The sequence below is a fragment of the Pseudomonas sp. 14P_8.1_Bac3 genome, assembly GCF_025466085.1.
In the GTDB taxonomy this organism is placed as follows: domain Bacteria; phylum Pseudomonadota; class Gammaproteobacteria; order Pseudomonadales; family Pseudomonadaceae; genus Aquipseudomonas.
Genome location: NZ_JANLOD010000074.1, coordinates 229,320 through 286,990, shown reverse-complemented (window position 1 = coordinate 286,990; position 57,671 = coordinate 229,320). Strand labels below are relative to the sequence as shown.

Genomic DNA, 57,671 nt, shown 5'->3' with positions numbered 1-57,671 from the left:
CTGGTGGTGCGTAATCAGGGCAAGCGCAAAGCGGCATTGAGCCTGGAACTGAGCGCGGACAAGGATTCGTACCTGCAGGACATGCGCCCGGCGGGCACCAACGTCAATTTCGCGCCGTTCCGTCAATAAGCATCGGCCGCGTTTCCAGGCGTTCGACAAAAAGCCCCGCATATGCGGGGCTTTTTGTCGATCACGCGGTGGCTTGCCTGGCTTTCAGCTTCTTCAGCTCTTCATCACGCAACTCACGGCGCAGGATTTTGCCAACGTTGGTCGTGGGCAACGCGTCGCGGAATTCCACGGCTTTCGGCACCTTGTAGCCGGTGACGTTGGCGCGCATGTGCTCCATGACTTGCTCTTTGGTCAACGTCACGCCCGGTTTGGCGACGATGAAGATCTTGATCGCCTCGCCCGACTTCTCGTCCGGCACGCCGATGGCCGCGCATTGCAGCACGCCCGGCAGGGTCGCGAGCACGTCTTCCAGTTCATTCGGGTACACGTTGAAGCCGGACACCAGGATCATGTCCTTCTTGCGATCGACAATGCGCATGTAGCCGTCAGGCTGGATCAGCGCGATGTCACCGGTCTTCAGCCAGCCCTCGCTGTCGAGCATTTCGTCGGTGGCTTCCTGGCGCTGCCAATAGCCTTTCATCACCTGCGGGCCTTTCACGCACAGTTCGCCGATTTCACCCAGCGGCTGCTCCACGCCGGCATCGTCGATGACTTTGCACAGGGTCGAAGGCACCGGGATGCCAATGGTGCCGATCTGGATGTTCTGGATCGGGTTCACCGTGGCCACCGGGCTGGTTTCGGTCATGCCGTAGCCTTCGCAGATGGCGCAACCGGTGACCGCTTTCCAGCGCTCGGCCGCGGCCAGTTGCAGGGCCATGCCACCGGACAGGGTGACTTTCAGCGCCGAGAAATCCAGCTTGCGGAAGCCTTCGTTGTTGCACAGCGCCACGAACAAGGTGTTCAGGCCGACGAAGCCACTGAACTTCCACTTCGACAGTTCCTTGACCATCGCCGGCAGGTCGCGCGGGTTGCTGATCAGGATGTTGTGGTTGCCGATCAGCATCATCGCCATGCAATGAAAGGTGAAGGCATAGATGTGGTACAGCGGCAGCGGCGTGATCAGGATCTCGCAACCTTCATTGAGGTTGGAACCCATCAGCGCCTTGCACTGCAGCATGTTCGCCACGAGGTTGCGATGGGTCAGCATCGCGCCCTTGGCCACGCCGGTGGTGCCGCCGGTGTATTGCAGCACCGCCACATCACCGCTGGCCGGGCTGGCTTCCGCCACTGGCTGGCCATGGCCCTTGCTCAGCACGTCGTTGAACCTGACGGCTTTGGGCAGGTGGTACGCCGGGACCATCTTCTTCACGTACTTGATGACGCTGTTGATCAACAGACGCTTGAGCGGCGGCAGCAGGTCGGCCACTTCCGTGACGATGACGTGCTTGACCCCGGTTTTCGGCACGACGGTCTCGGCCAGGTGCGCCATGTTGGCCAGGCAGACCAGGGCTTTGGCGCCGGAGTCGTTGAACTGATGTTCCATTTCCCGCGCGGTGTACAGCGGGTTGGTGTTGACCACGATCAGCCCGGCGCGAATGGCACCGAATACAGCGACCGGGTACTGCAAGACGTTGGGCAGCTGCACGGCGATTCGATCGCCCGGCTGCAAGTCGGTATGCTGTTGCAGGTACGCGGCAAACGCCCCGGACAATTCGTACAGTTCACCGTAGGTGATTGTCTTGCCCAGGTTGCTGAATGCCGGCTTGTCGGCGAAGCGTTGGCAGGACTGCTTCAACACTGCCTGAATATTCGGGTACTCGTCCGGATTGATGTCGGCAGCAATCCCGGCAGGGTACTTATCCTTCCAGAAGTCTTCGATCATGGAAGCCCACTCCTCAGCAACGCGAATTCAAATACCGCATTCGATGCGATTATTATTGGTGTTTGGTTATTGGTGAGCCTGGCTTTTTTGAAGGCCGAGAGGTCACAAAGCGCGCCGAGAGTAGCAGCTTTGCAAAAGGTCGCCTAGAGCCAAAAGCAGGCTCTACGGTCACATTGGTGACTCAAGAATCGCAGGCAGTCATTTTAGAGCAAAGAACCTATATGTCGCTGAAAGCCCCGTAATCAGGGCCTTCGGCGAAAACTGTAGGAGCGAGCTTGCTCGCGAAGAACCGGAGGCCGCCGCTGGGCATCTGATTTTGCGCGTGATCGTTCACGATCTTCGCGAGCGAGCTCGCTCCTACAGGATCCGCACATGGCGGGTCTTCACCGCTTACGCAATATCCCGCAACTCCCGCCGCAGAATCTTGCCCACCGGCGTCATCGGCAACGACTCACGCAACACGATGTGTTTGGGTACTTTGTACGCGGTGAAGTTTTCCTTGCAGTAGGCCTTCAGCTCTTCAAGGCTGACCCCCGATTCCCGCGCCACCACGAATAACTTCACCGCCTCCCCGGAACGCTCGTCCGGCACGCCGATAACCGCGCAGTTGGCGACTTTCGGGTGGGCCATTACGACGTCTTCGATTTCGTTCGGGTACACGTTGAAGCCCGAGACAATGATCATGTCCTTCTTGCGATCGACGATGCGCACGAACCCGTCCGGGTCGATCACCGCGATGTCGCCGGACTTGAACCAGCCCTCGGCATCCAGCACTTCGGCGGTGGCTTCGGGTTTCTGCCAGTAGCCCTTCATGATCTGCGGGCCCTTGATGCACAGTTCGCCGCGCTCGCCCAGCGGCTGCTCGGCGCCTTCATCGTTGATCACCTTCAGCGTGGTGCCCGGCACCGGCAGGCCGACCGTGCCGATCCGCGATTTGTCGCCGTACGGGTTGGTGCACGCCACCGGGGAGGTTTCGGTCAGGCCGTAGCCTTCGGTGATCCGGCAACCGGTCAGTTGCTCCCAGCGTTCGGCAGTGGCCTTGACCAGCGCGGTGCCGCCGGAGTTGGTCAACTTCAGGCTGGAGAAATCCAGGGTCTTGAAATCCGGATGGTCCATCAAGGCGACGAACAGTGTGTTGAGCCCCAGCAGGCACGAGAACCGCCAGTTCTTCAGTTCCTTGATGAAGCCGCCAATGTCACGTGGATTGGTGATCAGCACGTTGTGGTTGCCCGTCACCATCATGCACATGCAATTCGCCGTGAACGCATAGATGTGGTACAGCGGCAGCGGCGCGATCATCACCTCCTGCCCTTCGCGCAGCAGCGGCTGGCCATCGTTGCCGAACTGCCCGAGGCACGCCCGCGCCTGCTGCATGTTCGCCACCAGGTTGCCGTGGGTCAGCATCGCACCCTTGGCCAGGCCGGTGGTGCCGCCGGTGTATTGCAGCACGGCGATGTCGTTGAGCCCGGCGTTCAGCGGCTTGATGCTGAGGCCCCGGCCCATGCGCAACGCACTCTTGAAGGAAATGGCTTGCGGCAAGTCATACTCCGGGACCATTTTCTTGACCTTGCTCACCAGCGTGTTCACCAGCCAGCCTTTGGCGGCGGGCATCATGTCGCCCATCTTCGCTTCGATCAGGTACTGGAGGTCGGTGTCAGGCAGCACTTCCTGGACCTTCTGCCCGAACATGTTCAGGTAGACCAGCGCCCGGGCGCCCGAATCCTTGAACTGATGGCGCATTTCCCGCGCGGTGTACAGCGGGTTGGTGTTGACCACGATCAGCCCGGCGCGCAACGCACCGAACACGGCAATCGGGTATTGCAGGACGTTGGGCATCTGCACCGCGATGCGATCCCCGGGCACCAGGTCGGTGTGGGCTTGCAGATAACCCGCAAACGCAGCGCTGTAGCGCTCCAGTTCGGCGTAGGTCAGGGTCACGCCCATGTTGCTGAAGGCCGGGCGGTCAGCAAATTTCTTGCAGGAACGCTCGAACACCTCGATCACCGATTTATAGGCTCCTTGGTCGATATCGAGGGGGACGCCGGCCGGGCGTTTGTCATTCCAGAAATCAGGTTGCATTGTTCTTGTCCTCTTTACCTGAACCTATCCGGGCCGCGTTTCTGTCTTTCGCTCTCATCCATGCAGCGCGAAGCAAAAAGCGGAGCTTCAGGGACACTAGCAGCTATGGCGAATCAGGCAAATATGCCAACGCGTGACATTGATCGCGTGAATCTTGGTGCCGTGGCGTGGCCTGATCAGACGGCGAGCGAAGGATGCGCTATACAATGCACCGTGCCCATGCAAAGGAATCGCCATGATCCACGACACCTTCTGGCTGACCGCGAGTGACCGCAGCCGCCTGTACGTCAACCAATGGCTGCCGGCCTCGCCGCTGAACGCGGTGATCCTGCTGGCCCACGGCATGGCCGAACACAGTGGTCGCTATGCCCGGCTGGCGGAACAATGCTGTGACGAGGGCTACGGGGTGTACGCGCCGGACCTGCGTGGACATGGCAAAACCGCCGAAAACGGGACGCTCGGCCATTTCGCCGACGACGATGGCTGGTGCAAGGTGGTCGGCGACCTGGCCAGCCTCAATCAGCACATTGGCCAGCAGCATCCCGGCGTGCCGATCGTGCTGCTCGGTCACAGCATGGGCAGCTATATCGCCCAGGCGTATCTGCTGCATCACAGCGCCAGCTTGCACGGCGCGGTACTCAGCGGCTCGAACTTCCAGCCCGTGGCGCTTTATCGCGCGGCGCGGCAGATCGCCCGCCTCGAACGCCTGCGTCAAGGGCCGAAAGGCCGCAGCGCGCTGATTGAATGGCTGTCGTTCGGCTCGTTCAACAAGAAATTCAAACCGGTGCGCACGCCGTTCGACTGGCTCAGCCGCGATCCGGCCGAAGTCGACCAGTACGTCAACGACCCGCTCTGCGGGTTTCGCTGCACCAATCAGTTCTGGATCGATTTGCTCGGCGGCTTGCAGCAAATCAGCAAAGCGTCCAATCTCGCTCAGATCGATCCGGGCCTGCCGCTGCTGGTGATTGGCGGCGAATGTGATCCGGTGAGTGAAGGCAAGCGTCTGAAAGACCTGGCCGAGGCGCTACGTGCCGCGGGCAGCCAGAGCCTGCAATTGACGATTTACCCGCAGGCACGGCACGAACTGTTCAACGAAAGCAATCGCGACGAAGTGACGGCCGATGTGCTGGGCTGGATTGCCCAAACCCTGAGCCACCGCCGACCAGCCCGATCCGAATAGTTTTTTTGTGGCTTTTTTATTTGTTACAGGAATTGAAACCGATGACCCAGGTGACCAACACCCCTTACGAAGCCCTCGAAGTCGGGCAGACCGCCAGCTACAGCAAGACGGTCGAAGAGCGCGATATTCAACTGTTCGCCGCGATGTCCGGTGACCACAACCCGGTGCACCTGGACGCCGAATTCGCTGCCGCCAGCATGTTCAAGGAGCGCATCGCTCACGGCATGTTCAGCGGTGCCCTGATCAGCGCAGCCGTTGCCTGCGAATTGCCTGGGCCGGGCACCATTTATATCGGTCAGCAGATGAGCTTTCAGAAGCCGGTGAAGATTGGCGACACCTTGACGGTGCGTCTGGAAATCCTCGAGAAGCTGCCGAAGTTTCGAGTGCGCATTGCCACCCGCGTGTTCAACCAGCGTGATGAGCTGGTGGTGGATGGCGAGGCGGAGATTCTGGCACCGCGTAAACAGCAGACGGTGACGTTGCCGACCCTGCCGGCGATCAGCATCGGCTGACCCTGCGCACAACGGTAGGAGCGAGTTTGCTCGCGGAAGACGTTAACGATAACGCGTTGATTCTGAATAAACGTGTTGTTCAAAGGTTCTTCGCGAGCAAGCTCGCTCCTACGGTTCTCGCTGCCCCTCCTGCACCTGCACACTCGCCGTCATCCCGGAACTCAGGTTGATCCCCTCGGGCACCTTGTCCAGTTTGATCCGTACCGGAATCCGCTGCGCCAGTCGCACCCAGTTGAACGTCGGCTCCACTTCCGCCAGCAACTGCCCATCCGGCGTGGTGTTGCGGTCGGTAATCCCGCGGCTGACACTTTCCACATGCCCCTGCAGCGCTTCGCCTGCGCTCATCAGCCAGACCTTCACCGGGTCGCCGACGCGAATCCGCGGCAGTTTGGTTTCCTCGAAATACGCCTGTACGTAGAACGTCGAATCATCGATCAAGGCCATCACCGCTTGCCCGGCATTCACATAATTGCCTTCAGCCAGACGCAGGTTGGTGATATGACCGTCGCGCGGCGCATGCACCTGGCTGCGAGCAAGGTTGAGCTCGGCGACCTTGGCTTCCGCCTGGGCTTCGCGCAGTTCGCCACGGGCGATGCCGGCGTTGATTTGCGCGTTTTCGCGCAACTCGGCACTGATCGCCTGCGGACCAAGGGCCAAGCGACGACTGGCCTCGCGCTCACGCAGATTGAGTTGTTGCTGACGGGTCTGCACCACCGCTTGCGCCTTTTCCAGCGCCGCTTCGAAACGATCGCGGTCGATGCTCAGCAACAGATCACCGGCCTTCACCGCCTGGTTATCGACCGCCTTGAGTTCACGCACCCAGCCCGACACGTCCGGGGCGATCACCACCACATCCGCGCGAATCCGCGCGTCCCGTGTCCAGGGCGTGAGCATGTAGTACTGCCACAACTGGAAACCGGCAAAAATCGCCACCGCCACCAGGCACAGGGTAACGGCGACACGTACGGGTGTACGCATGTTCAACTCCTTTATAAAGGGCCGAGAACGACGGTGATCAGGGTCAATACACAGACGTACAAGGCGCAATCGAATAACGCTTCGTGCCAGATCCAGCGACCGGCCGGGGTCAGGCGCAACAACAGGCGCAAGCCCGCGGTGACCAGCAGCGCCAGCAGCACATAAATCAGAAACGGACTGAGCAGCACGCCACCCACCGACCACTCACGCAAGCCCATGGCTGTGCTCCTGTTGAAGGCACCAGGCGCGCCAGCTGTTCTGCAATTGCAGCACCGCGCCCTGGGCCAGTTTCACCGCATCGCTGGGCGGCAATGCGTACAAGGTGTTCAGGAATGCTTCGCTGGGTTGCTCCAGGGCATCGGCACATTCGCCGCGCGGGCCTTGTTCAAGGACTTTTTCCAGGCCGTCGAGATAGCGTCGCTGCGGCGCACCGACCGGCACCTGCGCCACCGCCAGGCTCAGGCGCAAATGCAGCAGTTCATCGCCGATGTCGAGGCCGAGCAGGCCATCGTCCCAGCGACTGCGCGCCGGTTCCGGCAGTTCGGGGTAGTGCCGCGCCAGTTGCAGCAGGCGGTCGGCCATGCGCCCGCCGAACCAGCTTTCGGCGCCTGGCAGATGGCGTCGGGTCAGGCGCACCAGATCATCAAGGGTTGCCGCCAGCAAACGCCGCCCGTGCCAGGCCGGGTTGCGCAGGATCAGCAGGTGGAACGCCAATACCGCAGCGCCGACGCCGACGACCATCGCTTGAGCGCTGTTGAAGAAGGTGGCGACGTCGAATTTCATCGCGTTGAGCGGCGCGACCAACACAATAAAATGCAGGCAGAACGACGTAGCCGTGGCGCCGATCTGTGGCTTGGCCATGCCCAGCGCGCCAAAAAACAGCGGCACGCCCATGCCCATGCACAGCAACGCGAAACCGCTCCATTGCGGCAGCAGAATCTGCCCGACAACAAACGCCGAGGGGATTGCCAGGAAAATCCCGCGCATGAAACTCATGCCGATCTGCGCGCCGTTTTCGCGACTGGCGAACAGGCTGCACACCACGCAGGTCAGCACCAACGCTCCGGATGCAGCGGGCCACGCCGTCGCCAGCCAGAAACACGACACCACCAGAAACGCCAAGGCACTGCGCGCGCCGAACACCAACGCCAACGGCAGATCGCGGTGCGGCGTCAGGGTGCGCGGCGGATCGACCGTTTCCTTACCCTCCTCCACCGCGATCAACGCCGTGTTTGCCGCCAGGGCGGTGTCCATCAACAAGGTGAAGCGGACCAGGCAGTAACTCTGCGCAGAGCTGATCTGCGGGTCATGGGAGGCGTCGAGCAAACGCGGACGCAGGACTTGCAACGTTGCGTTATCCGGATGGTCGAGTGCTTGCTGCACCTCGCTCATCCATGGCCGCAGCTGCTCGGCTTCCGGGGGCTCCAGTTGCTTCCACTGCCGCCGCACCGACCGGGCGATGCGCAGCAGCATCAACAGTTTCTGGCTCAGGCCGCTGATGGCCCGCGCACGTTGCCGGCCCAGCCCGCCTTCGAACCAGGCGTGCTCACGCTGGGCGTCCACGGCGACGATCCGGCCAAGGATTTCCAGCAAGCCCTTGCGCGCCTGAGCGTCGCCGGCCAACGTCGCGCGCGCGGCGTTCATCCCGCTGCGCCACGCGGCGCGTGCCTGATCTGACAGTTGCCGTTCGACCCGCATCGGCCACAGCAGCGCACTGGAGGCGGTGGCGCAGAGGATGCCCAGGCAGATTTCCGTGCAGCGCGCGACGGCCTGATCAAACACGGTCAGCGGATGGTTGATGGCGGGCAAGGCGATGATCGCGACGGTGTAGCCGGCCAGGACAAACGAGTAGGACCAGGCACTGCGCAGCAACGTCGAACTGGCGGTACACAGCCCGAGCCATAAAGCCAGGGCCAGCAAAAACAGCCACGGGGTTTGCGCGAACAACCCCATGAACACCACCGACATGATCGTCCCGATCAGCGTGCCCAACAGCCGTGCCAAGCCCTTTTGCACGACCATTCCGGACAACGGCTGAGCGACGATGAACGCCGTCATCAACGCCCACGCCGGTTGCTCGAGCCCCCAACGCAACGCCAGCCACAATGCCAGCCCGCCGCCGATCAGGGTCTTGATCGCGAACTGCAGGGCGAGGCGGTCGGGCGCGAATAAAGCCTGCAAAGTGATAGGCACGTGAAGCACTCTTGAGGGAACGATTTAACGATAGCCGGATTCGTCGAAGTGACTGAAAATCAAATTATTAGCCGGCTATCTATCAAGCGTCCAGCGCTAAAGTCCAGGCACAAAAAAACGCCAGACTGGCTGGCGTTTTTGACAGGCTTTTACGCTTAAGAGCGAGCGCGAGCCTGGTTACGCAGGGCTTTCACCTGATCGTGATTGCGTTGCACGCCATGGTACTGACGTTCAACCAGGTCACGAATGCTCACCAGGTTGTGCTTGTTGATTTTCTCGATGGCTTCTTTGTAAGCCTTCAACGCATGGTCTTCACCGCGTTCGGCTTCGTTCAGCACGGCTTCTTCATCCTTGCCGGTGAACATCGCTTTCACGTCGACCCAGCGGCGATGCAGATCACCGCTGACGCTGGTGGACGTTTCCGGTTCGCCACCCAGTTGACGCACGGCCGCCTGCAGTTCAGCAGCGGCGGTTGCGCAATCAGCGGCACGGGTAACAAACAGGGCTTTCAGCTCTGGGTGCTTGATGTCTTCGGCGCAAGTCTTGAACCCTTCCTGACCGTCTTTGCTGGTTTCAATCAGGTCGTTGAGTACAGAGATCGCTTCTTTATTCACGTCGGTCATTTTCAAATCCTCGCGGGTTGATGAAAGATGCAATAGCTATTGCACCCTGCATGCCAGCTTTGGATCGATAATTTTTTCCTTATATTTCAGATAGTTAACTTTTAACGCGAAAACTGCATCCGCTTTTTTTGCATGAACTGTCATTTGGCCTGCATGCAGAATGCCTGTATTTTCCAGACTGCCGAATCAAGACGACTGACCGATGAACCCTGAAAAGCTCGAACTGCTGATTACACGCGAGATGCCTTTTGGCAAATACAAGGGCCGCATCATTGCCGACCTGCCCGGCCCCTACCTGAACTGGTTCGCCCGCGAGGGCTTCCCGCATGGCGAACTGGGTGGCTTGCTGGCGCTGATGCAGGAAATCGATCACAACGGCCTGTCGGAGTTGCTTGAACCCCTGCGCGTCAAACATGGCAAACCCGCCCCTCGCCACTGAGCTGTTCTTATGCCCGATAACACCCGCCGCGCCCGTGATGAAATGTTCTGGCACACCTTTGCCGATCGCTATGCCGTCGAACCCGGCCCGGTGAATCTGGAGAACGGTTACTTCGGGCGCCTGTCGCGTACGGTGATCGAGGAATACCAGCGCAACATCGACCTTATCAACCGCAGCAACTCGGTGTATGTCCGCCAGCGTTTTGAACAGGTCGACGGTGAGCGGATTCGCACACAACTTGCCGAACTGATCGACGTGCCCGTCGACGCCGTGGCCTTCACGCGTAACGCAACGGAGGGTCTGCAATCGCTGATCCGCAATTACAACCGTCTGCGGCCGGGTGATCAGGTGCTGATCTGCGACCTGGAATACGATACGGTCAAAGGCGCCATGCGCTGGCTCGCGCGCCATCGCGGTGTCGAAGTGATCGAGATCGATCACGCGCACCCTGCCAGTTTCGACGGTCTGCTGGCCACTTATCGCGACGCCTTTGCGCGCTATCCCAAGCTTAAACTGATGGCGCTGACCCACGTCACCCACCGCACCGGGCTGGTGATGCCGGTGAAAGAAATCGTCGCCGCCGCCAAGGAGTCCGGGATCGACGTGATTCTCGATGGCGCCCACGCCCTCGGGCAGATCGAGTTCAATCTCGCTGACCTCGGCGTCGCGTTCGCCGGTTACAACCTGCACAAATGGATCGGCGCGCCGCTGACCCTGGGCTTTCTGTACATCGCGCCAGAGCGCCTGGCCGACATCGACCCGGACATGGGCGAGATGCATTTTCCGGTCACCGACATCCGCGCCCGCACGTCCTACAGCACCCCCAACATCCCGGCGCTGCTGACGCTGCCGCTGGTGTTCGAAGAACATCGGGCGATGGGCGGCGCCGCCGCCAAGGGTGCGCGACTCAACTACCTGCGCAACCGCTGGGTCAGCGCTGTACGTCACCTGCCGGGCATCGACGTGATGACCCCGGATGATCCGCGGCTGTACTGCGGCATCACGGCGATGCGTTTTACCCGGCATGCCGACCAGCACGCCATGGTCGAGCAACTGCTCAACGCCTACAACCTGTTTACCGTGGTGCGCAGCGGTGCGGCGAGCGGCCCGTGCATCCGGATCACGCCGGGGCTCATCACGACCGCGACGGACATGGATACGCTGAGTACAGCGCTGAACGCACTGCGCTGACGTCACACGGTGTAGCGGTCGAAATCCTCCGGCTTGATCTGCGAGGACGCGGCAAACGTGTCGATGCCGATGGTCAGGTGGCCGAAGAACCCGTCGTCCCTGGAATCGCGACTGAGGGTGTGAAGGGTCAGCGTCGAGGCTTCGCCGCCCATGGTTTCGTAGAATTCGTCCTGGTCGTTGGTCAAGGGCGCGATGGTTCGACCGCCGTATTGCCGGGCGCTGAGCACCGACCGCGAGGTGTCTTCGGGGAAATACAACTGGCCGACCCAGGCGACGTGGCGTTCTTCCAGATAATGGTTGCCGGCGGTCACGCGAACCGCGACGTGAATGTGCAGCGCACGGCCAGCGTAGAACCCCGGAAAGATCGTGGTAAAGCGCACGATGCCTTTGTGATCGGTGAACTGCCCGCCGCGCAGGTAGGTGTCGTCATCGGTGCGCGGGATTGCGCCGCTGTCACCGCTGTCGACTTCCTGGTCGGGGTTGATCTTGCTCCAGCCTGAATACGCACAGCGTGCATTGCAGTGCCAGATATCGACGATGGCGCCGGTGACGGGCTCTCCGGTCATCGCATCGATGATGGTCAATCGCAGGATCAGGGGAATCCCGTCCATGCCTTCGCTGATGTTGCGCCGGATCAGTGTCGGGTTGCGAAAGTAAGGGCCGGCGATTTGTTCAGGTGACAGCAGGTAAGCAGGCGTGTCTTCCATAACGTTCTCTCATCCATAAGATGAACGCAGGTTAACCCTGAAGGAGTGGCGGGATGCGGTAACTATGTATCGCAGCGTTTCCCGCCACCACGCGTTTTTCGCAGGCAAAAAAAAGGTGCACCGACCAAGCGCACCGAAAAGCCGTAGAACACACAACGAAGTGTAGGGTTGGATCAGTCCAGCAGTGCGAGGGCCTCGGCGGTGCATTCCTGAATGCGCGCCCAGTCGCCGTTCTTGATCCACTCCGGATCAAGCATCCAGCTACCGCCCACGCACATGACGTTTTTCAACGCCATGTAGCTCTTGATATTGGCCGGGCTGACGCCGCCGGTCGGGCAGAATTTCACCTCGCCGAATGGGCCGCCGAGCGCCTTGATCGCCGCGACGCCGCCACTGACTTCTGCCGGGAACAGCTTGAAGCGGCGATAGCCCAAACCGTAGCCTTCCATGATGCCGGAGGCATTGCTGATGCCGGGCAGCAGTGGAATCGGGCTGTCGACGCTGGCTTCGAGCAGGTCACGGGTGATGCCCGGCGTAACGATGAATTGCGAACCGGCGGCTTCCGCCGCAGCCAGCATGTGGCGATCGAGCACGGTGCCGGCGCCGGTCACCAGTTCCGGACGCTGCTCGCGCAGAATCTGGATGGCCTTGAGGCCGAACTGCGAACGCAGGGTCACTTCCAGCGCGGTCAGGCCACCGGCCGCGAGGGCGTCGGCCAACGGCAGCACGTCCTGTTCGCGAGCGATGGTAATCACCGGCAGAATCCGCGCCTTGGCGCAGAGGCTGTCGATCAGGGCAACTTTATCCGCCATGGAAACGGTCGGGGATGGGTTTGTCATAGCGGCTGATCCTTGGCTCATGGGCACCAGTAAATCTCTAACGTGGGTTGCAGAAACGCGCGAACCGGCATGGCGGCGACATCGTCACCGGCCAATGCGGCACTCAACGTGGTCAGCTTGGACTGACCGGAAATCGATAGAACGGTGTGTTTGGCCGACGCCAGCAGCGCACGGCTCATGGTCAGGCGTTGATGCGGCACGGTCGGCGCCAGCATCGGGTAGCAACGACGGCTGCCGTCTACCTTCAAGGCGTCGGCCAGGTTCGGGCTGTTCGGGAACAGCGAAGCGGTGTGACCGTCGTCGCCCATACCGAGGATCAGCACGTCGATCGGCGGTAATTCCGCCAGCAAGCGATCGGCCTGCTCGGCCGCCAGTTCGAGGTTGGCGCTGGCGCTGTAAAGGCTGAGGAACTTCGCCTTGGCCGCCGGACCTTGCAACAGGTAACGCTTGAGCAGACCGGCATTGCTGTCGGCGTGTTCCACCGGGACCCAGCGCTCGTCGGCCAGGGTCACGACGACCTTGGACCAGTCCAGCGTCTGCTTGGCCAGGTGCTGGAAAAACGCCACCGGGCTGCGACCGCCGGAGACCACCAGCGTCGCGGCGCCGCTGGCCTCAATGGCATCGCCCAATTGCTTGGCCACACTCAGCGCCAGACCTTCGGCCAGCAGCACCGGGCTCTTGAACGCATGGGCGCTGACGCCCTGCGGCAGTTTCAATTCAGATATCGCCATACCACGACCTCCCATCCCGCGTGATCAGAGCAATGGAGCTCATCGGTCCCCAGGACCCGGCCGCGTACGGCTTGGGCGCATCACCGGATTTTTTCCACCCGGCGATCAACTGGTCACACCACTTCCACGCCGCTTCGATTTCATCTTTACGGACAAACAGGTTCTGATTGCCGCGCATCACTTCCAGCAACAACCGCTCGTAGGCATCGGGAATCCGTGCACTGCGCCAGGTGTCGGAAAAATTCAGCTGCAACGGACCGCTGCGCAGCTGCATGCCCTTGTCCAGGCCTTGTTCTTTGGTCATCACGCGCAAGGAAATGCCTTCGTCCGGTTGCAGGCGGATAATCAGCTTGTTGCTGATCTGCAGGCGCTGCTCCGGAGCGAAAATGTAGTGCGACGGTTCCTTGAAGTGGATGACGATCTGCGACAGCTTCTGCGGCATGCGCTTGCCGGTGCGCAGGTAAAACGGTACACCCGCCCAGCGCCAGTTGCGGATGTCGGCGCGCAGGGCGACGAAGGTTTCGGTGTCGCTCTGGGTATTGGAATTTGGCTCTTCGAGGTAGCCCGGCACCGGCTTGCCTTCGCTGTAGCCGGCGATGTACTGGCCGCGCACCACCTGCGTGGTCAGGCCTTCCGGGCTGATCGGCGCCAGCGCCTTGAGCACTTTGACTTTCTCGTCGCGGATGCTGTCGGCGGACAGGTCGGCCGGCGGGTCCATGGCGATCAGGCAGAGCAGTTGCAACAAGTGATTCTGGATCATGTCCCGCAGCTGACCAGCCTTGTCGAAGTAGCCCCAGCGGCCTTCGATCCCGACTTTCTCGGCCACGGTGATTTCCACGTGGGAGATGTAGTTCTGGTTCCACTGGGTTTCGAACAGGCTGTTGGCGAAACGCAGGGCAATCAGGTTCTGGACGGTCTCTTTGCCCAGGTAGTGGTCGATGCGGTAAGTGCGGTTCTCCGGAAAGAACTGCGCCACGGCGTCGTTGACCTTGCGCGAGGACTCCAGGTCGGAACCGATGGGTTTTTCCAGCACCACGCGGGTATTTTCCGCCAGGCCGACCTTCGCCAGGTTTTCGCAGATCGCGCCATAAACGGCGGCCGGGGTAGCGAAATAGGCAATCACGCGCTGGGCGCTGCCGGCCATTTCGGCCAGGGCCACATAGTCATCGGACTTGAGGAAATCGACGTGCAGGTACGTCAGGCGCGCCAGAAAACGATCCAGCACGGCGTCGTCCAGCTCTTTGCTGCCGACGTAGCGACGCAGCTCGGACGTGATGAACGCCAGATGCTCCTGCTCGCTGCCGGGCTCACGGGCCAGCGCGATGACGCGCGTGTCCTCGTGCAGCAGACCGGCACCGTCGAGCTGATAAAGGGCCGGGAACAGCTTGCGCAAGGCCAGATCGCCGAGGGCGCCGAACAAGGCGAAGGTGCACGGTTCAACCGTAATCGAAGGCATGATGTTTGTTCTTTTATCAAGTTAAGCTACAAATACCTTTTTTCAAGGCATCGCTCAAGAGAAAATGTAGTAATAACCACAACATTTTCGCAAAATACAGATTCCGAGTGGTGGAGCGTCGGAGCCATCAGTAGGATAGGCCACCGCTTGGGGCGCTCGCCAAGGCCCAATTTGCATAGCCGAGCCCTTATTTGCATGGCAGAACCTAGGAAATCATATGGACCGCGTGCGAAATCTACTGGAACAGATCCAGAATCGCCTTGAAGACCTGAACAAAGCGGAACGCAAAGTCGCCGAAGTGATCCTGCTCAACCCACAGCAGGCCACCCGGTTCAGCATCGCCGCCCTCGCCCAGGCCTCCAAGGTCAGCGAGCCGACCGTGAACCGTTTCTGCCGTTCGTTCGGCGTCAGCGGTTACCCGGAACTCAAGCTGCAACTGGCGCAGAGCCTGGCCAGTGGCGCGGCGTATGTCAGCCGTGCGGTGGAAGCCGACGACAATCCCGAAGCCTACACCAAGAAAATTTTCGGCAGTGCGATCGCATCGCTGGACAGCGCCTTGCAGGCCCTGGACCCGAACCTGATCAGCCGCGCCGTCGACCTGTTGATCCAGGCGCGGCAAATCCACTTTTTCGGCCTCGGCGCTTCGGCCCCGGTGGCGCTGGACGCGCAGCACAAGTTCTTTCGTTTCAACCTGGCCGTCACCGCCCATGCGGACGTGCTGATGCAGCGCATGATTGCGTCGGTGGCCCACACTGGCGAATTGTTCGTGATCATTTCCTACACCGGCCGCACCCGCGAACTGGTGGAAGTGGCGCGGATTGCCCGGGAGAACGGCGCATCGGTACTGGGCTTGACCGCTGAAGGTTCGCCGCTGGCCAAGGCCAGCACCTTGAGCCTGAACATTCCGCTGCCGGAAGACACCGACATCTATATGCCGATGACCTCGCGGATCATTCAGCTGACGGTACTGGATGTGCTGGCGACCGGCATGACCTTGCGCCGGGGCGTGGATTTCCAGCCGCATTTGCGCAAGATCAAAGAGAGTTTGAATGCGAGCCGGTATCCGGTGGGCGACGAGTTCAACTGACCCGGCAGCGTCCTCTCCTTCTCAGGCCTTTTCGCGAGCAAGCCCGCTCCCACATTCGACCGCATTCCTTCTGTAAACCGGGTCGAATGTGGGAGCGGGCTTGCTCGCGAAAGCGTCAACCGTCACACCACCAAATCAAGCTCCAACCCGCGCCTGCAAACTCAAGTGCGCCTTCTGCCCCGGCGCCAAACTCAGGCTATCGGTCCCGCCACTCGCGGCCTCGACGCAGACAAACTCGGACACCTCACTCCAGCTGACCCCCAACAACGGTCGCGCGCCCGGGTGCCAGACCACGGTATCCGCATCATTGCCCGTATCGATGCACAACGCCCGCTGCCAAGCGTGATCCTTGAGCTGCAATTCGCCGTCATGCTGAAACACCCGCTGACAGCCACCCTCCACCCGTAACTCGCCTTCCTGCTGGCAAACCTGACGGTTCAGCTGGTCATAGCCCTGCGCACCGTCGAGCCCAGACAGCGCTACCTCACCAACGTCACCGATGCGCCAATACGCATGCAACGCCTGGCTCAATTGGCAGGGCAGGCTGTCCTGATGCTCGGTGCTCAGGCGCAAATCCATGCGCTCGCCCAGGTGCGCATGCAGGTCCACCTGCCAGTCGCACAACTCCAGGCGCCAGTGCAGGTGCACGCCCTCCTCGTCATGACGGCTGTCGAGCAGTTTCCAGTCGAGCAAGCGCGCCCAACCGTGCGAGGGCCAGGCGTTTTCGCTCGGATGCCGGCCGTACCATGGCCAGCACACCGGCACGCCGCCACGAATGGCGCCCACGTGCGGCCACTTCGCCGCGCACCAGAGCCAGGGCTTCTGCCCCTTGGGCTGAAAGTGCAGCAACTGCGCGCCCTGCCGGCTGAACACTGCCTGGCACAGCGGATGATCGATCACCAGCACGTCGCGCATCTGATAGCGCTCCCACGCAAACACCGGACGTTCGCGCAAGGATTTGAAGAAGCGTTGTAGCGGATGCTCATGCATGTGCCACGGTCCTGAAAATCATCTGTTGCCGGGGTGCGCCGGCCCCAAAAAAAAGCGGACAGCCAAGGCTGTCCGCAAACATGCGCACATAGAGAGGAGCTTATCGCACCAGCGTTAGAACACCGACTGAATTTTCACGCCAGCCACCAGCGCGTTGTCGACTTCATCCACACCGCCCGGGTGAGTGATGTACTGCAGGTTAGGCCGCACCGTCAGCCAGTTGGTGACGTGGAAACCGTAGTTGATCTCGTAGTTGTACTCGGTGTTACGCAGTGGCGAGAACGTCGGGTCTTCGTAGTCAGTCACGTTGTTGGCAGCGTTGACCAGCTCAGCGTTTTTCTTCACGTCATCGTTGACGTGGATACGCGCGGCGCCGATACCGACGTCATCTTTCGGGCGGGCATCGAACGGGCCTTTGTACACCAGCATCAGCGACTGGTAGTTGTCGACGATGTTGGTGTCCTTGTCGTGGAACGTGGCGTTGGCGGAGACGGTCAGACCGCGGCTCTTGTCGCCGTTGTGGTCGGTCAGCTGTTGCTGCGCCACGAACCAGTAGCCGGACTTGCTGCTGTGGCTGCGGTAGGCGTTGCCGCTGGTGGCCGCGTCATTGCCGTTGTCGTCTTCGCGGACGTCGTTAGCCTTGGCTGTGCTTTTGTAGTAACCGACACGGTATTCGCCCGGCAGGTTGTTCGGGTTCGGCAACCAGACCAGTTCGACCGGCAAGACGGTACCGGCGGTGCCACTGCCGCTGAGCTTGAAGCCGTTACCGTGTTCCAGTTGCGACGGGTTCTGGTTGTACGCGCCGATCTGCGCATAGAACTCAGGCGAGATGTTGTACTTCACGCGGACCGCGGCCTGGCTGACGGGCCAGTTGTACCAGATGTTGGTGGCCCAGTTACCCACCTGGGAACCGCAGAACGCCAGGTTCTGGAACTCGCACGGGAAGGTGTTGAAGTCTTCGCCTTCGCCGAAGTAACCGGCCTTGACGTCCAGCTTGCCGTCGAGGAACTGGTGCTTGATCCACAGTTGGGTCAGACGGACCATGTGGCCGCGACCGTAGACTTCCTGGGACGAACTGAGGGTGCCGGCACGCGGGTCGCCAACACGGTCGTTGGAGATGTTTTCGCCGTTACGGTTGGTCAGCTGGATCTTCGCCTGGGTGTTATCCCAGCCCCACAGTTTTTGCAGGTCCAGCGCTACGCCCAGGCCAAACTGGTCGGAGTAACGCGCGGTCTTGTCGTTGTTATAGCCACCGTGGAGGTTGCCACCGACTTCACCGACATAGTCCATCTTGATGTCGATGCCCTGCTCGATCAGTTTGGTCCGCTCACCTCCCCAATCACCGGTCATCCATTCGGAATCGGAGCTGAACGCGTCAGCCGCGTGCACACTACCGGCCAGCATCATCGCCGCAATCGCCGACAACTGGCAGACAAGCTGAGCGTTGTTGTTCTTCTTCATCCCTACATCCTCGTTTTATTGTTATTAACTGTTTTTATCTAACGCGGTACATCAGTTGTGCCGGGCGACAGGCCACCCGGCACATATTTCCTGGTGGGAGCGGGCTTGCTCGCGAACGCGATGTGTCAGTCGACATCTGTGTTGAATGTCAGACCGTCTTCGCGAGCAAGCCCGCTCCCACCGTTTTTTATCTTCAGCGGCCTTTGAACTGGGTCACGTTGGCAGCGTGAGCCTCAGCCTTCGGCACACCGGCCACCCCCAGGCGCTCCCCGGTCTTCGCATCGAACAGCAGCACTTTCGATGGATCGAATTGCAGGGTCAGGGTCTCGCCCACGGCCGGTGCAACATCCGGTGCCAGGCGGCAGCAGACCTTGGTTTCGTTGAGATTGACGAAGACCAGCGTGTCGGGCCCGGTCGGTTCGGTGACCTGTACTTCGGCACGAATGGTCGGCAGACCATTGGCTTCGCTGGCCGCCAGCACGATCTGCTCCGGGCGCAAGCCGAGGATCACTTCGCGGTCTTCGAGCCCGACGTCCTGCATGCCCATCGGCAACTCGCAACGCGCCTGGCCGCTGTCGAGCAGCGCCAGCAGACGGCCGTCCTTGCGCTGCAAGCGCAGGGGAATGAAGTTCATCGGCGGTGAACCGATGAAGCTCGCCACGAACAGGTTGGCCGGGTCGTTGTAGATGTCTTTTGGCGTGCCGAACTGCTGGATGATCCCGTCCTTCATCACCGCCACTTTGTCGCCCAGGGTCATCGCTTCGATCTGGTCGTGGGTCACGTAGACCGTGGTGGTTTTCAGGCGCTGGTGCATCAGTTTCATTTCGGTGCGCATCTCGACCCGCAGCTTGGCGTCGAGGTTGGACAGCGGTTCGTCGAACAGGTAGATCTTCGGCCGCCGCGCCAGGGCACGGCCCATGGCCACGCGCTGTTGCTGGCCACCGGAGAGCTGGCCGGGCTTGCGACTCAGCAAGTGTTCGATTTGCAACAGCTTGGCCACGCGCGCGACTTCAGTGTCGATATCGGCAGTAGGCATCTTGCGGATCTTCAGGCCGAAGGCGATGTTGTCGCGCACGCTCATGGTCGGGTACAGCGCGTAGGACTGGAACACCATGGCGATGTCGCGATCCTTCGGGCTCATGCCGCTGACGTCCTGGTCACCGATCATGATCGCGCCGCCGGTGATGGTCTCGAGGCCGGCGATGCAGTTCATCAAGGTCGACTTGCCGCACCCCGAAGGCCCGACCAGGATCAGGAACTCACCGTCCTTGATCGACAGGTCGATGTCTTTGAGGGTGTCCGGCAGGCCGGGGCCGTAGGTCTTGTTTACGTTGCGAAGTTCGAGCGTTGCCATGATTACCCCTTGACTGCGCCGGCCGTCAGCCCGCGCACGAAATACTTGCCTGCGACCACATAGACCAGCAGGGTCGGCAGCCCGGCGATCATCGCCGCCGCCATGTCCACGTTGTATTCCTTGGCCCCGGTGCTGGTGTTGACCAGGTTGTTCAGCGCCACCGTGATCGGTTGCGAATCACCGCTGGAGAACACCACGCCGAACAGGAAGTCGTTCCAGATCTGGGTGAACTGCCAGATCAGGCACACCATGATGATCGGCGTGGACATCGGCAGGATGATCAGCCGGAAGATGGTGAAGAACCCCGCGCCATCAAGTCGTGCCGCCTTCACCAGCGCATCGGGAACGCTGACGTAGTAGTTACGGAAAAACAGCGTGGTGAACGCCAGGCCATAGACCACGTGCACAAACACCAAACCGGTGGTGGTGCTCGCCAGGCCCATCTTGCCGAGGGTGAACGAGGCCGGCAGCAGCACGGTCTGGAACGGCAGGAAGCAACCGAACAGCAGCAGGCCGAAGAACAACTGCGAACCACGGAAGCGCCACATCGACAGCACATAACCGTTCAACGCGCCGATGGCGGTGGAGATCAATACTGCCGGCACGGTGATCTTGATCGAGTTCCAGAAGTAGCCGTCGACCGTCGCCCAGGCCTTGACCCAGCCAATGCCGCTGACCACGGTTGGCCAGCTCAGCAGGTTGCCGGTGTTGATGTCTTCCGGGGTCTTGAAACTGGTCAACAGCATGACCACCAGCGGTATGAGGTACAGCAACACCGCCAGGATCAGCACGCCGTAGATCGCGATGCGACTCAGGCTGATGGCAGGTTTGGCAAAACTAGTCATGACGCTTGGTCCTCAGCTCGGAGTACAGGTAAGGCACGATGATTGCGAGAATCGCACCGAGCATCAGGATTGCACTGGCCGAACCCATGCCCATCTGGCCGCGGCTGAAGGTGAAGGAATACATGAACATCGCCGGCAGGTCGGAGGAGTAACCCGGGCCACCGGCCGTCATGGCCGCCACCAGGTCGAAACTCTTGATCGCGATGTGTGCCAGGATCATTACCGCACTGAAGAACACCGGACGCAGGCTCGGCAACACGACTTTCAAGTAGATGCGCGGCATGCTCGCGCCATCGATCTGCGCAGCACGGATGATCGACTGGTCGACGCCACGCAGGCCGGCGAGAAACATCGCCATGATGAAGCCCGAGGCTTGCCACACGGCAGCGATCACCAGGCAGTACACCACGCGATCGGGGTCGATCAGCCAGTCCAGGCGAAAACCTTCCCAGCCCCAGTCACGCAACAATTTGTCCAGGCCCATGCCTGGGTTGAGCAGCCACTTCCAGGCTGTACCGGTGACGATCATCGAGAGCGCCATCGGGTAGAGGTAAATGGTGCGAATGAACCCTTCGCGACGAATGCGCTGATCGAGAAACACCGCCAGCAGCACACCGATCACCAGGGTGATGCCGATGAACATGCCACCGAACACCGCCAGGTTCTTGCTCGCTACCCACCAGCGGTCGTTGTCGAACAGTCGCTCGTATTGCGCCAGGCCCGCCCATTTGTAAGTCGGCAGGAAGGTCGAGCTGGTGAACGACAGCACGAACGTCCAGAGGATGTAGCCATAGAAGCCCACCAGCACGATGAACATGCTCGGCGCCAGTACCAGTTTGGGTAGCCAGCGTTGCAATGCATCGAACGGCGAGGCCTTGCTGAACACAGCAACAGAACTCATGGGAAAATCCAGTACGAGAGAATTTGGATTTCTGTGGGAGCCAGCCTGCTGGCGATGGCGTTGTGTCAGTTCACCTATCAGGTGTCTGACACACCGCTATCGCGAGCAGGCTCGCTCCTACAGGGCCAGCATTACTTGGCGGCCTTGATGGCCGTGCCGAGCTGCTTGGCCGCCGTGGCCGGATCGGCTTTCGGGTCGTTGATGAAGTTGGTCACGACATCAAAGAACGCGCCCTGTACCGCCAGCGTGGTCGCCATGTTGTGCGCCATGCTCGGCTGCAAACCGCCGGACTTGGCGTCTGCCAGGAAATCCTTGGCCGCGGTCTGGGCACAGGAGTCGAAACCGTACTTGCCCATGTCGTTCAGCATGTCGATCCGAACCGGAATCGAGCCCTTGTTGATGCTGAAGACTTTCTGGAAGTTCTCACCCAGCACGACCTTGGCAATGTCCTGTTGAGCAGCCGCGGTGCCCGCGTCTTTCTGCTTGAACACGGCCAGGGAGTCGATGTTGTAGGTGAACGCCTTGTCGGTGCCCGGGAAGGCTACGCACTCGTAGTCCTTGCCGGCGACTTTCTTGGCGGCGGTCCATTCGCTCTTGGCCCAGTCACCCATGATCTGCATGCCGGCCTTGCCGTTGATGACCTTGGCTGCTTCCAGGTTCCAGTCCTGGCCCTTGCCGTCAGCGTCCATGTAGGTCGCGACTTTCTTCAGTTCGGTCAGCGCCTTGACCATGTCAGGACCGGTCAACGCAGCGTTGTCGAGGTCGACCAGGGCTTTCTTGTAACCGTCGACGCCCATGACCGAGAGCACCACCGCTTCGAACACGGTGCTGTCCTGCCAAGGCTGGCCGCCGTGGGCCAGCGCGATGAAGCCCGCGGCCTTGAGCTTGTCGCCCGCTGCGTAGAATTCCTGCAGCGTGGTCGGGGCTTTGTCGATGCCGGCTTTCTTGAACACTTCCGGATTGATCCACAGCCAATTGACGCGGTGAATGTTCACCGGCACGGCCACGTAGTCACCTTCGTACTTCACGGTGTCGGAGACTTTCTTGTCGAGCAGGCTGTCCCACTTCTCGGATTTGGCCGCGTCTTTCAACACGTCGGTGTCGAGCAGGCCGGTCGATGCCCATTCCTGGATGTCCGGGCCTTTGATCTGCGCGACGCCTGGCGGGTTGCCAGCAACGGCGCGGCTTTTCAGTACGGTCATGGCCGTGGCACCGCCACCGCCGGCGACGGCGCCGTCTTTCCAGGTGAAGCCATCTTTTTCAACTTGGGCCTTGAGCACATCGACAGCGGCTTTCTCGCCACCGGACGTCCACCAGTGAACGACTTCCACGGAACCTTTGGATTCGGCGGCAAGCACACTGAGAGGGAGCGCAGAGAAGGAGGCGAGAGAAATGACAGTAGCGAGGCGAGAAATCGCATTCATCTAGAAGTACCTTTCTTGTTGTTATGCATTGCAAGTCTGGTGCTTGCGCTGCACGGATTTTAAACAGGAGTCATCCCTTCGCAGGTAACGAAGGGACGCGTGAATGTCACCGCATGGTTACATAGAACCGCTCTGGGACAACTGCGCCAAGGCACTGGCCATGCTCGGCGCGAGTGGCAGGCGCGGGATCAACACGGCTTGCCAGGCGTGATAGAGATCGGGTTTGCCGCCCCAGATATCGGCACTCGGGCGGTTCTGCGGATCGAGTTCATGGTGCCAACTGCCGTCGCAGCGATCGATGAAATGACGGTCACAGAAATCCCAGAACAGCCGATACCAGGTTTCGTAGTGTTCATCGCCCGTGCGTTTGAGCAGCGCACTGGCGGCGGCGCTGGCTTCGCAATGAGTCCAGTGCAGGCGATGACGAACCACGGCGCGGTTATCCCAGTCGAGGGTGTAGACAATCCCCGGCGCACCGTCGATGGCCCAGCCGTGACGGCAGTTGTGCTCGAAGAGTTGTTGCGCGTCGGTGACCAGCCAGCCCGGCGTCAGCATCCCGGCCTGCACCCGCGCGGCTTCGAGGTGCAGCAACAGCCGCGCCCACTCGAACCCGTGGCCCGGCGTGGTGCCGTAAGGGCGAAAGCCATCGGCCGGGTTGTCGAGGTTGTAGTCGCGCAATGGTTGCCAGTCGCGGTCAAAATGCTCGATCACCAGGTAGTCGTTGGCCGCGGCGTGGCCGTGAATCACACGCTCGACGATGCGTTGCGCGCGGCACAACCAGCGGTGATCGGCGGTGACATCGGCCAGGGCGAGAAACGCTTCGGTGGCGTGCATGTTGCTGTTGGCGCCGCGATAAGCCTCTTCATCGCTCCAGTCGCGATTGAAGGATTCGCGCATCGCGCCCTCCTCCTCGCTCCAGAAATGTGTGTCGATGATGTTGATCGCGTCATCGAGCAAGGCCTGTGCGCCGGGCCGTTGCGCGACCACCGCCGAGCTGGCGGCCAGGGCGACAAACGCATGCAGGTAAGCCGCTTTGCCGGTGTTGCCTTCACGGTGTTCGGCACTGGCGAACCAGCCACCGTGCTCGGCGTCCTTCAACGGTCCGTTGAGGGCCTGCACGCCGTGATCCACCAGCTCGGCGAAACCCGGCAAACCCTGGATGTGCGCCATGGCGAAGCTGTGGGTCATGCGTGCGGTGTTCATGGTTTCGGCGTGGGCATTGGCGGGGAGCCGGCCTTTTTCATCGAGATTGCCGAAGCCTTCAGGGAGTTTCGAGGCCTTGGCAAACGCCAGCAGGCGCAGGCCTTCGGCGGCAAGCCAGTGCTGATGGGCCGGTGCGTTCAGCCAGCTGCTGAAGGCGGGTTGGAAGGTGTCCATGGGCTGCCTTTTTTGTTGTTATGACTGCGGGCAGTCTAAACAACAGGCAAGGGCGGGCTTGTAACGAAGGGGGTGGGTTATGTCACCGGCTTGTGACATACGCGTGAGGGAGGTGTTGAATCAACCGACGCCTTCGCGAGCAAGCCCGCTCCCACAATGGATTTGCCCATGCTTCCTGTGGGAGCGGGCTTGCTCGCGAAGAACGATAACGCGGTCTGACTAATCAACACTCCGAGGCAACTGCAGCGTCACCCTCAACCCGCCCTCACGCAGATTCTGCAAGCTGACTTCCCCGCCATGGCTGTGGGCAATGTTACGCGCGATCCCCAAACCCAACCCATACCCCTGCTGCTGCCCGGCCAGGCGGAAGTGCGGCTCGAACACCTGCTCCAACCGCTGCTCCGGCACCCCCGGCCCTTCGTCATCGACATGCAGGACAAACGCGTTCTCGTCGTCATCGATGTGCAGGTGCGCGTTCTGCCCGTATTTCAACGCATTGTCGATCAGGTTGCCGATGCAGCGCTTGAGCGCCAGCGGCTTGCCTGGATACGCCGCCAGCGCCCGGCCCTGCTGGGTCACGCGACCGTTGCCGTTGGGCGCCAGATAAGGCTCCACCAGGCAATCGAGCACATGGTTGAGGTCCACGGGCTCGATGTTCTCGTGGATGTCGGTGTCTTTCACGCATTGCAGAGCACCTTTGACCAGCAACTCCAGCTCATCCAGATCGCGGCCAAACTTGGCTTGCAGCTGCTCGTCTTCGAGCAGTTCAACACGCAAGCGCAAACGGGTGATCGGCGTGCGCAGGTCATGGGAAATCGCGCTGAACAGTTGACTGCGCTCGGTCAGGTAACGGCTGATGCGCTCGCGCATCGCATTGAACGCGCGGCCCACTTCGACCACTTCACTGCCGCCGCCCTCCGCCACCGGCTCGACTTCGGCCCCTAGGGACATGTCCCGTGCGGCCCGCGCCAGGCGCTTGAGCGGTCGACTCTGCCAGTGCACCAGCAAACCGATGAACAGCAGCAAAAAGCCGCTGGTGAGGACGATGAACCAGACCTGCTGCGCCGGCAGGCCTTGTTCTTCAAGGCTGGTGTAGGGCTCGGGCAGCAGCGAGGCGATGTACAGCCACTCGCCCGGCGCCATCTGGATTTGTGTGACCAGCACCGGCGGGTTCACCGGTTCCAGGGTCAACGCGTAATGCGCCCAGGAGCGCGGCAACTCATCGAGTTTCAACCCGCTGTTGAAGATCCGCAGGTCTTCGGGGCTGACGAAGGTCACCGAGATGTCCGTGTCATGGCCCAGGGATTGGCGCAGCACTTCGTCCACCGCCTTGAGCACGGCCTCCTTGCGCGGAGTGCTCGGCAGCACTTCCATGCCCAGCGGTTTATCGTTGAGGGTTACAACGAAACGAGTGCCGCCCATGCTGCGCAACTGGTCGAGCACCAGCGGCCGGAAGGCCACCGGCAACGAGCGGAAATAACTGACGCTGGCGGTCATCGAATGCGCCAGGCTGCGAGCGCTGGTGACCAGACCTTCAAGTTGCGTGGCGCGTAATTGCGAGACCCAGATCACGCTCGACAACGTCTGGGCGAACAACACGGCGAGCAAGGTCAGCAGCAACATCCGTCCCAGCAGCGAACGCGGCACCGGCACTTTGGCGGCGAGCGTGCGGAAAAACTCAGTGACCATTGCTGGCAACCACATTGGCTGCCAGCTGGTAGCCACTGCCGCGCACGGTGCGGATCAGTCGCGGCGGTTTTTCGGTATCGCGCAGGCGTTGGCGCAAGCGGCTGACCGCCATGTCGACGATGCGATCCAGCGGCATCAGGTCGCGGCCACGGGTGGCGTTGCCGATGGTGTCGCGGTCGAGGATTTCCTGGGGATGATCGAGGAACAGTTTCAACAGGGCGAAATCGGCACCGGAGAGAATCACTTCTTCGCCGTCGACGTGGAACAGCCGGTGGCTGACCATGTCCAGCCGCCAGTCGTCGAACGCCAGCACTTCACTGCCGGAACGTTCCTGACCGAACTGCGCCCGACGCAGCAAGGCTTTGATGCGCGCCTGCAACTCCCGCGGGCTGAAGGGCTTGCCGAGGTAATCGTCGGCGCCCAGCTCGAGACCGATGACGCGGTCGGCTTCGTCGGAACTGGCGGTGAGCATGATGATCGGCACCTGGGCCTGGCGCGGGTGCTGGCGAATCCAGCGGCAGAGACTGAAGCCGTCTTCGTCAGGCAGCATCACATCGAGAATCACCAGATCGCTCGGCGCGTCGTTCATGGCCTGACGGAAACCGGCGCCGTCGGGCGTGGTCCGCACCTGGAAACCCGCGCGGGTCAGGTAGGTGTCCAGCAACTCGCGTATCTCTTGATCGTCATCGACCAACAAAATCGACTTGTTGACTGAGCTCACGGGGCGGCGTCCTTGTTGTTTGAATGGGGCGGATTATGCCTTAAGCGCTGATTCTACAAACACCACAGAACAACTGTGGGAGCGAGCCTGCTCGCGAATGCGTTGTGTCAGGCACAGTTGATGTCACTGACACACCGCTTCGCGAGCAGGCTCGCTCCCACATTTTGGATTGGATTTCACGCCTGATCGAGCGCCACACCCGCGCCGACCAGCCCGGAATACGGGGCCGTCACCAGCCACACCGGAATCCCCTTGAAATAATCGCTCATGCAGCCCTTGTCGGCGAAGCAACGGGCAAACCCGCTTTCGACAAAGAAATCGGCAAACCGCGGAATCACCCCGCCGACGATGAACACGCCCCCCCGGCCTCCAGTGGTCAACACGTTATTACCGGCGACGCGACCGAGCCAGCAGCAGAACTGCTCCAGCACTTCCAGGGCAATCGGATCACCCGCCAGGCCCGCCGCGGTGATCGACTCCGGGGTATCGAGCACCGGCTCATGCCCATCCACCGCGCAGATCGCCCGGTAAACCCGCGGCAACCCGCCGCCGCTCAACGCCGTTTCAGCGCTGACATGGCCGATCTCGTTGAAGATGTGCTGCCACAACTGGGTTTCCCGTGGGCTGCTCAACGGCAGATCGACGTGACCGCCCTCGCCTGGCAACGCGGCGAAACGCCCCCCGCCCAGATCGAGCAAGGTGCCGACGCCCAGGCCGGTGCCCGGGCCAATCACCACCGCCGGCCGCAACGGTTCCGGCGTGCCTTCGCAGACCACGCGGAATTCGCCGGGCTGCAAACGCGTCATGCCCAACGCCATCGCCGAGAAATCGTTGACCAGCAGCAGTTGATCCACCTGCAAGGTCTGGCAGAACGCCTTGCGGCTGAGGCGCCAGTGATTGTTGGTGAACTTGAATTCGTCACCGCTCACCGGGCCGGCCACCGACAGGCACACCGAACCGATCGACCCCGGTTTCAGGCCCAGCCCGCTGAGGTAGAGGCTGATGGCCTCCTCGGGGCTGGCATGATCCGCCGTCGGCAGAACATCGACAGACTCGAGCTGCTGGTTTTTCCACAACGCGAAACGTGCGTTGGTCCCACCGATGTCACCGACCAAAGCCAGTTTCAATTAAGCGTCTCCAGGGCAGAAGTGAAGGCGCTGGCGCCCTGCTCTGCGGAGCTGAAGGCCATGCGCATGAAACCAAACAGTTCGCGACCGCTGCCAATGTTGTTACCCAACAAGCCTTTGGCCGGTTCGCGCGCCGCAAAGTCGTCGGCGTCCACCTTAAGCTCCAGGGTGCCTTTGACGCCATCGACACGGATGATATCGCCCTCCTGCACCCGCGCAAGCGCGCCGCCGACGTAAGCTTCGGGGCTGACGTGAATCGCCGCCGGGATTTTTCCCGAAGCGCCGGACATCCGGCCATCGGTGACCAGCGCGACCTTGAAGCCGCGATCCTGCAGCACGCCAAGGAACGGCGTCATCTTGTGCAGTTCCGGCATGCCGTTGGAGCGCGGCCCCTGGAAGCGCATCACCGCGACAAAATCCTTCTCCAGCAAACCGGCCTTGAACGCATCGGCCAGGTCCTGTTGATCCTGGAACACCATCGCCGGCGCTTCGACGATCTGGTTTTCCAGGGCCACGGCGGAGACTTTCATCACGCCGCGACCGAGGTTGCCTTCCATCACGCGCAAGCCGCCCTCGGGCGAGAATGCACGGGCGACCGGACGCAGAATGGTTTCGTCGAGGCTTTCGATCGGGCCTTCGCGCCAGACCAGTTCACCGTTATCCAGGAACGGTTCCTGGGTGTAGCGGCTCAGGCCATGGCCGAGCACGGTATTGACGTTTTCGTGAAGCAGCCCGGCTTCCAGCAGTTCGCGAATCAGGAACGACATGCCGCCCGCAGCCTGGAAGTGGTTGATGTCGGCTTTGCCGTTCGGGTAGACGTGGCTCAGGGTCGGCACGACTTCGGAGAGGTCGGCCATGTCCTGCCAGGTCAGTTGAATGCCCGCCGCCATGGCGATCGCCGGCATGTGCAGGGTGTGGTTGGTCGAGCCGCCGGTGGCGTGCAGGGCCACGATGGAATTGACCAGCGAGCGCTCGTCGACGATTTCGCCGATCGGCATGAAGTCGCCATTCTGCTTGGTCAGGCGCGTGACCTGATGCGCTGCTTCGCGGGTCAGGGCGTCGCGCAGGGGTGTGTTCGGGTTGACGAAGGAGGCGCCCGGCAAATGCAGGCCCATGACTTCCATCAGCAACTGGTTGGTGTTGGCGGTGCCGTAGAAAGTGCAGGTGCCGGGGCTGTGGTAGGACTTCATCTCCGACTCCAGCAGCTCTTCGCGCGTGGCCTTGCCTTCGGCGTAACGCTGGCGCACATCGGCTTTCTGCTTGTTGGAAATGCCCGAGACCATCGGCCCGCCCGGCACGAAGATCGTCGGCAGGTGACCGAAACGCAATGCGCCCATCATCAGGCCGGGCACGATCTTGTCGCAGATGCCGAGCATCAGCGCGCCGTCGAACATGTTGTGGGACAGCGCAACCGCGGTGGACAGCGCGATCACTTCGCGGCTCGGCAGGCTCAGTTCCATGCCTGGCTCGCCCTGGGTCACGCCATCGCACATGGCCGGGGTGCCGCCGGCGAACTGGCCGACAGAGCCGATCTCGCGCAGGGCGCTCTTGATCTGTTGCGGGAAAACTTCGTACGGCTGGTGCGCCGAGAGCATGTCGTTATATGACGAAACAATTGCAATGTTGGCGGAGTTCATCATCCGCAGGCTGTGCTTGTCCTCGGTGCCGCAACCGGCCACGCCATGGGCAAAGTTGGCGCATTGCAGCTTGCCGCGCATCGGCCCGTCGCTGGCGGCACCGCGAATGAGTGCAAGGTATGCCTCACGGGTGGCACGGCTGCGGGCGATAAGCCGTTCGGTGACCTCAAGGACGCGGGGATGCATGTGTAGAACTCCAGGCTAACGGATGTGGCGACCTGATTGTCTATGCTGAGCAAGTGCCGTTGTCGATGGGATGACGGACGGTTTTCTTGATCATTCGGACCAGTTGATTCAGGTCACTCGTTGTAGATTGAACAAAATATTGCCACTAAAAAGGCTTGTTTTCTATTTTTTTGCGAATAATCTTGTAATTCCAACAACAAATCGACGGCGGCCCTGTTAATGACTCTTCGAATCGCAATCAATGGTTTTGGCCGCATCGGCCGCAATGTGCTCCGCGCACTCTATACCCAGGGCTACCGTCAGGATCTGCAGATCGTCGCCATCAACGACCTGGGCGACAGTGCGATCAACGCTCATTTACTTAAATACGATACCGTTCACGGCACGTTCGACGCTGATGTTCAGCACGATCAGGAAAGTCTGACCGTCAACGGTGACCGTATTGCCGTCAGCGCCATTCGCAACCCGGCCGACCTGCCCTGGGCCGCGGAAAAAATCGACGTGGTGTTCGAATGCACCGGTTTGTTCACCGACCGGGCCAAGGCCGCTGCACATATTTCGGCCGGCGCGCGCAAAGTGATCATCTCTGCCCCGGCCAAAGGCGCCGACGCCACGGTGGTCTTCGGGGTCAACCACGACATCCTGCGCCAGTCCCACCAGATTATTTCCAACGCCTCGTGCACCACCAACTGCCTGGCCCCGGTGGCTCAGGTGCTGCACCGCGAGCTGGGCATCGAAAATGGTTTGATGACCACGATCCACGCCTACACCAACGACCAGAACCTGACCGACGTCTACCACACCGACCCGTACCGCGCCCGTTCTGCCACGCAAAACATGATCCCGAGCAAGACCGGCGCCGCTGAAGCGGTCGGCCTGGTGCTGCCGGAACTGGCGGGCAAACTGACCGGCATGGCGGTGCGGGTGCCGGTGATCAACGTGTCGCTGGTGGACCTGACCGTACAGCTCAAGCGCGAAGCGTCGGCCGATGAGGTGAATGCGCTGCTCAAAGAAGCCAGCCAGCATTCGAAGATTCTCGGTTACAACACCCTGCCGCTGGTTTCCAGCGACTTCAACCACAACCCGCTGTCGTCGATCTTCGACGCCAACCACACCAAGGTCAGCGGCAAGCTGCTCAAGGTGTTGGCCTGGTACGACAACGAATGGGGCTTCTCCAACCGCATGCTCGATAACTGCCTGGCGTTGTGCAACGCGGAGTAACGTAGCTGGCCCTGTAAGAGCGAGCAGGCTCGCGAGGGTTGCCAACAATGACGCGGGCGGCCTGAATGCCCGCGGTGTCCGAACGTTTCTCGCGAGCCTGCTCGCTCCTACAGAGAGGGACCGCGCATTTTTTCACAAATGACGACTTGACCCGCGCAGCGGATGATAAGCATTATCATTCGCTCGACATGAATCAGGTCTTCCCGTGAGTCAATCGCGCTTCAATCACGTCTTCATCGCCCAGCGGGTTTCGCTGCTGCGCACACTGGAGCGGATGGTCAACAATCACAGCACCGCCGAAGACCTCCTGCAGGAGACCTACCTGCGCGTAACCCGTGCGCTCAGCGAGCGGGCCATCGATCACCTCGAACCCTTCGTTTTCCAGACCGCACGCAACCTCGCGCTGGATCATCTGCGTGCACGGCGCATCCAGTCGCGCACGATGCTCGACGACGTGCCGCCGGACGTGCTGGAAAGCGTCGCCGCCCCCGCCAGCAGTGCCGAGGACGCCGCCCATGCCGAACAATTGCTGGAGCGTTTGAACGTGAGCCTCAGTCAACTCAGCAGCCGTCAGCAACAGATCTTCATCCTCAGTCGCCTGCACGGGCACAGCTACCTGGAGATTTCCGAAAAACTCGGCGTCTCGCTCAGTACCGTGCAAAAGGAATTGAAGCTGATCATGGCCATCTGCATCGGCGTCGCCGAGCGCTTGAACGGCGACTGAACACGTCAGGGTTTGTTACCCTTGACCACCTTCAGGCTTCACAAAAAAGGCTGCACTAAAACAGCCGTGCACAGACACTGCCGAGGAAACACCGTGACGGACACCCACCGCTCCTCCCCGCCCTCCCCGGCGCGGGACCCCGCAAGCGCGATGGACCAGGCGTTGGACTGGCTGATCGTCATGGGCAGTGCGAGCGAAGAACAGACCCGGCAATTCCACGAGTGGATGGCCGCCAGCCCCTTGCATGCCGAGGCGTTTGCCAAGGCCCAGGCGATCTGGGACGGTCCGCAAGTCGTGCAATGCGCGCAAAACCTCGCTTCCCGACCGGCAAAAGTCACGCTGCTGACGCGCTTGCGCCCGCACTGGAAGCCGCTGGCCACCGCCGCCGTGCTGATCCTCGGCCTGTTCAGTTTCAGCAACCTGCCCATGCGCCTCCAGGCCGATCACTTGACCGTGGTGGGCGAGCGCCAGCGCCTGCAACTGGAGGACGGTTCGAAAGTCCTGCTCAATACCAATTCGGCGTTTTCCAGCACCATCAACGATCAGCAACGCGTGGCGCGGTTGTATCAGGGCGAGGCCTTTTTCGAGGTGCCGGCGCACCTTGGCCAACCCTTCGAAATCGATGCGGGCCCGGTCAAGGCCAGCGTGCACGACACGGCGTTCGCCGTGCGCTACCTCGACGGTGTGGCGCAGGTCCGGGTGCAGCGCGGCGATGTCGATTTGCGTGCAACCCGTGACGACGCGCGAATCCGCTTGTCAGCCGGCGAAAGCATCCGCATCGGCCCCAACGGTTTCGACCGTCCGGCCAAGGTCGATGTCGCGACGGACCTGGCCTGGGTCCAGGGCCGACTGGTGTTCGAAAACTGCCCGCTGAGCCAGGTGCTGGCGGAACTGCGTCGTTACTACCCCGGCTGGATCATCAACACCAACGAACAATTGGCCGACGTCGCCGTGACCGGTAATTACCGTCTCGATCAGCCGCTGGACGTGGTTCGCTCGCTGGCGCACATCACTTCGGCACGACTCCAGGAATACCCGGCGCTGGTGATCCTGAACTAAATGAGCATTATTTTTACTCGATAGCTGAAGCTCGTTCGTCTCGTTATAGCCAATGCAATTGATTCGCATCTACAGATGCCAGTCAGCACCTATAAAGATTCGTGCGACACGGAGCGCTATCGATGTCCTCTCGCCTTACCCGCCATTCTTCTTCGCCGTCCCGCGTGCTGTCGCTGCTGACCGCGGCCATCCTCATGGCCGGCAGCGCGCCGCTGCTCGCCGCAACGGCTGCCGAGCAACCCGCACGCAACATGGGCGACTACGCGTTCGCCATCCCCCAACAGTCACTGGTCTCGGCCCTCAATGCCTTCACCGCCGTGACCGGCTGGCAAGTCGGCTTGCCGGCCGAACTGGCGCAAGGCGTGGCCTCGCCGGGTGTGCGCGGCTCGCTGTCGCCGGAGAAAGCCCTGGATCGCCTGTTGGTGGGGACCAACCTGAGCTATCGCAAACTGGGCAACAACAACATCGTTTTGGAAAAACGCCTGAGCAGCGGCGCCCTCAACCTGCAGCAGGTGACCATCAGTGCCACCCGCCAGGAACAAAGCATCGAAAGCGTTCCGGGCACCGTCACCGTGCACACCCGCGAAGAGCTGGACCGCAACAACGTCAACACCATCAAGAATCTGGTGCGCTACGAACCGGGTGTTTCGGTGGGTGGCGCCGGCCAGCGCGGCGGGATCAGCGGCTACAACATTCGCGGCATCGATGGCGACCGGATCCTGACTCAGGTCGACGGCGTTGAAATACCCAACGACTTCTTCAGCGGTCCCTACGCCAAGACTCAGCGCAACTACGTCGACCCGGAAATCGTCAAGCGTGTCGAAATCCTCCGCGGCCCGGCCTCGGTGCTCTACGGCAGCAACGCCATCGGCGGCGCGGTCAGCTACTTCACCCTCGATCCGGACGACATCATCAAACCTGGCCAGGACGTCGGCGCTCGCCTGAAAACCGGGTACAGCTCCGCTGACGACAGCTGGTTGAAATCCGCCACCGTCGCCGGTCGCGCCGATCAGTTCGATGGCTTGCTGCATTACAGCCAGCGCGATGGTCATGAAACCGAATCCTATGGCAGCAACAACGGCATCGGCCTCGCCCGCACGGCGGCCAACCCTGAGGACGTGCGTACCAGCAACGTGCTGGCCAAGATCGGCTGGAACTACAACGAAGATTCACGCCTGGGCCTGACCTACGAAAAGTACAAGGACGATCGCGACATCGATCAGAAAAGCGCTTACGGCGGTCCTTACTTCCAGGGCGCACCGACGATTCCGGCCAGTGTGCTACCCGGCGGCATGTACCAGTGGCGCACTGGCAACGACACCGTCACCCGCGAGCGCTTCGGCCTGGAACACAGCTTCGCCCTCGACAGCCTGCTGGTGGACAACGTCAAGTGGAGCCTGAACCATCAGGTCGCCAAGACCGACCAGAGCACCGAAGAGTTCTACTACCCGATGTCGCGCAAAGTGCTGCGCACGCGGGAAACCCTGTACGAAGAGAAGCAGTGGGTGTTTGACGCGCAACTGGACAAGGCTTTCAGCATCGCCGACACCGAGCACCTGCTGACCTACGGCACTACGATCAAGCAGCAGAAAGTCACCGGCTCGCGCAGCGGCAATGGCACTTGCCTCGCCGTGTTCGGCAGCTGCCGGGTCGTCGGTGCGGTCAGCACTGCGGACGTGCTGAAAAAATCCAGCGACTTCCCGGACCCGACCGTCAACACTTACAGCCTGTTCGCCCAGGATCAGATCAGCTGGGACAAATGGACCTTCCTGCCCGGCCTGCGCTACGACTACACCCAGCTCAAGCCGCACATCACCCAGGAATTCCTGAACACCGTGGCGGCCACCCCTGGCGGCACCGTCAGTAGCGAGACCAAAACCTGGCACCGCGTATCGCCGAAATTCGGCCTGACCTACGCACTAACTGATCAATACACCTGGTATGGCCAGTACGCCGAAGGTTTCCGCACGCCAACCGCCAAGGCGTTGTACGGGCGCTTCGAGAACACCGCTACCGGTTATCGCGTGGAACCCAACCCGAACCTTGAGCCGGAAACCAGCAAAGGCTTCGAAACCGGACTGCGCGGCAACTTCGAATCGGGCTCCTTTGACCTGGCCCTGTTTTACAACAAGTACCGCGACTTCATCGAAGAGGATGCCATCACCCCCGGTTACAACGAACTGACGTTCCGGAGCGCCAACATCAAACACGCCACGATCAAAGGCGCAGAGCTCAAGGGTCGCTTGCACCTCGACGCGTTCGGTGCGCCACAGGGCCTCTATGCCCAGGGTTCGGTAGCCTACGCCTACGGTCGCAACAACGATAACGGCGAACCGATCAACAGCGTTAACCCGCTCACCGGCGTGTTGGGCCTCGGTTACGACCAGGACAACTACGGCGCTTTGCTCAGCTGGACACTGGTGAAGAAGAAAGATCGCGTCGACAACACCACGTTCAAATCACCGGACGGTGTCAGCAACCAGTTCAAGACACCGGGTTACGGCGTGCTGGACCTGACCGGTTTCTACAAAGTGACCGACGACGTGACCGTCAACGCCGGGATCTACAACCTGACCGACAAAAAATACTGGCAATGGGATGACGTGCGCGGTTACGACAGCGTCGGCGAAGCGTCCGTGACGCAACCGGCCAACCTCGATCGCCTGACTCAGCCCGGCCGTAACTTTGCAGTCAATCTGGTCTGGGACATCTGACCCTGCGCCTCTCACTGTGCGGTTATATCGCCGCACAGTGAGGTTTTTTTACTGTGAGGCGTCGTGTGTTTCGTCTCGTTACCAAGCGCTTCTTTTCCTGAAAGGATTTTCCATGACTACCCAGGCCCCTGCTCAACGCTCGGCGTTGCATTCGCAACGTTTGAACCAGATCACTCACGAGCCGCACACCAGGCTCGACGCCTTAGTCAAGGCCCACGCACCGTTTGAAACCCAGGCCAACTTCGCTCGTTTCGTGGTGGCGCAGTACCTGTTCCAGTCGGAACTGGTCGCGCTGTACAACGATGCCGAACTGACTGCCATCGTCCCCGACCTGCCGGCGCGTTGCCGTGCCGAAGCGGCCAAGGCTGACCTGGCGGACCTGGACACTGAGGTGCCTGCGCCTGTTGCCGGTGCCGTGCATCACCCGAGCAAGGCCGAAGCGTTAGGCTGGTTGTTTGTGTCCGAAGGCTCGAAGCTCGGCGCGGCGTTCCTGATCAAACGCGCCGTGGGCCTCGGTCTGAGCGAAACCTTTGGCGCCCGCCACCTCGGCGAACCTGCCGGTGGCCGCGCCCAGGGCTGGAAAACCTTCGTCAAAACCCTTGACGACCTGGAGCTCAGTGCCGAGGAAGAAGCCGAGCTGGATAAAGGCGCGATCGCTGCGTTCAACCGCTTCACCGTGCTGCTGGAACAGGCTTACGCCACCACCCCGGAACTCGCCTGATAACCCCCCCTTGTGGGAGCGGGCTTGCTCGCGAAAGCAGTGTGTCAGCCCTATCGCTGACTGACACACCGTTCGCGAGCAAGCCCGCTCCCACACGGAAAAGCAAGCGCCCAGACACGCCTTGGAGCCCATGCCTGCCACTTCAAAGTTCGCCCGAATTCTCTTCGGCATCCTGGCCTACCTCAGCCTCGCCATCGGCTTGATCGCCATCGTCGTGCCGGGCCTGCCAACCACCGAGTTCATCCTGCTGGCCGCCTGGGCCGCGACCAAAAGTTCACCACGCCTGAGCGCCTGGCTGGAAAATCACCGGGTGTTCGGGCCAATCCTGTCTAATTGGCGCAACGGCAAGATCGTCGCGCGGCGAGCCAAGGTCAGTGCCACCGTCAGCATGTTGCTGTGCGCCACATTGATGCTGGTCCTGCTCGACCCCGGCTGGGCGATTTACCTGGCCATCACCGGCATGAGTCTGGGCAACCTGTGGATCTGGTCGCGCCCCGAATCACTGCCGGATCCCTCCTGAAATAGCCCGCGATTTATCCCGTTTTAACCCTCATTTCGGCACATTTTCCCGCGCAAACGTTCAACCATGACCGTTCGTCGGGGCCACCATCATGCATCCCAAACCCTCGCCGATGGCAGAAGATGGCGCTGAACGGACTTGGCGAACCGGGTCGGCCCCCGACCCACCGCCAACACTTCCTTCATTCGCGAGCTCGTCCTATGTTCGACTCTCTGTCCATCCGCCTGAAAATCGTCCTGCTCTCCGGTCTGTGCCTGCTGGGCGTGGTCGTCCTGATCGTCAGCATGAACTTCTACCAGACCAATCAGAACGACGAACTGGTCAGCGCCTCCAGCAGCAAAATGCTCACCGACAGCGTGCAGAACCTGCTGCAGGCCAAGGCCGCCGAGCAGGCCGTGCGGGTGCAGAAGACATTCGGCGAAAGCCTGCTGGTGGTGACTGCCCTGTCCGATCAGATCAAGGACATGCGCACCATGGCCGCCAGGCGCTCGCTTGACGCCGGTGCCCTGCGTGAAGAGTTGAACCAGAGCCTGAAGACTGCGTTCGAGCGCAACAGCAAGGTGCTGGGCATCTGGCTGGCGTTCGAACCGAACGGCCTGGACGGCAAGGACAGCGAGTTCGCCAACGATGCCGCTCGCCAGTCCAACGAAGCCGGTCGTTTCGCCAGTTACTGGAGCCGTGCCGGCGGCGAAGGGCTCAACACGATCATGGTCGAAGACGACATGACCAAGACCACCCAGAACATCAGCGGCATCCCCTACAACAGCTGGTACACCTGCCCTCGCGACAGCAAGCGCACCTGCCTGCTGGACCCGTACGCCGATACCGTCGGCGGCAAGGAAATGCTGATGACCACGATTTCCGTGCCGCTGCTGGTCGACGGTAAATCCATCGGCGTGGTCGGGGTGGACATCGCCCTCGACGCCCTGCAGACCGCGGCGGTCGATTCTCAACGCGACCTGTTCGGCAGCGCCGGGCACATGCTGATCGTTTCCGGCAGCGGCGTGCTCGCGGCTTACAGTGTCGACGCGAGCAAGGTCGGCAAGAACCTCGGTGAGACCCTGGGCGCGGAAGGCAAGGACATCCTGCAATTGCTCGGCGGCGGTACACCGCAGATCCTCGAACAGGGTGAACTGATCCGCGCGGTGTACCCGGTCAGCCCGATTCCCGACGCCAAGGCCTGGGGCGTGGTGATCGACCTGCCAAAACAAGTGCTGCTGGCGGATTCGGTGAAGCTGCAAGTGGTTCTCGATGAAGCCCAGCAAAGCGGCACGATCCAGGCCGTGCTCGTAGCTGTCGCAGCCGGGCTCGTCGGTTTGTTGCTGATCTGGCTCACCGCCTCGGGCGTGACCCGGCCGATCAACAGCGTGGCCGACATGCTCAAGGCGATTGCCAGCGGCGACGGCGACCTGACCCAGCGCCTGCAGTACAGCAAGAAAGACGAGCTGGGTGAACTGGTCAACTGGTTCAACCGTTTCCTCGACAAGCTGCAACCGACCATCGCCCAGATCAAGCAGAGCATTACCGACGCCCGTGGCACCGCCGACCAGTCTTCGGAAATTGCCCGTCAGACCAGTGAAGGCATGCAGGTGCAGTTCCGCGAAATCGACCAGGTCGCCACGGCTTCCAACGAAATGAGCGCGACCGCCCACGACGTCGCCAACAGCGCCTCGAACGCGGCCAATGCAGCAAAAGGCGCGGATCAATCGGCCCGCGATGGCATGTCGATCATCGAGCGCAGCACCCGCGACATCAATCAACTGGCCGATGAAGTCAGCAAGGCCGTGACCGAAGTCGAGGCCTTGGCAGTCAACAGCGAGCAGATCGGTTCGGTGCTGGAAGTCATCCGCAGCATCGCCGAGCAAACCAACCTGCTGGCCCTCAACGCGGCGATCGAAGCGGCGCGGGCCGGCGAGAGCGGCCGCGGCTTTGCGGTGGTGGCCGATGAGGTGCGCAACCTGGCCAAACGCACCCAGGATTCGGTGGAGGAAATCCGCCTGGTGATCGAACGCATCCAGACCGGCACCCGCGGCGTGGTCGCCACCATGCATTCGAGCCAGACCCAGGCCCACAGCAACGCCGGGCAAATCCAGCAAGCGGTGCAGGCCTTGAGCAAAATCAGTGACGCGGTCACCGTGATCAGCGACATGAACCTGCAAATCGCCAGCGCCGCCGAACAGCAAAGCGCCGTGGCCGAAGAGGTCAACCGCAATGTCTCGGCGATCCGCACCGTCACCGAAACCCTGACCGGCCAGGCCACTGAATCGGCGCAGATCAGCAGCCAGCTCAACAGCCTGACCACCCACCAGATGAAACTGATGGATCAGTTCCGAGTGTAAAAGCCCACCACCGATCCCTGTAGGAGCAAGCTTGCTCGCGATGACGGACTGACATCCTCACTCGATGCCGGCTGACAGATTGCTATCGCGAGCAAGCTCGCTCCTACAGGGGTCCGATGTTCAGTCGCACGTTATCGTTTTCATCCGGACCGCCGTTTTTTTGATCTATGATCGCCCTCTCATTCCGGAGGGCCTTCGATGACTGATTTACTCACGTCCATTCAAGCCGCACTCGGCTTGCCTCACACCCCGATTCCGTTCACCTCCCGCGGTGCCCTGCCCTCGGCGCTGGCCGTCACCGATCTGGCCTGCGCCAGCATCGCCGCCGCCGGCCAGGCCATCAGCGAATTACTGCAGCGGCAAACCGGGCGCTTGCCCTCGCTGGAAGTCGACCGGCGCCTGGCCTCGTTCTGGTTCGCCACGTCGATCCGCCCGCAGGGCTGGAGCTTGCCGCCGCTGTGGGACCCGGTCGCCGGTGACTACGCGACCAATGACGGCTGGATTCGCCTGCACACCAACGCGCCCCATCACCGCGCGGCGGCGGAAAAAGTCCTCGGTGCCTGTGCCGACCGCGAGGCCGTGGCGAGCAAGGTGGCCCGATGGGCGAAAACCGATCTGGAACAGGCCGTGGTTGACGCGGGTGGCTGTGCGGCCGAGATGCGTAGCTGGACGCAATGGCAGGCGCATCCCCAAGGCCTGGCGGTGAATGCCGAGTCGCTGATTCAGTTCAGCGCTGGCACCGGCCATCACCGCAAACCGTGGCAAGGCTCGGTGGCGCGACCGCTGTCCGGGATCAAGGTGCTGGATCTGACCCGCGTGCTCGCCGGCCCCGTCGCCAGTCGTTTTCTCGCCGGCCTCGGTGCCGAAGTGTTGCGTATCGACCCACCGACCTGGACCGAACCGGGCGTGGTGCCGGACGTCACGCTCGGCAAGCGCTGCGCGCGTCTGGATTTGCACGACAAAGCCGATCGTGCGGTGTTTGAAAGCCTGCTCAAGGACGCCGACATTCTGCTTCACGGTTACCGCGCCGATGCGCTCGAACACTTGGGTTACGGCGCCGCCGAACGCCAGGCGATTGCGCCGGGGCTGATCGACGTCTGCCTGAATGCCTACGGCTGGAGCGGGCCCTGGCAGAACCGCCGCGGCTTCGACAGCCTGGTGCAGATGAGCAGCGGGATCGCCGAGACCGGGATGCACTGGAAACGTGCGGACAAGCCAACGCCTTTGCCGGTACAGGCGCTCGATCATGGGACCGGGTATTTGATGGCGGCCGCGGCGATCACGTTATTGACCGAGCGATTGAGCAGCGGGCGTGGCGGCTCGGCACGATTGTCGCTGGCGCGGACGGCGAAACTGTTGATTGAACAGGGTGCCGGTACGGATGAGCCGTTGCGCGCAGAAGATGAACACGATCAGGGCCTGGTGGTCGAACAGACACCGTGGGGGCCGGCGCATCGGCTGCACGTTCCACTGAAGATCACCGGGACGCCAGTGCAGTGGGCGATTCCGGCGGGGGAACTGGGTTCACATCGCGCGCAGTGGTGGTGAACCCACAGGCCCCTTCGCGAGCAGGCGCGCGCCCACAGGTTTTGTGTCCGACGCAAATCCACTGAGGCAGCGGGCTTGCCCGCGAAGGGCCGCAACGGTCGGCTCAATCCCCCCGGCTCAACGAAGTCCAGAGCACCTGCGCCGCATACCCTCGATAAGGTCGCCAAGCCTCGGCCCGTGCCATCAACACTTTGGCCATCACAGGCCCGCCCTCTAATGCCGCCAACGCCTTCATCAACCCCACATCCCCACTCGGAAACGCATCCCCCTCGCGCAACTGCCGCAGGGCGATGTACTGCGCCGTCCAGTCACCAACCCCGTGCAATGCCAGCAACCGCGCAACGCCGTCCTCGCGCCCAGGTGCAAACAGCAGCGGATCATCGAGCAGCGCCTGAGCCACGCCTGACAACGTCCGCCCGCGACTCTTCGGCATCCCCAGCGTTGCCAGATCAGCCACCGCCAACACCCCAGCTTCCGGAAACACGTGAGTGATACCGGGCCAACCAGACGCCAACGGCTGTCCGTACTGCGCCACCAGTTTCCCCGCCAGGCGGATCGCCGCACCCACTGTAATCTGCTGGCCCAGCACCGCACGGATCGCCAGCTCCAACCCGTCCCATGCCCCCGGCACCCGCAGCCCCGGCCGCTCGGCGATCAACCTCGCCATCAATGGATCAGCCTGCAATTGCCGGTGGATCACCGGTAAATCCGCGTCCACATCAAACATCCGCCGCAGCCGCGTCACGATCTCTGGCACTGCGGCCGGCGCGGGAAAATCCAGCAACACATCCAGCGCATTGCCGCTCGCGAGCTCGATCGAAAAAACACCGTGCACCCCATCCAGGCCAATGCTGCGCGAATACACGCCATCGGCCACCTTTTCCATCCCGGCCACCGCCCGCGCCGCCAAAAAATCCAGCATCGCCGGCCAGTCATACGGCGGCTCGAACGCCAGCGACAATCTCACAACCACACCCACCTGCACATGGCAGCCTCTCCGTTTTTGCAACGCACCTAGGCAAAAACAAATTCACACAACTAAAGAGCACAAGATTAATAGCATTTATTGAATAACGCCCAATCAGGCCGGTTATTTATCGCGGACAGTGGCAAACCCCCTGAAAAGAACTAGCTTAAAACCCCTGCGAAGTGATGCGTTATTTCTGAAAAGTTGAATAAAGGCTCTGCAACGGGCATTTCCAGCCATACCACGGTAAACACGGAAAGTTCATAAGTCTTTCATTAACCCTGCAATGTGCCCATGTACTGATCCATGTCAGCTGATTGAATGAATAACAGAATTAATCTGTTGCCTCTCTTCTCCTGCACTGGAGTCATGCAATGTCTGAATCCCCCGGAAAACTGAAACTCGGCGCTCTCGTGGCGCTAGTTGTCGGCTCGATGATTGGTGGCGGGATCTTCTCTTTGCCGCAGAACATGGCGGCCAGTGCTGACGTCGGTGCGGTGTTGATCGGTTGGGCGATTACCGCGGTCGGCATGCTGACCCTGGCGTTCGTGTTCCAGACCCTGGCCAATCGCAAACCGGATCTGGACGGTGGCGTCTACGCCTATGCCAAGGCCGGGTTCGGCGACTACATGGGTTTCTCGTCCGCCTGGGGTTACTGGATCAGCGCGTGGCTGGGCAATGTCGGTTACTTCGTTCTGCTGTTCAGCACCCTCGGTTATTTCTTTCCGATTTTCGGCGAGGGCAATACCGCGGCCGCGGTGATTGGTGCGTCGGTGCTGCTGTGGGCCGTGCACTTCCTCGTGCTGCGGGGGATCAAGGAAGCGGCGTTCATCAACCTGGTGACCACTGTCGCCAAAGTCGTGCCATTGCTGCTGTTTGTCCTGATCGCCGTGTTCGCCTTCAAACTGGACATCTTCACCGCCGACATCTGGGGCATAAAAAACCCGGACCTGGGCAGCGTGATGAATCAGGTGCGCAACATGATGCTGGTCACCGTGTGGGTGTTCATCGGCATCGAAGGCGCGAGCATCTTCTCGGCCCGTGCGGAAAAACGCAGCGACGTCGGTAAAGCCACGGTGATTGGCTTCATTACCGTGCTGCTGTTTCTGGTGCTGGTGAACGTGCTGTCGCTGGGCATCATGACCCAGCCGGAGCTGGCGAAACTGCAGAACCCGTCGATGGCGGCCGTGCTGGAGCATGTCGTCGGCCCATGGGGCGCGGCGCTGATCAGTGTCGGCCTGATCATTTCCTTGCTGGGCGCCCTGTTGTCGTGGGTGCTGCTGTGCGCGGAGATCATGTTCGCCGCCGCCAAGGACCACACCATGCCGGCATTCCTGCGTAAGGAAAACGCCAACCACGTGCCAGTCAACGCCTTGTGGCTGACCAATGCGATGGTGCAGATATTCCTGGTCATCACGCTGTTTTCGGCCAGCACTTATCTGTCGCTGATCTACCTCGCCACGTCGATGATTCTGGTGCCTTACCTGTGGTCGGCGGCGTACGCAGTGCTGTTGGCGGTGCGCGGCGAGAGTTATGAAAACGCCATGGCCGAACGCCGCAAAGACATATTCATTGGCGCTGTCGCCTTGGTCTACGCGATCTGGCTGATCTATGCCGGCGGGGTCAAATACCTGCTGCTCTCGGCCCTTCTGTACGCGCCCGGTGCAATTCTGTTCGCCAAGGCCAAACTTGAAGTCAACAAAGCGGTTTTCACCAACGTCGAGAAGCTGATTTTCGCCGCGGTCGTCGTCGGCGCCCTGGTGGCGGCTTACGGGCTGTATGACGGCTTCCTGACGCTGTAGCACCCGATTGTTTTGTCATCTGGAGGATCACTGTAATGACCACGGAAAAAGTGAAGTACGGCGTGCATTCCGAAGCCGGCAAACTGCGCAAAGTCTTGGTTTGTTCCCCCGGCCTGGCTCACCAGCGGCTCACCCCGAACAATTGTGACGAGCTGCTGTTCGATGATGTGTTGTGGGTCGCCCAGGCCAAGCGGGACCATTTCGACTTCGTCACGAAGATGCGCGAACGCAACATCGACGTGCTGGAAATGCACAACCTGCTGACCGACATCGTGGCGATGCCTGAAGCGCTGGACTGGATTCTTGAGCGCAAGGTCACCGCCAATTCAGTGGGCCTGGGCCTGATCAATGAAGTCGGTTCCTGGCTGCGCAGTCTCGAGCCGCGCAAGATCGCCGAGTTCCTGATCGGCGGCGTGTCCGCCGATGACCTGCCGGACAGTTTCGGCGGCCAGACCATCCAGATGTTCCGCGACTTCCTCGGGCATTCCAGCTTCATTCTGCCGCCGCTGCCCAACACTCAGTTCACCCGCGACACCACCTGCTGGATCTACGGTGGCGTGACGCTGAACCCGATGTACTGGCCAGCGCGCCGTCAGGAAACCTTGCTGGCCAGCGCCATCTACAAATTCCACCCGCAGTTCACCGACGCCGACTTTGAAATCTGGTACGGCGACCCCGATCAGGAACACGGCAGCGCCACCCTCGAGGGCGGCGACGTGATGCCCATTGGCAATGGCGTGGTGCTGATTGGCATGGGCGAACGCTCGTCGCGTCAGGCCATCGGCCAACTGGCGGTGAACCTGTTCAAACACAACGCCGTGGAACGCATCATCGTCGCCGGCCTGCCGAGATCCCGTGCAGCGATGCACCTGGACACCGTGTTCAGCTTCTGCGACCGCGACCTGGTAACGATCTTCCCCGAAGTGGTGAACCAGATCGTCGCCTTCACCCTGCGTCCAGACGACAGCAAACCGGGTGGCATCGACATCCGTCGCGAAGAAACCAGTTTCCTCGACACCGTGGCCCAGGCCCTCAAGCTGAAAGCCCTGCGTGTGGTGGAAACCGGCGGCAACAGCTTCGCCGCCGAACGCGAGCAATGGGACGACGGCAACAACGTGGTCGCCCTGGAGCCTGGCGTGGTGATCGGTTATGACCGCAACACCTACACCAACACCCTGCTGCGCAAGGCCGGCGTGGAAGTGATCACAATCAGTGCCGGCGAACTCGGACGCGGCCGTGGCGGCGGCCACTGCATGACCTGCCCGATCATTCGCGACCCTATCGACTATTGATGCTTGAGGCCGGCCTCGCGCTTACCCAGCGTGAAGCCGGCGGATAACTGAAACCCAAGGAGATCCATCATGGCTTTTAATATGCGCAACCGCAGCCTGCTCTCGCTGATGCACCACACGACGCGCGAGTTGCATTACCTCCTGGACCTGTCCCGCGACCTCAAACGCGCCAAGTACACCGGCACCGAGCGTCCACACTTGCAAGGCAAGAACATCGCGCTGATCTTCGAAAAAACCTCGACCCGCACCCGCTGCGCCTTCGAAGTCGCGGCCCATGACCAGGGCGCACACGTCACCTACATCGACCCGGTGTCGTCGCAGATCGGCCACAAGGAAAGCATGAAAGACACGGCCCGCGTGCTCGGGCGGATGTTCGATGCCATCGAGTACCGTGGCTTTGAACAGGAAATCGTCGAAGAGCTGGCCAAGTTCGCCGGCGTGCCGGTGTTCAACGGCCTGACCGCCGAATTCCACCCGACGCAAATGATCGCCGACACCCTGACCATGCGCGAACACAGCGACAAACCGCTGCATGACATCAGCTACGCCTACCTCGGCGACGCCCGTTACAACATGGGTAACTCGCTGCTGATGATCGGCGCCAAACTGGGCATGGACGTGCGCATCGCCGCGCCGAAAGCGCTGTGGCCGCACGCTGATTTCATCGCCCAATGCCAAGCCTTCGCCGAGGACAGCGGCGCGCGCATCACCATCACCGAAGACCCGAAAGAAGCGGTCAAGGGCGTGGACTTCATCCACACCGACATCTGGGTGTCGATGGGCGAGCCGGTGGAAGCGTGGGACGAACGCATCGAGCAACTGCTGCCGTACCAGGTCAACACGGCGATGATGAAAGCGTCGGGTAACCCGCGCGTGAAATTCATGCATTGCCTGCCTGCGTTTCATAACAGCGAAACCAAGGTCGGCAAGGACATTGCCACGCGCTATCCGCACTTGGCCAATGGCGTCGAGGTGACCGAAGAGGTCTTCGAATCCCCGGCCAACATCGCCTTCGAGCAAGCGGAAAACCGCATGCACACCATTAAGGCGATCCTGGTGTCGGCGTTGGCGGATATCTAAACGCAGCCCCGCTCTTCCTGCCAGAACACCGGCCACTGTGGGAGCGAGCCTGCTCGCGAAGACGGACCGACATCCACCATTGATGTCGGCTGATACACCGCTTTCGCGAGCAGGCTCGCTCCCACGCGGGTTCGGGTTTGCGCAGCGAGACCGCGTTGCCCTCACCTTTTCTGAAAGGAATGCACTCTATGCGTATCGTCGTCGCTCTGGGCGGTAACGCCCTGCTCCGCCGGGGTGAACCCATGACCGCGGACAACCAGCGCGCCAACATCCGGGTCGCCACCGAACAAATCGCCAGGATCCACGCCGGCAATGAACTGGTCATCGCCCACGGCAATGGCCCGCAGGTCGGCCTGCTGTCGCTGCAAGCCGCGGCCTACACCTCCGTTTCGCCTTACCCGCTGGACGTACTCGGCGCCGAAACCGAAGGCATGATCGGCTACATCATCGAACAGGAACTGGGCAACCTGCTGGACTTCGAAGTGCCCTTCGCCACGCTCCTGACCCAGGTGGAAGTCGACGCCAACGACCCGGCCTTCCAGAACCCCACCAAGCCCATCGGCCCGGTGTACACCCAGGCCGAAGCGGAAAAACTCGCCGCCGAAAAAGGTTGGGCGATTGCTCCGGATGGCGAGAAGTTCAGGCGCGTGGTAGCCAGTCCGAGGCCGAAGCGCATCTTCGAAATCCGTCCGATCAAATGGCTGCTGGAAAAAGGCAGCATCGTGATTTGCGCCGGCGGAGGCGGCATCCCGACGATGTACGGCGCCCACGGCAAGCTGCAAGGCGTGGAAGCAGTGATCGACAAGGACCTGTGCTCGGCGCTGCTGGCTGAACAACTGGACAGCGATCTGCTGGTGATCGCCACCGACGTCAACGCCGCCTTCATCGATTTCGGCAAACCGACCCAGAAGGCCATCGCCCAGGCTCATCCGGACGACATGGAAAAACTCGGCTTCGCCGCCGGCTCCATGGGCCCGAAGGTGCAAGCCGCGTGCGAGTTCGCGCGCCATACTGGAAAAACAGCGGTGATCGGTTCACTCTCGGACATCGAAGCGATCGTCCAGGGCAACGCCGGCACCCGCATCAGCACGGCGAAACCAGGCATAACTTATTTATAGGGAGAGACGTCAATGGCAACGTTCGAGCCGGGAAAACTGCACATCGAGCGCCATGCGCTGAACGATGACGATGTCAGCTACGACCTGTGCATCGACTATGAAGTGACCGATGACCCCAAGGAAGGCAAAGGGATGTCGTTCACCGTGCACGGCAATATTCAGGGCAAGGACATGAGCGAGTCGTTCTATCTGCCCAAGGACCAGGCCTACAACTTCGCCAGCAACGTGACGAAAATCGCCGAGCAGTACGGGATTCCCAAAACCCATAGCAGCCTCGGTTCGGTGCACAAGCATTACGATGCGATGTTTGAAGATGTGCGGGTGCAACTGGACATGAAATCCGGCGACCCGGTGAAACCCGAGCACCTCGAATAACCAGACACCTTGTGGGAGCGGGCTTGCTCGCGAATACGGAGGGTCAGTTTCCTATGAATCAACTGACACGCCGCATTCGCGAGCAAGCCGCTCCCACAGGGTTCAACGTCGCACTGAAGTCCTGCGCAGGATTTCACCATTGGCCCGCCCCAAGGCATACTTGCCACCCTCCGCACGCCAGAACCCAATACCGCCCCATGCGTATCCACGTCAGCTTCATCGACCGCGTCGGCATCACCCAGGAAGTCCTGGCCCTGCTCGGTGGGCGCAATCTCAATCTGGATGCGGTAGAGATGGTGCCGCCCAACGTCTACATTGACGCCCCGACCTTGAGCGCGGACGTGCTCGAAGAACTGCGCGACGCGCTGCTCAGCGTGCGTGGCGTGCAGGCGATGACCGTGGTCGACATCCTGCCCGGGCAACGTCGGCACCTGCAGCTCGATGCCTTGCTGGCCGCCATGACCGACCCGGTCCTGGCCCTGGACAGCGCCGGCAAGGTGCTGCTGGCCAACCCGGCATTGATCGCGTTGTACGGTCGCGAGCCGGCCGGTGAAAGCGTGGCAGAGCTGTTTGCCGATCCGGCGCTGCTCGATACCCTGCTGGACCACGGTTTCCGGTTGCCCCTGCGCGAGATCACCGTCAACGGCCAGACCCTGTTGCTGGACGCCACGCCGATCACCGACGCCGGCGCCTTGCTGACGCTGTATCAGCCGAACCGCATCGGCGAACGCCTCTCGGCGCTGCACCACGACCATGCCGAAGGATTTGATGCGCTGCTCGGCGAATCCCCGGCGATTCGCACCCTCAAGGCCCGTGCGCAACGGGTGGCGGCGCTGGATGCACCCTTGCTGATCCAGGGCGAAACCGGCACTGGCAAAGAACTGGTGGCCCGCGCCTGCCACGCCATCAGCGCGCGCCACAGTTCACCGTTCCTCGCATTGAACTGTGCGGCATTACCGGAGAACCTCGCCGAAAGCGAGCTGTTCGGCTACGCCCCCGGCGCCTTCACCGGTGCGCAACGGGGCGGCAAGCCAGGTTTGATGGAGCTGGCGAACCAGGGCACGGTATTTCTCGATGAGATCGGCGAGATGTCGCCGTACTTGCAGGCGAAATTGCTGCGCTTCCTCAATGACGGCAGCTTCCGCCGGGTCGGAGGTGATCGCGAGGTGAAGGTCAACGTGCGCATTCTCAGCGCCACGCACCGCGATCTGGAAAAAATGGTCAGCGAAGGCACTTTCCGCGAAGACCTGTTCTATCGCCTCAACGTCCTGAATGTCGAAGTCCCGCCATTGCGCGAACGTGGCCAGGATATTCTGCTGCTGGCCCGCTATTTCATGCAGCAGGCCTGCGCGCAGATTCAGCGACCGGTGTGTCGCCTGGCGCCCGGCACCTACCCGGCGCTACTCGGCAACCGCTGGCCGGGCAACGTGCGGCAATTGCAGAACGTGATCTTCCGCGCGGCCGCCATTTGCGAGAGCAGCCTGGTAGACATCGGCGACCTCGACATTGCCGGCACCTCCGTGGCGCGCCAGAGCGACAACGACGTCGACAGCCTGGAACAGGCCATGGAAGCGTTCGAAAAAGACCTGCTGGAAAAACTCTACGCCAGCTACCCCTCGACCCGGCAATTGGCCAACCGCCTGCAAACCTCCCACACGGCGATCGCCCATCGGTTGCGCAAGTACGGCATTCCCAAACAGCCTTGAGTGACTCGGTCAAAACCGTGGGAGCGGGCTTGCTCGCGAATGCGGTGGATCAGTCACATCAATGGTTTCTGACCCACCGCATTCGCGGGCAAGCCCGCTCCCACAGGGTTGGGTTTCGGGTTGAACCCCGTTTAAAAACGACCTCCACCTGTACTGAAAGCGCTACAGCGGAACGATTTCGCTACACCCCTCGCCGATCACCGTCGTGCAAGGCTTTGATCCCACTACGCTTTTTTCCGGGCTTTCGCCTGTACCGTTTTCGCTACAGCCAGCAAAAACCCGAGTCCTGCATTTCCAGCCAACTCATTGTTTTATAACGATAAAACAACATTGGCCGCGATCTTGCTAACTAACGCCTCCATAAAGCAGGGCTTTGCCCCCTGCATTCAATCGCGTCCACCAGACGAGTCTGGCCCCTTAGGAGTTTCCATGAGCGAGTTGCGTTTTACTGAAGATCACGAATGGCTGCGCGCCGAAGCTGACGGCAGCGTCACGGTCGGCATTACGGCTTTCGCCCAGAACGCCCTGGGCGACGTGGTTTTCGTACAACTGCCTGAGCTGCAGTCCTACGACAAAGGCGCAGAAGCCGCCACCGTGGAATCGGTCAAAGCGGCCAGCGGCGTGTACATGCCACTCGACGGCGAAGTGCTGGAAGTGAACCCGGCGCTGGACAGCAGCCCTGAACTGGTCAACGAAGATCCGCTGGGCGAAGGCTGGTTCTTCCGCTTCCAGCCAACCGACGCTTCGGCCGTCGCCAAATTGCTGGATCAGGACGCCTACGACCGTCTGATCAAAGCCAACGCCGAAGCCTGAGGAGCGCAGACATGACTCAAGTGAACCTGACCACCGCCAATGAATTCATCGCCCGCCACATCGGCCCGCGTTCCGGCGATGAACAAGCCATGCTCAACAGCCTCGGTTTCGACTCCCTGGAAGCCTTGAGCGCCAGCGTCATTCCGGAAAGCATCAAAGGCACCAGCGTCCTCGGCATGGACGACGGTCTCAGCGAAGCCGATGCCCTGGCGTTGATCAAAGGCATCGCCGCCAAGAACCAACTGTTCAAGACTTATATCGGCCAGGGTTACTACGGCACTCACACGCCGTCGCCGATCCTGCGCAACCTGCTGGAAAATCCGGCCTGGTACACCGCGTACACCCCGTACCAGCCAGAAATTTCCCAGGGTCGCCTCGAAGCGCTGCTGAACTTCCAGACCCTGATCAGTGACCTCACCGGCCTGCCGATTGCCAACGCATCCTTGCTGGACGAAGCCACCGCCGCTGCCGAAGCGATGACCTTTTGCAAACGCCTGAGCAAGAACAAAGGCAGTCACGCCTTCTTCGCCTCCGTGCATTGCCACCCGCAAACCCTCGACGTGCTGCGCACCCGTGCCGAGCCGTTGGGCATCGAGGTGGTCGTCGGCGACGAGCTCGAACTGACCGACGTGACGCCATTCTTCGGCGCCCTGCTGCAATACCCGGCGAGCAACGGCGACGTCTTCAATTACCGCGAGCTGACCGAACGCTTCCACGCAGCCAACGCACTGGTCGCCGTCGCCGCTGACCTGCTGGCCCTGACCGTGCTGACCCCGCCGGGCGAGTTCGGCGCCGACGTGGCCATTGGCAGCGCACAACGCTTCGGCGTACCGCTGGGCTTCGGCGGCCCGCACGCGGCGTACTTCTCCACTAAAGATGCGTTCAAGCGCGACATGCCGGGCCGTCTGGTCGGCGTGTCGGTGGACCGTTTCGGCAAGCCGGCCCTGCGCCTGGCCATGCAGACCCGCGAACAACACATCCGCCGCGAGAAAGCCACGTCGAACATCTGCACCGCCCAAGTGCTGCTGGCCAACATCGCCAGCATGTACGCGGTCTACCACGGTCCGAAAGGCCTGACGCAGATCGCCAACCGCATTCATCACCTGACCGCGATTCTCGCCAAAGGCTTGAGCGCACTGGGACTGACCGTTGAGCAAGCCAGCTTCTTCGATACGCTGACCCTGAATACCGGCGCCCACACCGCCAAGCTGCACGACCAGGCACGGGCCCGGCAGATCAACCTGCGCGTGGTCGATGGTGAACGCCTGGGCCTGTCCCTCGACGAAACCACTTCGCAAGCCGACGTCGAAACCCTGTGGGCCTTGCTCGCCGACGGTAAAGCGCTGCCGGACTTCGCCGCCCTCGCTGCTTCCGTTCAAAGCGCCCTTCCGGCCGCTTTGGTACGTCAATCGCCGATCCTCAGCCACCCGGTGTTCAACCGTTATCACTCGGAAACCGAGCTGATGCGCTACCTGCGCAAGCTCGCCGACAAGGACCTGGCCCTGGATCGCACCATGATCCCGCTGGGTTCCTGCACCATGAAACTCAACGCCGCCAGCGAAATGATCCCGGTGACCTGGGCCGAATTCGGCGCCCTGCACCCGTTCGCCCCGGCCGAGCAAAGCGCCGGTTACCAGCAACTGACCGACGAACTGGAAGCGATGCTGTGCGCCGCGACCGGATACGACGCGATCTCGCTGCAACCGAACGCCGGTTCGCAAGGTGAGTACGCCGGCCTGCTGGCGATTCGCGCCTATCACCAGAGCCGTGGCGAAGACCGTCGCGACATCTGCCTGATCCCATCGTCCGCCCACGGCACCAACCCGGCCACCGCCAACATGGCCGGCATGCGTGTGGTCGTGACCGCCTGCGACGCCCGCGGCAACGTCGACATCGAAGACCTGCGCGCCAAAGCCATCGAACACCGCGAACACCTTGCGGCGCTGATGATCACCTACCCGTCGACCCACGGCGTGTTCGAAGAAGGCATCCGCGAAATCTGCGGCATCATTCATGACCACGGCGGCCAAGTGTACATCGACGGCGCCAACATGAACGCGATGGTCGGCCTCTGCGCACCGGGCAAGTTCGGTGGCGACGTCTCGCACCTGAACCTGCACAAGACGTTCTGCATTCCCCACGGCGGTGGCGGCCCGGGCGTCGGCCCGATCGGCGTGAAATCGCACCTGACTCCATTCCTGCCGGGCCACGCCCAGATGGCACGCAAGGAAGGCGCAGTCTGCGCGGCACCGTTCGGCAGCGCGAGCATTCTGCCGATCACCTGGATGTACATTCGGATGATGGGTGGCGCTGGCCTCAAACGCGCATCGCAACTGGCGATCCTCAATGCCAACTACATCTCCCGTCGCCTGGAAGAGCACTATCCTGTTCTCTACACCGGCAGCAACGGTCTGGTGGCGCACGAATGCATCCTCGACCTGCGTCCGCTGAAAGACAGCAGCGGCATCAGCGTCGATGACGTCGCCAAGCGCCTGATCGACTTCGGCTTCCACGCCCCGACCATGTCGTTCCCGGTGGCCGGCACGCTGATGATCGAGCCGACCGAAAGCGAATCCAAGGAAGAACTGGACCGCTTCTGCGACGCCATGATCCGCATCCGCGAGGAAATCCGCGCGGTGGAAAACGGCACGCTGGACAAGGACGACAACCCACTGAAAAACGCTCCGCACACCGCGGCGGAAATCGTGGGCGAGTGGACCCACCCGTACAGCCGCGAGCAAGCGGTGTATCCGGTCGCGTCGCTGATCGAAGGCAAGTACTGGCCACCGGTCGGTCGCGTCGACAACGTCTTCGGCGATCGCAACCTGGTGTGCGCCTGCCCGTCGATAGAAAGCTACGCTTGACGGATGAGGGCGGTGTTCTTTCGAGAACACCGCATCCCCTGTGGGAGCGGGCTTGCTCGCGAATGCGATAGATCAGCCACCCTTAACGTTGTCTGACCCACCGCATTCGCGAGCAAGCCCGCTCCCACAAGGGTTCATGTAACACGTCAAGCTTCCGCCATTCCCATAACAAGAAACCGGAGAACAACCATGTCGTTAAGCGTGTTCGACCTGTTCAAGATTGGCATCGGCCCTTCCAGCTCCCACACCGTCGGCCCGATGCGCGCCGCCGCGCGGTTCGTCGAAGGCTTGCGCCGTGAAAGCCTGCTGGCCGTCACAACCTGCGTCAAAGTCGAGCTTTACGGCTCGCTCGGCGCCACCGGCAAAGGGCACGGCAGTGACAAAGCCGTGTTGCTGGGCCTGGAAGGCGAACACCCGGACACCGTCAACACCGAAACCGTCGCCGCCCGCCTGCAAGACATTCGCGGCAGCGGTCGCCTGAACCTGCTCGGCGAACACAGCATCGCGTTCAACGAGAAAGAACACCTGGCGATGATCCGCAAACCGCTGGCCTATCACCCCAACGGCATGATCTTCCGCGCATTCGACGCGGCGGGCCTGCAAGTCCGCAGCCGCGAGTATTACTCGGTCGGCGGCGGTTTCGTCGTCGATGAAGACGCCGCCGGCGCCGACCGCATCGTCGAAGACGCCACGCCCCTGACCTTCCCGTTCAAGAGCGCCAAGGACCTGCTCGGTCATTGCACGACCTACGGGCTGTCGATCAGCCAGGTGATGCTGACCAATGAAAGTGCCTGGCGCCCGGAAGCAGAGACCCGCGCCGGCCTGCTGAACATCTGGCAAGTGATGCAGGACTGCGTCGATGCCGGTTGCCGCAACGAAGGCATCCTGCCCGGCGGGCTGAAGGTCAAACGACGGGCGGCGGCGCTGCATCGACAACTGTGCAAAAACCCGGAATCAGCGCTGCGCGATCCGCTGTCGGTACTGGACTGGGTCAACCTGTACGCCCTGGCGGTCAACGAAGAAAACGCCAACGGCGGGCGCGTGGTCACCGCGCCCACCAACGGTGCCGCGGGCATCGTCCCGGCGGTTTTGCACTACTACATGCGCTTCATCCCCGGCGCCAATGAAGACGGCGTCGTGCGTTTCCTGCTGACGGCCGCCGCCATCGGCATTCTCTACAAGGAAAACGCCTCGATCTCCGGCGCCGAAGTCGGCTGTCAGGGTGAGGTCGGCGTCGCCTGTTCGATGGCAGCCGGCGCGTTGTGCGAAGTGCTGGGCGGCACCGTGCAGCAAGTGGAAAACGCCGCGGAAATCGGCATGGAACACAACCTCGGACTGACTTGCGACCCGATTGGCGGGCTGGTGCAAGTGCCGTGCATCGAACGCAATGCCATGGGTTCGGTGAAAGCCATCAATGCGGTGCGCATGGCCCTGCGAGGCGACGGTCAACACTTCGTCTCCCTCGACAAGGTCATCCGCACCATGCGTCAGACCGGCGCCGACATGAAAAGCAAATACAAGGAAACCGCCCGTGGCGGTTTGGCGGTCAATATTATCGAGTGCTGATGCGCGCATCGGCACTATTTTCAGGAGCTGGATATGTCCACCGAACAACTGTTGAAAACCCCGTTGCACGCACTGCACATCGAACTCGGCGCCCGCATGGTGCCCTTCGCCGGCTATGACATGCCGGTGCAATATCCGCTCGGTGTGATGAAAGAACACCAGCACACCCGTGATCAGGCCGGGCTGTTCGATGTCTCGCACATGGGCCAGATCCGCCTGACCGGCGCCAATGCCGCCAAGGCGCTGGAAAGCCTGGTACCGGTGGACATCATCGACCTGCCGGTGGGCATGCAGCGTTACGCCATGTTCACCAACGAGAGCGGCGGCATCCTCGACGACCTGATGGTCGCCAACCTCGGTAACGACGAACTGTTTCTGGTGGTCAATGCTGCCTGCAAGGACCAGGACCTGGCGCACCTGCGTCAGCACATCGGCGATCAGTGCACCATCGAGCCGCTGTTCGAGGAACGCGCCCTGCTCGCGCTGCAAGGCCCGGCCGCCGTGACCGTGCTCGCACGCCTGGCGCCGGAAGTGGCGAAAATGACCTTCATGCAGTTCACCCGCGTGAAACTGCTGGGCGTGGACTGCTTTGTCAGCCGCTCGGGTTACACCGGAGAAGACGGTTTCGAAATCTCTGTCCCGGCCGCCAGCGCCGAAGCCCTGGCCCGCGCGCTGCTGGCCGAACCGGAAGTCGAAGCCATCGGCCTTGGCGCCCGTGACTCCCTGCGCCTGGAAGCCGGCCTGTGCCTCTACGGCCACGACATGAACAGCGAAACCACCCCGATCGAAGCGAGCCTGCTGTGGGCCATTTCCAAGCCCCGCCGCGCCGATGGCGCGCGGGCTGGCGGCTTCCCCGGCGCTGAAACCGTGTTCGCCCAGCAGCAAGCCGGTGTCAGCCGCAAGCGCGTTGGTCTGCTGCCGCAAGAGCGCACTCCGGTGCGTGAGGGAGCGGAGATCGTCAACGAAGCCGGCGACATCATCGGCAGTGTGTGCAGCGGCGGATTCGGTCCGACCCTGGGCGCTCCGCTGGCCATGGGTTACCTCGACAGCCCTTACATCGCCATCGACACACCCGTTTGGGCGATCGTTCGTGGGAAAAAGGTGGCTCTGCTTGTAAGCAAAATGCCATTTGTTCCACAACGCTACTATCGTGGCTGATTGACTGTTTCTATAAGTAACGCGGTTGCGTTAACAGTGCACTAATGTGTAACGCAACCGCCATAAAATAGTGCATCACTTCGACTGTAAGCTTCGTTTATGAACGTTGCTTATAACGATCGAAAACATTTGAACAACGAGAATGAATAAGACTGCTCTAGTGGACCGACTAGTGCCTCAACCCGAGCAAATCCGGGCCTCTCGCAGGGCTTGTTTTTTCTCCCGTAGTTGGCGTAGAGTTTGTTCACTGTGTTTGCATGGGTCGCTTGGAATCGTGACCTGGGCAGTAGCCTACAAGTTAGCTACATCCCGTTCGACGTCTTCTTACTCTCCTGCAACCAGCCCCAGTACTCTTTCATGAGAAGGAGGCTGTCATTAATTTTTGCGTCAAAGGAAATAAGAAATGTCCCAACGTCAGAGCGGTACCGTCAAGTGGTTTAACGACGAGAAAGGTTTTGGTTTTATCACTCCAGAAAGCGGTCCGGATCTGTTCGTGCATTTCCGCGCTATTCAGGGCAATGGCTTCAAAAGCCTGAAAGAAGGCCAGAAAGTGACCTTCATCGCTGTGCAGGGCCAGAAAGGCATGCAGGCTGACGAAGTACAAGCAGAAGCCTAACCTTCTGTTACGAAAAAGCCCCTGATGCTGACATCAGGGGCTTTTTTGTGCGCGTAAATCCGTAAAATGGCTTCTTTTTCGCCGAGAGCCCTGCCATGTCGAAACACCTGCTCAAACCACAGGGCGACTTTCCCGCCGCGACCCTGGGTCGTCGCCTGGCAGCGATGTTTTATGATTTCCTGCTGTGCACTGCCCTGCTGATCGTCACCAGCGGCGTTTACAAGATGATCCAGATGGCGATCATTGGCGAAGACAAAATGCGCACCCTGACCGAAGCCGGTGCGCTGGATGGCGATCCCTTGCTGTCGACGGTATTGCTGTTTGTGTTGTTTGGTTTTTTTGCCAAGTTCTGGACCTGGTCCGGTCAGACGTTGGGCATGCAGGTATGGTGCATTCGCGTGCAGAACGCGGATGGTTCATCCATCAGCTTATGGCAGGCGCTGTTGCGGTTCGTGGTGTCGATTGCGTCGTTGCTGTGTGTCGGCCTTGGGTTTATCTGGTCGCTGTTCGACAGACAGAAACGCAGCTGGCATGACATGTATTCGGGCACCCAGCTTGTCCGCATTCCGAAGAAGACCAAATAATCAGCCTCACGAAAACCACTGTGGGAGCGGGTTTGCTCGCTCCCACAGTGTGTTGTGTGTGGCTTAACTGACAGACTTCAGGCGTTACCGGCCAACTTCATCCGCGCCGCCTGAGTGAAATCGAGCATGCGTTTGAGCGGGCGAATCGCCTGAGGAATCAACGCAGGATCGACAAAGATCTCGTTGGCCCCTTCCTTCAAGCTCTTCAGCGTCCGCTCAAGCGTGTTCATCGCCATCCATGGGCAGTGCGCGCAACTGCGGCATGCAGCACCGTTACCCGCCGTTGGCGCCTCAATGAATACCTTGTCCGGGCACAGCTGCTGCATCTTGTAGAAGATGCCGCGGTCGGTGGCGACGATCAGCGTCTTGTTCGGCAGGCTTTGCGCCGCAGCGATCAGCTGGCTGGTGGAACCCACGGCATCGGCCAGTTCGATCACCGACGTCGGCGATTCCGGATGCACCAGAATCGCTGCGTCCGGGTACAACGCCTTCATGTCTTCAAGTTGTTTGGATTTGAATTCTTCGTGGACGATGCAGGCACCGTCCCACAGCAACATGTCGGCACCGGTCTTGCGCTGGATGTAGGTGCCCAGATGTTTGTCCGGGCCCCAGATGATCGTTTCGCCGTTATCCATCAGGCTTTCGACGATCTCCAGTGCACAACTTGAGGTCACAACCCAATCCGCCCGGGCTTTGACCGCCGCGGATGTGTTGGCGTAGACCACGACAGTACGTTCTGGATGCTGATCGCAGAACGCCGAGAATTCGTCCACCGGACAACCCAGGTCCAGCGAGCAGGTCGCTTCCAGCGTCGGCATCAGCACGCGCTTTTCAGGGTTAAGGATCTTGGCGGTTTCGCCCATGAACTTCACACCGGCGACGACGACGGTCTTGGCCGGATGCGCATTGCCGAAGCGGGCCATCTCCAGCGAGTCGGAGACACAGCCACCGGTTTCTTCAGCGAGTGCCTGAATGACCGGATCACAATAGAAGTGGGCAACCAGCACCGCGTCCTGAGCCTTGAGCTCGGCGGCGATGGCAGCGCGGTAGTAAGCCTCCTCTTCAGCAGTCAGCGGCTTGGGCTGCTTGGCGTCGAGGTGGGCTTGAACCAGAAGGCGTTCGGAAATCTGCGTCATGTTCGCAAGACCTGCAGGCGCTTTCGCGCGAAAGTCGAGTATACACCCGGCTCCGGACCCTTCAGGGTACCGCCGGGAAAGTGAGTATTCATCAGGCACGGACAGCGGTGAAGCTGCGCAAGGCTACAGA

At 61.2% G+C, this 57,671-nt stretch carries 49 protein-coding genes and 2 pseudogenes (1 of these 51 only partly in view); 27 read left to right on the top strand and 24 right to left on the bottom strand.

The genetic code is table 11. The features are described 5' to 3' along the window. Positions 1–129, top strand: the 3' portion of a protein-coding gene (locus tag NTD84_RS27895) for a hypothetical protein (RefSeq protein WP_262172276.1). It extends 249 nt beyond the left edge of the window; the window shows 129 of its 378 coding nt (coding positions 250–378); its start codon lies beyond the left edge, outside the window; the stop codon is at positions 127–129. A 61-nt stretch (positions 130–190) separates the two neighbouring features. Here the strand turns inward: NTD84_RS27895 and fadD1 are convergent, their stop codons facing one another. The 3 genes and pseudogenes from fadD1 to fadD2 all read right to left on the bottom strand — a co-directional run bounded on the left by fadD1 (position 191) and on the right by fadD2 (position 3,970). Then, positions 191–1,891, bottom strand: a complete 1,701-nt coding sequence (gene fadD1, locus NTD84_RS27890; RefSeq protein WP_262172275.1) for a long-chain-fatty-acid--CoA ligase FadD1 — start codon at positions 1,889–1,891, stop codon at positions 191–193. A 256-nt stretch (positions 1,892–2,147) separates the two neighbouring features. After that, a pseudogene (locus NTD84_RS27885) lies at positions 2,148–2,228 on the bottom strand (outer membrane lipoprotein carrier protein LolA); the annotation flags it as partial. A 53-nt stretch (positions 2,229–2,281) separates the two neighbouring features. Further along, a complete protein-coding gene (fadD2, locus tag NTD84_RS27880) occupies positions 2,282–3,970 on the bottom strand; it encodes a long-chain-fatty-acid--CoA ligase FadD2 (RefSeq protein ID WP_262172274.1) in 1,689 nt (562 codons plus the stop codon). A 235-nt stretch (positions 3,971–4,205) separates the two neighbouring features. On the opposite strand from fadD2, the gene NTD84_RS27875 reads away from it, so the two are divergent. Together NTD84_RS27875 and NTD84_RS27870 are read left to right on the top strand one after the other, a co-directional pair. Further along, positions 4,206–5,150 carry an alpha/beta hydrolase gene (locus NTD84_RS27875; protein WP_262172273.1) on the top strand — a complete coding sequence of 315 codons (945 nt, stop codon included), beginning with the start codon at positions 4,206–4,208 and terminating at the stop codon, positions 5,148–5,150. A 41-nt stretch (positions 5,151–5,191) separates the two neighbouring features. Beyond that, a complete protein-coding gene (locus NTD84_RS27870) occupies positions 5,192–5,662 on the top strand; it encodes a MaoC family dehydratase (RefSeq protein ID WP_071553717.1) in 471 nt (156 codons plus the stop codon). A gap of 108 nt (positions 5,663–5,770) precedes the next feature. Here NTD84_RS27870 and NTD84_RS27865 read toward each other — a convergent pair whose 3' ends face one another. From NTD84_RS27865 to NTD84_RS27850, 4 genes are all read right to left on the bottom strand, one after another. Further along, positions 5,771–6,640 (bottom strand): HlyD family secretion protein, encoded by an 870-nt coding sequence (locus tag NTD84_RS27865; protein ID WP_262172272.1) that lies wholly within the window; start codon positions 6,638–6,640, stop codon positions 5,771–5,773. A gap of 11 nt (positions 6,641–6,651) precedes the next feature. After that, positions 6,652–6,858, bottom strand: a complete 207-nt coding sequence (locus NTD84_RS27860; RefSeq protein ID WP_157713162.1) for a DUF1656 domain-containing protein — start codon at positions 6,856–6,858, stop codon at positions 6,652–6,654. Then, positions 6,845–8,833, bottom strand: a complete 1,989-nt coding sequence (locus tag NTD84_RS27855) for an FUSC family protein (RefSeq protein ID WP_262172271.1) — start codon at positions 8,831–8,833, stop codon at positions 6,845–6,847. Before NTD84_RS27855 ends, NTD84_RS27860 begins: the two co-directional genes overlap by 14 nt. 155 nt (positions 8,834–8,988) lie before the next feature. Beyond that, complete coding sequence (locus NTD84_RS27850; RefSeq protein WP_262172270.1) at positions 8,989–9,456, bottom strand: PA2169 family four-helix-bundle protein; 468 nt, start codon at positions 9,454–9,456, stop codon at positions 8,989–8,991. A gap of 202 nt (positions 9,457–9,658) precedes the next feature. On the opposite strand from NTD84_RS27850, the gene NTD84_RS27845 reads away from it, so the two are divergent. Beyond that, entirely contained in the window at positions 9,659–9,895 is a 237-nt protein-coding gene (locus tag NTD84_RS27845) for a DUF3820 family protein (RefSeq protein ID WP_017139191.1), read from the top strand. Between the two features lie 9 nt (positions 9,896–9,904). Further along, on the top strand, positions 9,905–11,086 hold the full coding sequence (locus tag NTD84_RS27840; RefSeq protein WP_262172269.1) for an aminotransferase class V-fold PLP-dependent enzyme: 1,182 nt from the start codon (positions 9,905–9,907) through the stop codon (positions 11,084–11,086). 2 nt (positions 11,087–11,088) lie between these two features. Here the strand turns inward: NTD84_RS27840 and NTD84_RS27835 are convergent, their stop codons facing one another. The 4 genes from NTD84_RS27835 to zwf all read right to left on the bottom strand — a co-directional run bounded on the left by NTD84_RS27835 (position 11,089) and on the right by zwf (position 14,819). Then, positions 11,089–11,793, bottom strand: coding sequence for an intradiol ring-cleavage dioxygenase (locus NTD84_RS27835; protein ID WP_262172268.1), 705 nt, complete (start codon positions 11,791–11,793; stop codon positions 11,089–11,091). A 173-nt stretch (positions 11,794–11,966) separates the two neighbouring features. After that, positions 11,967–12,632 (bottom strand): bifunctional 4-hydroxy-2-oxoglutarate aldolase/2-dehydro-3-deoxy-phosphogluconate aldolase, encoded by a 666-nt coding sequence (locus tag NTD84_RS27830; protein WP_262172267.1) that lies wholly within the window; start codon positions 12,630–12,632, stop codon positions 11,967–11,969. Positions 12,633–12,649: 17 nt separating this feature from the next. Beyond that, positions 12,650–13,363 (bottom strand): 6-phosphogluconolactonase, encoded by a 714-nt coding sequence (pgl, locus tag NTD84_RS27825; protein ID WP_262172266.1) that lies wholly within the window; start codon positions 13,361–13,363, stop codon positions 12,650–12,652. Next, positions 13,350–14,819, bottom strand: a complete 1,470-nt coding sequence (gene zwf, locus NTD84_RS27820; RefSeq protein ID WP_262172265.1) for a glucose-6-phosphate dehydrogenase — start codon at positions 14,817–14,819, stop codon at positions 13,350–13,352. Before zwf ends, pgl begins: the two co-directional genes overlap by 14 nt. 226 nt (positions 14,820–15,045) lie before the next feature. On the opposite strand from zwf, the gene NTD84_RS27815 reads away from it, so the two are divergent. After that, positions 15,046–15,906 (top strand): MurR/RpiR family transcriptional regulator, encoded by an 861-nt coding sequence (locus NTD84_RS27815; RefSeq protein WP_175649041.1) that lies wholly within the window; start codon positions 15,046–15,048, stop codon positions 15,904–15,906. Between the two features lie 135 nt (positions 15,907–16,041). Here the strand turns inward: NTD84_RS27815 and NTD84_RS27810 are convergent, their stop codons facing one another. The 11 genes from NTD84_RS27810 to edd all read right to left on the bottom strand — a co-directional run bounded on the left by NTD84_RS27810 (position 16,042) and on the right by edd (position 29,618). Next, positions 16,042–16,896, bottom strand: coding sequence for a D-hexose-6-phosphate mutarotase (locus tag NTD84_RS27810; RefSeq protein WP_262172264.1), 855 nt, complete (start codon positions 16,894–16,896; stop codon positions 16,042–16,044). Between the two features lie 114 nt (positions 16,897–17,010). Beyond that, entirely contained in the window at positions 17,011–18,357 is a 1,347-nt protein-coding gene (locus NTD84_RS27805) for a carbohydrate porin (RefSeq protein WP_262172263.1), read from the bottom strand. Positions 18,358–18,550: 193 nt separating this feature from the next. After that, complete coding sequence (locus NTD84_RS27800) at positions 18,551–19,711, bottom strand: ABC transporter ATP-binding protein (RefSeq protein WP_262172262.1); 1,161 nt, start codon at positions 19,709–19,711, stop codon at positions 18,551–18,553. Between the two features lie 2 nt (positions 19,712–19,713). Then, positions 19,714–20,556: a carbohydrate ABC transporter permease gene (locus NTD84_RS27795; RefSeq protein WP_262172261.1), complete on the bottom strand. Its 843-nt coding sequence runs from the start codon at positions 20,554–20,556 to the stop codon at positions 19,714–19,716. Beyond that, positions 20,549–21,457, bottom strand: a complete 909-nt coding sequence (locus NTD84_RS27790; protein WP_262172260.1) for a carbohydrate ABC transporter permease — start codon at positions 21,455–21,457, stop codon at positions 20,549–20,551. Before NTD84_RS27790 ends, NTD84_RS27795 begins: the two co-directional genes overlap by 8 nt. 131 nt (positions 21,458–21,588) lie before the next feature. Then, entirely contained in the window at positions 21,589–22,881 is a 1,293-nt protein-coding gene (locus NTD84_RS27785; protein WP_262172259.1) for an ABC transporter substrate-binding protein, read from the bottom strand. A gap of 117 nt (positions 22,882–22,998) precedes the next feature. After that, positions 22,999–24,258: an AGE family epimerase/isomerase gene (locus NTD84_RS27780; RefSeq protein ID WP_262172258.1), complete on the bottom strand. Its 1,260-nt coding sequence runs from the start codon at positions 24,256–24,258 to the stop codon at positions 22,999–23,001. A gap of 219 nt (positions 24,259–24,477) precedes the next feature. Beyond that, complete coding sequence (locus NTD84_RS27775; RefSeq protein WP_262172257.1) at positions 24,478–25,947, bottom strand: ATP-binding protein; 1,470 nt, start codon at positions 25,945–25,947, stop codon at positions 24,478–24,480. Continuing rightward, positions 25,937–26,668: a response regulator gene (locus NTD84_RS27770; protein ID WP_262172256.1), complete on the bottom strand. Its 732-nt coding sequence runs from the start codon at positions 26,666–26,668 to the stop codon at positions 25,937–25,939. Before NTD84_RS27770 ends, NTD84_RS27775 begins: the two co-directional genes overlap by 11 nt. Before the next feature lie 176 nt (positions 26,669–26,844). Continuing rightward, entirely contained in the window at positions 26,845–27,795 is a 951-nt protein-coding gene (locus tag NTD84_RS27765) for a glucokinase (RefSeq protein ID WP_262172255.1), read from the bottom strand. After that, the gene (gene edd / locus NTD84_RS27760) at positions 27,792–29,618 is read right to left on the bottom strand and encodes a phosphogluconate dehydratase (protein ID WP_262172254.1); all 1,827 of its coding nucleotides are present in this window, start codon (positions 29,616–29,618) and stop codon (positions 27,792–27,794) included. Before edd ends, NTD84_RS27765 begins: the two co-directional genes overlap by 4 nt. A 219-nt stretch (positions 29,619–29,837) precedes the next feature. On the opposite strand from edd, the gene gap reads away from it, so the two are divergent. From gap to NTD84_RS27720, 9 genes and pseudogenes are all read left to right on the top strand, one after another. Next, complete coding sequence (gene gap / locus NTD84_RS27755; RefSeq protein ID WP_262172253.1) at positions 29,838–30,839, top strand: type I glyceraldehyde-3-phosphate dehydrogenase; 1,002 nt, start codon at positions 29,838–29,840, stop codon at positions 30,837–30,839. A gap of 205 nt (positions 30,840–31,044) precedes the next feature. Beyond that, a complete protein-coding gene (locus NTD84_RS27750) occupies positions 31,045–31,563 on the top strand; it encodes an RNA polymerase sigma factor (RefSeq protein WP_262172252.1) in 519 nt (172 codons plus the stop codon). 93 nt (positions 31,564–31,656) lie between these two features. Beyond that, positions 31,657–32,622: a FecR family protein gene (locus NTD84_RS27745; RefSeq protein WP_262172251.1), complete on the top strand. Its 966-nt coding sequence runs from the start codon at positions 31,657–31,659 to the stop codon at positions 32,620–32,622. A gap of 122 nt (positions 32,623–32,744) precedes the next feature. After that, entirely contained in the window at positions 32,745–35,336 is a 2,592-nt protein-coding gene (locus NTD84_RS27740; protein ID WP_262172250.1) for a TonB-dependent receptor, read from the top strand. Positions 35,337–35,448: 112 nt separating this feature from the next. Beyond that, on the top strand, positions 35,449–36,057 hold the full coding sequence (locus NTD84_RS27735; protein WP_262172249.1) for a biliverdin-producing heme oxygenase: 609 nt from the start codon (positions 35,449–35,451) through the stop codon (positions 36,055–36,057). Positions 36,058–36,187: 130 nt separating this feature from the next. Continuing rightward, positions 36,188–36,577, top strand: coding sequence for a YbaN family protein (locus NTD84_RS27730; protein ID WP_262172248.1), 390 nt, complete (start codon positions 36,188–36,190; stop codon positions 36,575–36,577). Between the two features lie 122 nt (positions 36,578–36,699). After that, positions 36,700–38,058, top strand: a pseudogene (locus NTD84_RS30185) (HAMP domain-containing protein); the annotation flags it as partial. A 102-nt stretch (positions 38,059–38,160) separates the two neighbouring features. Then, positions 38,161–38,916 carry a methyl-accepting chemotaxis protein gene (locus NTD84_RS30180; RefSeq protein ID WP_410017384.1) on the top strand — a complete coding sequence of 252 codons (756 nt, stop codon included), beginning with the start codon at positions 38,161–38,163 and terminating at the stop codon, positions 38,914–38,916. A gap of 198 nt (positions 38,917–39,114) precedes the next feature. Further along, positions 39,115–40,464: a CoA transferase gene (locus NTD84_RS27720; RefSeq protein ID WP_262172246.1), complete on the top strand. Its 1,350-nt coding sequence runs from the start codon at positions 39,115–39,117 to the stop codon at positions 40,462–40,464. Positions 40,465–40,567: 103 nt separating this feature from the next. Here NTD84_RS27720 and NTD84_RS27715 read toward each other — a convergent pair whose 3' ends face one another. Further along, complete coding sequence (locus NTD84_RS27715; RefSeq protein ID WP_262172245.1) at positions 40,568–41,431, bottom strand: DNA-3-methyladenine glycosylase family protein; 864 nt, start codon at positions 41,429–41,431, stop codon at positions 40,568–40,570. 374 nt (positions 41,432–41,805) lie between these two features. Here NTD84_RS27715 and arcD point away from each other — a divergent pair, with 374 nt between their 5' ends. From arcD to NTD84_RS27655, 12 genes are all read left to right on the top strand, one after another. Then, positions 41,806–43,233 (top strand): arginine-ornithine antiporter, encoded by a 1,428-nt coding sequence (arcD, locus tag NTD84_RS27710; RefSeq protein ID WP_262172244.1) that lies wholly within the window; start codon positions 41,806–41,808, stop codon positions 43,231–43,233. 35 nt (positions 43,234–43,268) lie between these two features. Further along, the gene (gene arcA, locus NTD84_RS27705) at positions 43,269–44,525 is read left to right on the top strand and encodes an arginine deiminase (protein WP_262172243.1); all 1,257 of its coding nucleotides are present in this window, start codon (positions 43,269–43,271) and stop codon (positions 44,523–44,525) included. A gap of 69 nt (positions 44,526–44,594) precedes the next feature. After that, a complete protein-coding gene (locus NTD84_RS27700) occupies positions 44,595–45,605 on the top strand; it encodes an ornithine carbamoyltransferase (protein WP_262172242.1) in 1,011 nt (336 codons plus the stop codon). A 188-nt stretch (positions 45,606–45,793) separates the two neighbouring features. Continuing rightward, positions 45,794–46,723: a carbamate kinase gene (gene arcC, locus NTD84_RS27695; protein ID WP_262172241.1), complete on the top strand. Its 930-nt coding sequence runs from the start codon at positions 45,794–45,796 to the stop codon at positions 46,721–46,723. Positions 46,724–46,735: 12 nt separating this feature from the next. Continuing rightward, complete coding sequence (locus NTD84_RS27690; protein ID WP_262172240.1) at positions 46,736–47,098, top strand: DUF5064 family protein; 363 nt, start codon at positions 46,736–46,738, stop codon at positions 47,096–47,098. Between the two features lie 197 nt (positions 47,099–47,295). Further along, a complete protein-coding gene (locus tag NTD84_RS27685) occupies positions 47,296–48,804 on the top strand; it encodes a sigma-54-dependent transcriptional regulator (RefSeq protein ID WP_262172239.1) in 1,509 nt (502 codons plus the stop codon). A gap of 429 nt (positions 48,805–49,233) precedes the next feature. Beyond that, entirely contained in the window at positions 49,234–49,617 is a 384-nt protein-coding gene (gcvH, locus tag NTD84_RS27680; RefSeq protein ID WP_262172238.1) for a glycine cleavage system protein GcvH, read from the top strand. An 11-nt stretch (positions 49,618–49,628) separates the two neighbouring features. Next, complete coding sequence (gene gcvP, locus NTD84_RS27675; protein WP_262172237.1) at positions 49,629–52,481, top strand: aminomethyl-transferring glycine dehydrogenase; 2,853 nt, start codon at positions 49,629–49,631, stop codon at positions 52,479–52,481. Positions 52,482–52,670: 189 nt separating this feature from the next. After that, complete coding sequence (locus NTD84_RS27670) at positions 52,671–54,047, top strand: L-serine ammonia-lyase (RefSeq protein WP_262172236.1); 1,377 nt, start codon at positions 52,671–52,673, stop codon at positions 54,045–54,047. A gap of 33 nt (positions 54,048–54,080) precedes the next feature. Next, entirely contained in the window at positions 54,081–55,205 is a 1,125-nt protein-coding gene (gene gcvT, locus NTD84_RS27665; RefSeq protein ID WP_262172235.1) for a glycine cleavage system aminomethyltransferase GcvT, read from the top strand. Positions 55,206–55,608: 403 nt separating this feature from the next. Further along, entirely contained in the window at positions 55,609–55,821 is a 213-nt protein-coding gene (locus NTD84_RS27660; RefSeq protein WP_007977299.1) for a cold-shock protein, read from the top strand. A 95-nt stretch (positions 55,822–55,916) separates the two neighbouring features. Continuing rightward, a complete protein-coding gene (locus NTD84_RS27655) occupies positions 55,917–56,405 on the top strand; it encodes an RDD family protein (RefSeq protein ID WP_262172234.1) in 489 nt (162 codons plus the stop codon). A 77-nt stretch (positions 56,406–56,482) separates the two neighbouring features. Here the strand turns inward: NTD84_RS27655 and nadA are convergent, their stop codons facing one another. Beyond that, positions 56,483–57,541 carry a quinolinate synthase NadA gene (nadA, locus tag NTD84_RS27650; RefSeq protein ID WP_262172233.1) on the bottom strand — a complete coding sequence of 353 codons (1,059 nt, stop codon included), beginning with the start codon at positions 57,539–57,541 and terminating at the stop codon, positions 56,483–56,485. Positions 57,542–57,671: the final 130 nt, after the last annotated feature.

Bases quoted from the DNA above. Each gene is read 5' to 3' on its own strand.
- gap (WP_262172253.1), top strand. From the start codon at position 29,838: ATGACTCTTCGAATCGCAATCAATGGTTTTGGCCGCATCGGCCGCAAT.
- NTD84_RS30180 (WP_410017384.1), top strand. From the start codon at position 38,161: ATGCAGGTGCAGTTCCGCGAAATCGACCAGGTCGCCACGGCTTCCAAC.
- NTD84_RS27875 (WP_262172273.1), top strand. From the start codon at position 4,206: ATGATCCACGACACCTTCTGGCTGACCGCGAGTGACCGCAGCCGCCTG.
- gcvP (WP_262172237.1), top strand. From the start codon at position 49,629: ATGACTCAAGTGAACCTGACCACCGCCAATGAATTCATCGCCCGCCAC.
- fadD2 (WP_262172274.1), bottom strand. From the start codon at position 3,970: ATGCAACCTGATTTCTGGAATGACAAACGCCCGGCCGGCGTCCCCCTC.
- NTD84_RS27800 (WP_262172262.1), bottom strand. From the start codon at position 19,711: ATGGCAACGCTCGAACTTCGCAACGTAAACAAGACCTACGGCCCCGGC.
- pgl (WP_262172266.1), bottom strand. From the start codon at position 13,363: ATGGCGATATCTGAATTGAAACTGCCGCAGGGCGTCAGCGCCCATGCG.
- gcvH (WP_262172238.1), top strand. From the start codon at position 49,234: ATGAGCGAGTTGCGTTTTACTGAAGATCACGAATGGCTGCGCGCCGAA.
- arcD (WP_262172244.1), top strand. From the start codon at position 41,806: ATGTCTGAATCCCCCGGAAAACTGAAACTCGGCGCTCTCGTGGCGCTA.
- NTD84_RS27865 (WP_262172272.1), bottom strand. From the start codon at position 6,640: ATGCGTACACCCGTACGTGTCGCCGTTACCCTGTGCCTGGTGGCGGTG.
- fadD1 (WP_262172275.1), bottom strand. From the start codon at position 1,891: ATGATCGAAGACTTCTGGAAGGATAAGTACCCTGCCGGGATTGCTGCC.
- NTD84_RS27700 (WP_262172242.1), top strand. From the start codon at position 44,595: ATGGCTTTTAATATGCGCAACCGCAGCCTGCTCTCGCTGATGCACCAC.
- NTD84_RS27795 (WP_262172261.1), bottom strand. From the start codon at position 20,556: ATGACTAGTTTTGCCAAACCTGCCATCAGCCTGAGTCGCATCGCGATC.
- NTD84_RS27660 (WP_007977299.1), top strand. From the start codon at position 55,609: ATGTCCCAACGTCAGAGCGGTACCGTCAAGTGGTTTAACGACGAGAAA.
- nadA (WP_262172233.1), bottom strand. From the start codon at position 57,541: ATGACGCAGATTTCCGAACGCCTTCTGGTTCAAGCCCACCTCGACGCC.
- NTD84_RS27655 (WP_262172234.1), top strand. From the start codon at position 55,917: ATGTCGAAACACCTGCTCAAACCACAGGGCGACTTTCCCGCCGCGACC.
- gcvT (WP_262172235.1), top strand. From the start codon at position 54,081: ATGTCCACCGAACAACTGTTGAAAACCCCGTTGCACGCACTGCACATC.
- NTD84_RS27775 (WP_262172257.1), bottom strand. From the start codon at position 25,947: ATGGTCACTGAGTTTTTCCGCACGCTCGCCGCCAAAGTGCCGGTGCCG.
- NTD84_RS27860 (WP_157713162.1), bottom strand. From the start codon at position 6,858: ATGGGCTTGCGTGAGTGGTCGGTGGGTGGCGTGCTGCTCAGTCCGTTT.
- arcA (WP_262172243.1), top strand. From the start codon at position 43,269: ATGACCACGGAAAAAGTGAAGTACGGCGTGCATTCCGAAGCCGGCAAA.
- NTD84_RS27810 (WP_262172264.1), bottom strand. From the start codon at position 16,896: ATGCATGAGCATCCGCTACAACGCTTCTTCAAATCCTTGCGCGAACGT.
- NTD84_RS27685 (WP_262172239.1), top strand. From the start codon at position 47,296: ATGCGTATCCACGTCAGCTTCATCGACCGCGTCGGCATCACCCAGGAA.
- NTD84_RS27670 (WP_262172236.1), top strand. From the start codon at position 52,671: ATGTCGTTAAGCGTGTTCGACCTGTTCAAGATTGGCATCGGCCCTTCC.
- edd (WP_262172254.1), bottom strand. From the start codon at position 29,618: ATGCATCCCCGCGTCCTTGAGGTCACCGAACGGCTTATCGCCCGCAGC.
- NTD84_RS27840 (WP_262172269.1), top strand. From the start codon at position 9,905: ATGCCCGATAACACCCGCCGCGCCCGTGATGAAATGTTCTGGCACACC.
- NTD84_RS27870 (WP_071553717.1), top strand. From the start codon at position 5,192: ATGACCCAGGTGACCAACACCCCTTACGAAGCCCTCGAAGTCGGGCAG.
- NTD84_RS27735 (WP_262172249.1), top strand. From the start codon at position 35,449: ATGACTACCCAGGCCCCTGCTCAACGCTCGGCGTTGCATTCGCAACGT.
- NTD84_RS27690 (WP_262172240.1), top strand. From the start codon at position 46,736: ATGGCAACGTTCGAGCCGGGAAAACTGCACATCGAGCGCCATGCGCTG.
- NTD84_RS27830 (WP_262172267.1), bottom strand. From the start codon at position 12,632: ATGACAAACCCATCCCCGACCGTTTCCATGGCGGATAAAGTTGCCCTG.
- NTD84_RS27785 (WP_262172259.1), bottom strand. From the start codon at position 22,881: ATGAATGCGATTTCTCGCCTCGCTACTGTCATTTCTCTCGCCTCCTTC.
- NTD84_RS27850 (WP_262172270.1), bottom strand. From the start codon at position 9,456: ATGACCGACGTGAATAAAGAAGCGATCTCTGTACTCAACGACCTGATT.
- NTD84_RS27845 (WP_017139191.1), top strand. From the start codon at position 9,659: ATGAACCCTGAAAAGCTCGAACTGCTGATTACACGCGAGATGCCTTTT.
- NTD84_RS27835 (WP_262172268.1), bottom strand. From the start codon at position 11,793: ATGGAAGACACGCCTGCTTACCTGCTGTCACCTGAACAAATCGCCGGC.
- NTD84_RS27740 (WP_262172250.1), top strand. From the start codon at position 32,745: ATGTCCTCTCGCCTTACCCGCCATTCTTCTTCGCCGTCCCGCGTGCTG.
- NTD84_RS27790 (WP_262172260.1), bottom strand. From the start codon at position 21,457: ATGAGTTCTGTTGCTGTGTTCAGCAAGGCCTCGCCGTTCGATGCATTG.
- NTD84_RS27805 (WP_262172263.1), bottom strand. From the start codon at position 18,357: ATGAAGAAGAACAACAACGCTCAGCTTGTCTGCCAGTTGTCGGCGATT.
- NTD84_RS27730 (WP_262172248.1), top strand. From the start codon at position 36,188: ATGCCTGCCACTTCAAAGTTCGCCCGAATTCTCTTCGGCATCCTGGCC.
- NTD84_RS27780 (WP_262172258.1), bottom strand. From the start codon at position 24,258: ATGGACACCTTCCAACCCGCCTTCAGCAGCTGGCTGAACGCACCGGCC.
- arcC (WP_262172241.1), top strand. From the start codon at position 45,794: ATGCGTATCGTCGTCGCTCTGGGCGGTAACGCCCTGCTCCGCCGGGGT.
- NTD84_RS27720 (WP_262172246.1), top strand. From the start codon at position 39,115: ATGACTGATTTACTCACGTCCATTCAAGCCGCACTCGGCTTGCCTCAC.
- zwf (WP_262172265.1), bottom strand. From the start codon at position 14,819: ATGCCTTCGATTACGGTTGAACCGTGCACCTTCGCCTTGTTCGGCGCC.